Source organism: Megasphaera geminata F0357, from assembly GCF_000239275.1.
GTDB lineage: Bacteria > Bacillota > Negativicutes > Veillonellales > Megasphaeraceae > Megasphaera > Megasphaera geminata.
In genome coordinates, this window is the sequence record NZ_JH417588.1 from 53,383 (window position 1) to 96,078 (window position 42,696).

Below are 42,696 nucleotides of genomic sequence, written 5' to 3' on the forward strand. Positions count from 1 at the left end.
GTCTTTCGTCCCGTCGCCTTTTCGGGCTTATCAATACCGTTCCCCTTACGGACATTTTCCATAACCTTAAAGCTCGTTTTCGGTTTGACCCCGTGATTGATGAGATAGTTCATAATATCATCGCGTGCAGATACGGCTTCATTCAACGTTGCCGTACCGGAGGTGATTAATTCCTGCGCATTATTCAGCCAGACATCCGTACCGTGTGAGAAACCGGATATGCGGACGAGGCCGGAAAAGGTTTTCGGACGCGTATCGACGAGCATTTTCCTGACAAAAGACGTACCGAATTCGGGGATACCCAGACTCCCTACGGGAGAGCCCAATTCTTCAGGCGTCAGCCCCAACGCCTCGGTAGAACTGAAAAGGCTCATCGTCTGCGGATCGTCAAAAGGTACGGTCGTCGCCTTAATCCCCGTCATATCTTCAAGCATGCGAATTACCGTCGGATCATCATGCCCGAGAATATCGAGTTTGACGAGCCGGCCTTCAATAGAATGGTAATCGAAGTGTGTCGTTATGATACCGCAATCCTTCTTATTGGCCGGATACTGGACGGGCGTAAAATGATGGATATCAATATCACGGGGTATGACCATAACACCGCCCGGATGCTGCCCCGTCGTGTTTTTGATGCCCGTGCAGCCGTTGACAAGACTGTTAATATATGCATCATTGGCCGTAATGCCGCGCGCTTCGGCCCATTTTTTCACATATCCGAAGGCCGTCTTGTCTTTGACCGCACCGATGGTCCCTGCACGAAACACATTGTCCTTGCCGAACAGCTCCTCCGTATACTTGTGCGCCTTAGGATGATATTCACCGGAAAAATTAAGATCGATATCGGGAACCTTATCGCCTTCAAAACCGAGAAAAACGGCAAACGGTATATTATGCCCGTCTTTATGAAGTGGTGTGCCGCAGACGGGACACGGTTTATCCGGCAAATCGAAGCCGCCGGCTACGGAACCGTCTTCAAAAAATTCACTGTACCGGCACGCGGGGCATACATAGTGAGGCGGCAACGGGTTAACTTCCGTTATATCCGCCATGGTGGCGACGAAAGACGAACCGACCGAGCCGCGGGATCCCACGAGATAGCCGTCATCGTTAGAATGCTTTACCAGTTTATGCGCAATATAGTAAAGCACGCCGAACCCGTTGCCGAAAATAGAAGTAAATTCTTCATTCAGTCTGGTTTCAACTACAGCCGGCAACGGGGTGCCGTATATCTTGTGGGCCTTATCCAGACACATTTGTTTCAACGCTTCAGACGCCCCTTCAATTCTCGGGAAATAGAGGTTTGCTTTCGGTACGGGCGTGACAGCGTCAATCATGGCGTTAATCTTATTCGGGTTGGTAATTACGACTTCTCTGGCCCGCTCTTCCCCCAGGTAGGAGAATTCGTCAATCATTTCGTCAGTTGTACGCAAATATAAGTCCGGCTGAAATTCGGCGTCTTTAAAGCCTTTGCCGGTCATAAGGATCTCTCTGTATATCTTGTCTTCTTTATTAAGAAAATGGGCGTCACAGGTTGCGACCGTCAGCTTACCCAACTCGTCACCGAGCTTCAGTATGGTACGGTTGATCTCCCGCAAGCCCTCGTCATCGTCGACATATCCTTCGCGAACGAGGAATTCATTATTGCAAATCGGCTGGATTTCCAGATAATCATAGTATGAAGCTACCTTCTTCAGTTCATCATAGGCCAATCTCTTTTGTACCATCGAACGGATGAGTTCACCCGCTTCACAGGCGGAACCGAGAATAAGCCCTTCTCTGTATTCATTTAAAACAGAGCGGGGAATACGCGGCCGGCCGCGATAAATATATTTCAAATGAGAAATACTGACAAGTTTATACAGATTACGCAGGCCGATCTGATTTTTCGCCAGAATAATGATATGGTATGATTTATCTATTTCATTATCAAAAAGATAGCCTTCCATACCGTATATCACTTTCACATCATTGGCGGCAGCCATTTCCTGCAAGGCCGGGAAGGATTGTACGACGCCGTGATCCGTGACGGCAACGGCCGGATGGTTCCATTTTTTGACGGTCCTGATCAGATCTTTAACCGTAATCAGCGCATCCATGTCGCTCATCGTCGTATGAAGATGCAGTTCAACGCGGGGCGTGGGATTTTCATCAACCCGTTCGACGGCATTGCTTTCCGCCGTCATAATGGCATCGGCATTTAAAACATAATCATTTTGATAATTATCATAGCGTACATTACCGTGAGCGTAAATAAACGTATTTACTTCCAGGGTTTTCTTCAACACGGCCAGCTGTTCGTCCGTCAGCGCGTTTTTACGGCCGAATTTTCCGGAATTACCGGTGTCGATAAACGTTTTGGCGCTGATACCGTTTGTCTTATCGGCTATTTGAAAAGCCAGGAGAATTCGTTTTGACTTCAATTCTTTAAATTCAACCTTGACAATCTTCCCGCGAAGGACGATATTATTGCGTTCATCGCCTAATATCTCACCTATTCCGGGAATTTCGGCTGTAGAAAAAGCCTTCCCCAGGAGCACGCGCCCGTCTGCCGTTTCAGCCGACAAAGAGGCATTTCTTTTCCTTTTTAAACGCCTTTCTTCTCCGGACGTTCTTGCCGCCTTGCAGGCTTTTCTGTAAGCCTCGTCATACAGTTCTTCGTCTTCGTCATAAATATCTTCATAAAGGATGGAATAGCCTTCCATATCGTCAGAAGAAAAATCATCGGCCTGATCGACCGTATCAGTCGCGTCGAGAGCTTCGCCGTCGCGCTCAAGAGCATCAACCGTTACCCGTTCTATCTGTAACGAGCCGGTAATGGCAAAGGTATCGCGGACGGCCTTTTCCAAAAGGGCCGTATCGGCGCCGCAGGGCACATCGGCGACAATCCGCCACGACATGTCGGCAAGGCAGGTGCTGATGCGCTCAATACGCACCGGTTCCCCGTCTTTCAAAGGTATATACAAATTTCCTTTCGGTACAATATGGTAATATTTCATGCTTTTCCCCTCATTTTACGGTCCGAGCGGATCATACCGCTTATTAATCATTTCATCCTGATTATGTACCCCGTCCGCAGCGCCCGGCGGCGCACTGTAACATGAATCACCGCCGCAGGTCAGGGTAATATCATCATTGGGTTCGTAACGGGATTCAATAAAGTCGGTATAAACAGATCCGTCCTTGTAATGTACATCTCTTTTGATGGTTATTTCACGGCCGTCATACCCTTCCTGTTCTTTTTTATCCTCCGCTATAAAAGGATCATGCTTTTTGATGACATTATGGGGCAGCGTCTTTTGCTCCGTCGTCACAAAGGCGACGGAACAGCCGTCTTCATGATTGCCGAGAATATAAACGGTTATCGCATCATGCGTACATTCCGTACAGATATACACGCCGTGTGTAAAAGGATTGGAAAAAATAAAGTCCAACGAATTGTCTGCAACCGTCGCATCCATGCCGACGGGAACATAACCGGCCGGGGCAAAATGAGGTGATCTGCTGTCAATACGCAGCCCGGCCCGCAGGACGGCATTAAAAAGAGTCGTGCTGACCTGGCAGACGCCGCCGCCCGCATCCATAGCCAGTTTATTATCAAAATACACGGGCGCATCTTTATACCCCTTGTCACGCGTACGCGTGCCGACAGTATCATTAAAAGAGCAGGCGGCGCCGGCTTTCACCAGCGTATGGTTCAAGAGACGCGCGGCAATGCCTATGTTTTCGCTCCGGTTGGTATCGCTGCCGTCAAAATGAGTCGTATAACTTGACAAAAGCGTATCGATCCCGGCAAGATCAGCCTTTTTTACAGCCGCCTCGCGCCGTTCCGACACGGGCAAATCCACCTGCCCCGCTTCTCCGTCGGCCAATTTTTCACGGATGCGGTCACGGGCAGCGCCCGTATCAATAACGGCGCCTTCCCGCTCCGCATGAAGCGTAACGGTGCCGTTCGCCGTAAGTTCGGCATACGCGTTGACAGGCGTTATATTGTATTTCTCATGAACGGCGGTAAGGGCCTGCATGAGTTTTTCTTCATTTGCCGTAAGACGGACCGGCACATTGCGGCCGTACACAAGGACCTCAAAAACCTCGGCAACACGCTCGGCCGGCCCGCCGTGTCGGCCGACGAGATAGAGCTCATCATAAATCCGCTCTTTGTCTACATGCGCGTCAAGGCGTGAAAGAGGTTAATTTTCCGCAATGCCTGCCGCTGTGAGCATAAACGATTTATCGGCTACGGCCCGCTCGGACTTTTCCAAATACGCGGCAACATCCTGCCGGGACATAAGCGAAACCGGCTGTCCGTCTAATTCTACGCGCCCGTCCGCCACATATCGGGCTGCAAAAAAAATGGAGAGCAAAGCCAAAACGGTTACTGATATCAGCCGCACCGCCAAAGGTACGGCCTTCTTATTTTTTTTCAAATTACGCCGGCTCCTCCGGCCCGCCGCATCCTCTATCTCACGGTCATGATTTTCTTTCAAAATTAACCTCTTTCACGCACGCAATAAAGACAAATAAGAGCTTCCATGTCCTTTATTGACGCCGTTCCCCTGCGTATATGCAGCTGCAGTGTGAAAAGCCCGGAAATAAGCTCGTCCAATTCTCCAAGTCGCCAATACTTACCCGACTTTTGCAAATAATATATGCTGTTCTTAACGGGCCTGCCCTTGTTGATCCTGCTCAATAGCCGTTCCGCCTCCGCCGCGTTGACACGGGCCTCTTTCAGTTCCATATAAGCCCGTAACATCCGCACGCGTGACAATACATAAGCAGTACTCTTCAAAAAAACATCGGGCTTGCCGAACAGCCCGTCAATAAGGGGTACACAGCCAGCACCGTCGCGATTCAGAAAATAATCGGTAAACGTATATAAATTTTTTTCGACCGTGCCGGCAAAAAAGCCGCTTAACGCTTCCCTATGAATAATGTTGCCGTGAGGAGATGCAAGCGTAAGTTTTTCCAGCTCCGAAAAAACGTATAAAAGAGAAATTTCATTCCACGTATGAAACATTTCCTGCATCTGCCGCCCCGCTTCCGGAGCAAGAGTAAAACCGAGCTGCTGCAAATACGCTTCAACATGGGGCATGACATTTTTTTCCGTAACCGCTTCACAGGCGCTGATATCGGCATACGGTTTCAACGCTTTAAAAAACGCGGCATTGACATCCAACGGACCGTGGACAATAAACACGGCATAACTGCCCCTTCCCAACGAAGCGGTTTTCTCCAGAAACCACGCTTCCTTTTTGTCCACTTTACTGCGCGACCGCCCTCCCCGCCTTACAGGCAGATACGGCGGGTCCTGCCATACGGTAACGGTTGCCGCGCCGAACAGCGAACTGCCTTCCAGCGATTCCGCGACTGTCGGCGGCGGCTCATCCTTTTGGAATGACACCACTTCCGGAGCACTGCCGCAGTCCGACGCGCATTCCGCAAGATAGCCGGCTTTTGCTTTTTCCATTAAATACGGTTCTGTACCGTATATTATTTTAATGTATTTCATACGACTCACCGTTATATGTCTTAAAACGCCAGTGTTCCCGACAGTAACGTCCTTTTATCTGTCCGTGCTTTTTTGTATTCAGCGGCAGACCGTCAATTGTCCCCGTTCTCGCATGTATCCTGAGGCCGGCGAAAGAAATGTCGGGATCCGTCGCAGCTCCGGATACTATCTTATTTATCCTGAAATTTTCCGCCAGATCCCCGACTGCACGCTCAGCACCTGCACCGTAAACGCAAACTTCGGAAAGGGAGAATATTCCTTCATGGCGCAGTGCGGGTACCAGGACGGAGGCAATCGGGCTGTATGCATGAGGCTGCTTTTTATTATACCACAGACGGGCTTCGCCGGCAGTATCCACAATGCATATGGCGGCATCGTCATGAAGATCGAAAATATACAGTTCGGCCCTGTCCCCGGCCGCCAGGAAGCGAGCCGCCGCAAAAACACAAACGGCAAGGCTCCCGAAGAGGCAGAATTTTCGTACGGCCTTAAAAAAAACGGCGCCTATAAGCAGCAGATAAACACATACGGCCTGAGCCGTCATAGCGCCTGCGGGAAAACGGCTGTACGGCAGAGAGGCAAGAAAAAAATTCCCTTTTAAGCTTACCTCCAGAAGAGGCCCGATTATCATCAATAAGACCTTACCGACAGGCGGAGAAATATAAACAAAAAGAGCCGCCGCAAGGCCCATGACAATAACCGCGTCAAGGATTGTCCCTACCAGCAGGTTGGCGAAAAATGTATAGGTCGGCAGAACGGCAAAGGCATCGGTCAGAAACGGACCAGAAGAAGTTGGGCGCTTATGGAAAGAGCCAGCGGTAATCTTATAAACGGGGTTATAAAGGAAAATATCTCATTCAGCCTGCGCGAAAACAGAATTATCCCCGCCGTCGCCCCGCAGGAAAGGCGGAAAGACAGATCATACGCAAGATAAGGATTATAAAGGACAAGACCGGTCATGACAAGTCCGAGTACGTGAAGAGGGGTGTATTCCCGCTCCGCCGCAAGCGCATAAGTGCCGATCAGACCCATACAGGCGGAGCGAAGGACAGGCACGGTAAAAGAGGACAAGGCGCTGTAAAAAAAGACAAAAATACCCGCCAGAAGATATAAGGTTTTATTTCTTACAGAAAAAAGCTTACCGACGGAAGTCACTACGGCCAGGACAAGTGTTATATGCGCCCCCGATACGGAAAGAATATGGATCAGGCCCGTAGCGGCAAAACTTTGCAGGACGGCAGGCGGCAGTCTGTCATAATTACCGCCGAAAAGGAGGCTCGTCAATATATAAGCTCTGTCACCGCCGAGTATTTCTTTAAAAAAAGACGTTATGTTTGCATGGATCAAGTTTATCGTCCTGTCGTAAACTCCCGCTTCCGCACAGACAGTCAGATTCCCCTTCTTTTTTTCTTCACCGCGGCCGACGACGGCCTGTTGTCTGTAATAATGATAAAAATCATATAGCCCGTCATTTTTGAAAAGGGTTAAATCTTTCATGCGCACATCGCCCTGTACTGTCGTTCCTTGAGGATACGGATCGGCACCCTTTACGGTCAAGTATATTTTCCCTTCGGGTCTTTCACTCTGAATAGAGGCAATATACTTGGTTACCTCACCTTTATCGGTCTCATAGGTTCCCTTTTTCTCGCCTATCTTCAAAGTTAAGGCGGCATCCCGGTTATTTTCATAACGGGGCAGCGAATTATACCGGTTTTCACTTATGTCCAGCCTGACGACGGCCAGACCTAAAAAGGCCAGAGAAACGGCAAGACAAAACCATACGTTTTTCCGCCGCCAGATCCAGGCAAGAATCAGGAAAATCACGAACCAGGACAGGCCCAGCCAACAGGGCAAAGAACACTTGTCGGCAATAATAATGCCGCCGGAAAGAGAAAGCGCCGCCATAAAGCCGATATACTGCCTCATAGATCGACACAGTCTTTCAATTTCTCATACTTATTTGTCCCTATTCCCTTTACCTGTTTCAATTCGTCAATCGAAGAGAACGCGCCGTGTTCATCGCGATAAGCGACAATGGCCGCGGCCATGGCCGGCCCTATGCCGGGCAGCTGCGTCAAGGCCTTCTCATCGGCCTCGTTTAGGTGAATTTTACCGTCGTCCGTATGCACGGCCGTACCTTCCGGCTTGTACGGCACATGAATATGCATGCCGTCATGTATGGACTCGGCCAAATTAATACCGTCACTGTCGGCATACGAAGAAAATCCGCCCGCATCTTTAATAACTTCACTGACTTTTAAAGGCGCCTTATATGAATAGACGCCGGGATTCCGAACGGCTCCGCTGAGATATATGTACGTTAACGAAGGTCTCCGTTCCTCCGCCGGTTCAACCGTTCGGATTTCTTCGGGCAGTGTCGCTTCGACGATCGTCTCACCGTACGCATACATCAGAAGCGCAAACAAGACGGAAAACAGCAGCAGAAATTTTTTCATACCAGTCTACCTCCTCGACAGTCTTTATGTATACTTTCGAAGAGGAGCCACCGAATTCCTGCTGCTGCCGTTAATTTTTAATGAAAATTTAACGTATTCCTCATGATGAGAGTTTTATAAGATCCGCTCACCACGTATTTTTGCCCCGCCAGAGTCCCGGTCGAAGCATGGCAAGAAACGTAAATATCTCCAGCCTGCCGATGAGCATGGAAAAACATAAAACCGTCTTGGCAAAGGTTGAGAGTTCCGCATAGGTACACGTTGCACCGGTTATACCGAAGGCCGGTCCGACACAGCCCATCGTGGAAACGCTGATGCCGACGGCATCAAAAATTTCAATTCCGTCCCATGCCAGGAGAAGCGCCCATAAAGCAATGAACAGGATATACACGAAAAAATACTGACCCGCCCTGAGAAGCGTATTTTCATGCAACATATACCCGTTCATATGTATTTCCAGGACATGCTTGGGATATAAGAGATGTAGTATATTCGCTTTAACCGAGCGTATCAAAATAACGACACGCGATACCTTCAGACCGGCAGCCGTCGAGCCGGCACAGCCGCCGCAAAGCATCAGCCCCAGGAGGATAATTTTAGAAAAAGTCGGCCATTGATCATAGTCCGCCGAAACAAAGCCGGTCGTTTCAATAGATACAACCTGAAAGGCCGCATAGCGGGCGGCATCAAAAAAAACCAGTTCGTGAGCGTACATAAGATCAAGGAGTACCAGCACGGTAGCCGTCAAAAGAATCAGCATATACGCTTTAAACTCCGTATTGCTTCGCAGGACGGAAAATCCTTTATGATACACACGGTAATAAAGGCCGAAGTTACCGCCTGCCAGAATCATAAAAAAGGTCATCCATCCTTCAATGGCGACGTTGTCAAAATAAGCGGCACTTTCATTGTATGTGGAAAATCCTCCTGCCGAAACGGTTGACAGGGCATGATTCAGCGCGCTGATAAAATCCATACCGCAAAGAAGAAAGACGGAAAAAGCAAGAAGCGTAAAGGTGGAATAGATTTCAAAAAGAACCTTTGTCATATCTTGTAGGCGCGGCAGCACGCGCTCTTTTGTCGGTCCGGCCGCTTCGGCATTATAAATGTATGACGAATTCTGCCCCGATTCGGGCAATAAAGCGATAAAAATAACGACGATCCCGAGCCCGCCGAGCCAATGCGTCATGCTGCGCCAGAGAAGGATACTTTGCGGCAGGCCGGTCAAATCACTGATAACGGTCGCTCCCGTGCCGGTAAAGCCGGAAATACTTTCAAAGATCCCGTCCAGAAATCCGAGATAATCACCTGCCACATAAGGCACCATACCGAGAGCCGTCGCCAGGATCCATCCCAAACCGGTAATGGCTATTCCTTCCTGAGCCGTCAACTTCTGGCGCCGCGCCTCCCCGCCGGAGAGAAAAAAGGCCGCCGCCGCAAAGCAGCAAACTATGGAGATAACAAAGACAGGCGCACTGCCGTCTCCATCCCAAAGCCCTAAAAACAAAGGCACGAGAAGCACTCCGGTTTCGGCTAACGATATTCTGCCTAAAAACAAACTGACTATCTTGAAGTTCATATGATCCCCCATCCGGAGACAGTGTTACCAGCCCTGACGACGGTGCCAGAACGACGGCAGAAACAGTACGAGGACGCTGAACGACTCAAGGCGCCCCATGAGCATGGACAACGCTACAACGGCCTTGCTGAACGGCGGCAGCGCCGAATACGTGCAGGTTGCGCCGAATATGCCGAACGACGGACCGCAGCTTCCCATGGTGGAAATACTGACGCCTACGGCCTCAAATGTCGGTACGCCGTCCCAAACGAGAAGAACGGCCCATAAAATATCCAACAGTACATAGACTAAAAAAAACCGGACGACGCCGTACAGAACATCTTCAGAAAATTCCGTCCCGTTGGAGCTGACGGCAATGACTTCCCGCGGATAAACCTTCTGCCGCAATAAAGCCCGTGCGGTCTTTAAAAGCAGCATTAAGCGCGTGACCTTTAACCCGCCCGCCGTCGAACCGGCACAACCGCCCAGAAACATAAGGAACAGCAAAATATACTTGGAGAAAGCCGGCCACTGATCAAAATCACAGGAAACGAACCCGGTGGACGAAGAAATGGACACGGCTTGAAAAAAAGCTTCCCGAACGGCATACGTACCGTCCCAGCCCAGAGTCAGAATAAGATTTCCGGCCATTAACGCGGTCGAGACGGCGACGACGGACAAATACATGCGAAATTCCGTGTCTTTCCGGATAATGTGCGCGCCACGGCGCCAGGCAGCTACATACATACCGAAGTTGGCGCTGGAGATCAGCATAAAAAAAGCCAGTACCCCTTCAATAAGCGGGCTGTTAAAGTGGGCAATACTGTCATTATAAGGGGAAAACCCGCCCGTAGCAATCGTGGAAAACGCATGTTCCGCCGCAATCAGAAAATCCAGGCCGCATGCCCAGAGCACAAGCGTACAGGCCAGCGTAAAAATAACGTATACGGTAAAAAGGGCCAGGGCCATTTCTTTTACCTGCGGCAGAAAACGGGAGTCCGTCGGTCCCGTGCTCTCGGTATTGAACATGCGCACGGCACCCTTGCCGAAACGGGGAAAAAGGGCGATAAAGATAACGATAATACCCAATCCTCCGAACCAGTGAGTCAGAGACCGCCACAAAAGTAAACTTTGCGGCAAGGCTTCAATATCGTCAATAACCGTAGCCCCTGTACCGGAAAAGCCCGAAACGGTTTCAACAACGCTGTCCAGGACAGACAGGTAACCGCCCGCGGCATAGGGGATCATACCGAGGAAGGTCGCCATAACCCACCCCAGAACGGTAACGGCCATTCCCTCGCGAACGGTCAACGTATGAACGTTCGTTTTCCCGAAATATTTCAATATCGTGCCGGCAAGGAGACAAACGATGACGGCCCACCCGAACGCATTGATATTTTCTTCTTTATAGAGGACGGCCATACCGAACGGTACGGAAAGAACAATGCCGCAGGCAACCGACAGCCTGCCGAGAAGATATGAAACAACGCGAAAATCCATCTGCCTTACTCCTACCAACGGCGGCGCAGAAAATGAACTGCCGTTTGTATAACAAGGAAAAATGCAACTACCTCTATACGTCCCAAGACCATAATAAACGTATAATATACCTTGAGCCAGAGAGGTAACCCGTATAAATCGTCCAGGCCGTAAAGTGAGGCGGACGCTCCCGTTCCCGTCAGCCCCGCCCCGGCCAGGCCGAGAGCCTGAAGCGGCGAAAGCCCTGCAAGCGAAAGGACAAGTGCGGACAGGAAAAATACGGCGATAAACAAGAAGAAGACGTTCAGCACGCGGCTGATAACGGGCAGGGGGACAGATACGTTATTTACCTTAACAGTAATGACCATCTGCGGATGAAGGGTGCGCACCAGTTCTTGTCCTGTCATCTTAAAAAGAATAAGAAAACGGATAACTTTCAACCCGCCGGTAGCCGCACCGACACAACCGCCGACAAACGTGAGCAGAAACAGTAAAAGCCTGTCGAATTCCGGAAACCCCGCTGCTCCCGGAGCGATAAACCCGGTTGTACTCATGAAAGATAAAACGTGGAATACCCCCAGCCGCAGGCTGTCACCCCATTCGTAAGCGGTCCGATTATGGACGGTTATGCTCAAAACGAGGGTTGCCGTGAAAATAACGGCCAGAAAAGCACGGAATTCCGTATTGCGAAAAAATGAACGAAACGATCGTTCCCGTAAAACTTTAAACAACAGGAGAAAGTTGCACGATGCTAAAAACATGCCGCAGACAGCCGCCCAGGCAATATTTCGCTCATGCAAATCAACAAGTGCGGTGCCGCCTGTGGAAACGGTTGCAAAGGCTTGTAAAACGGCCGTATCAAGAGATACTCCGGCCAGCCGGAAGGCGACGGCCGTCACGGCGGTAACGACCGCATAAACGATACTTATATGCTTCATGAATACTTTCATACGTTTCAATCCCGGCGTAAAAGCGAAGGGATTGTCGCCGGAAAGGCCGATGTTGAATACCTTGCTGATCTGAGGAACGACCGTAACGAAAAGATTAATAAAAATAAGCGCGCCGGTCCATTCCATGACGACATGCCAAACCCGCAGTGACGGCGGGACGGCATAGACGGGAATAAAACTCCCGTTCGTCGTAAAAGCGGACATGCTCTCCAACCAGGCGTCGGCACCGGTCAGGCAGCCGCCGATATAAAACGGCAAGGCGCCGATAGCCGCCATGACAAACCAGCAAACAAACAAAAGTACCGCACCTTCAGTAAGCTGCATTTGCCGCTTATGCGTTCTCCCGCCCAACGCGAAAGCGGCGGTTCCCGCCGCGGCAATAAAAAAAGACGGTACAAAAAACCGGGCAGTACCGTCTTCGGCACATAAGCCGGCAAATATCGGCACGATAAGGGCAAGGGCAATAACAGCCGTTATCCGGCTTAACCCTGCAAATACAAACGCACCTTTCATGATTTATGCCTTTCCTGTAAAGTATTTCATAACTTTTTTAGCGAAGTCCATCCGGATAAAAAGAATGGCTCTGTCACCGGCCCGTAAAACGGACTGGCCCGTCGGCACGAAAACCTCATCATCACGGACATAGGCGCAAATCAGGCACTCCCGCGGCAGATCCATATCCATCAGGGCTTTCCCGTCCACATAAGATTCAGGCTGGACAATAATTTCTACGGCTTCCGCTTTAGCGCCTTCAAGAAGAGCAACGGAAACGACCCCCCCGCGACGGGCAAAAGCCAGGATTTCACCGGCCGCCAAAAGACGGGAAGATAAAACGATATCAACGCCGACCTTTTCCATGAGATCAACATACTCGATACGCGCTACCCGCACGATAGTACGGCCGGCACCCAAATGCTTGGCCAAAAGGGCCAGCATCAGATTCAATTTATCATCGTCCGTAAGGCAAACGACGACATCCGCCTCGCCGACGCCTTCCTGTGTCAGCAAATCAATATCCGTGCCGTCCCCGCAAATAACGATGCCCTTGTCAATGCGTTCCGCCACCATACGGCTCCGTTCAGGGTCCTTTTCGATAACCTTGACGTTGACATCCTGCTTATCCAGCATCTTCGCCAGGGCTCTCCCCGTGCGGCCGGCGCCGATGATGAGGACCCGTTCCGGTGCTTTCATACCCGTACCAACAAACTGTTTGCTGAACCGCTCAATTTTATCCGACGCGCCGACGAAAAAAGCATTGTCATGAGGCAGAAGCCTGTCTTCACCGTGCGGAATGATCATACGGTGATCACGGAAGATAAGGCCCGCCAATACATCCTGCGGCAGAACCAGATCTTTCAGCGGGATATCGGCCAACGGGGACTCTTTGCGGATCTTGGTTTCAAAAAGGCGTACCTTCCCCTGTGCAAAATCTTCCACATTAAGCGCCGCAGGGGTCATAAGAATGCGATTGATTTCACGGGCCGTAATATATTCGGGATTAATCATGAGATCAATATCAAAATTTTCCTTTAAATAGCCTTTGGCTTCAGAGAGAAACTCCAGATCGCGAATACGGGCCGCCGTATAGGAGATCCCGTGCTTTTTGGCAAGGATACAGGCGATCATATTGGTTTCATCGCTGTTCGTCGCGGCTACGAGAATATCAGACCCGAAAACATCGGGGTCGCTCATCGTAATAGGGCTGGCTCCGTTTGCCGGAACCGTTAATACATCCAAGGTGTTTTTTACCGCTTCCAAACGATCGTCATCAATATCGACAACAACAACATCCATTTGCTCATTCGACAATAATTCGGCAATACTGTATCCCAGTTTCCCCGCTCCGATAACAACAATGCGCACGCTGATACCTCCTGTATCCGACAATCTTTTAACTACAGTTATCATACTCTCTTTACAGGCTCATGGCTATATAAAAGGCTGAATTTGCATTTATTCTCCGTCCGTCTCCGCCGCGCCGTAAATATGGACCAACTCTTCATACCGGGGACAGGTCCGGGCATGGTCGTTAATAATACCGCAGGCCTGGAGATGGGAATATACGGTCACGGCGCCGATATATGTAAACCCTCTTCGTTTCAGATCTTCGGCAATCCGCTGAGACAGCATATTCCGTGCAGGCACCCCCTTATCCTGATGAGATCTGTACACTAAAGGCATGCCGCCGGTGAAAGACCAGAGATACTCGCTGAAACTGCCCGTTTCACGTCGAATTGACATGAACGCACGGGCATTTTTCAAGATTGCCTTACTCTTTCCCTGCGATTTGATAATGCCGTCACAGGACAGGATACGTTCAACATCGCGTTCATCAAATTGAGCTAATTTTTCATAGTCGAAACCTGCAAACGCGCGGCGCAAGGTCTCCCTTTTCTGTAAAACCGTATTCCAGCTGAGGCCGCATTGCATCACCTCAAGTGCCAAATATTCAAATTGTACGCGGTCGTCATAGACGGGAACGCCCCATTCACAGTCGTGGTACTCTTTCATTTTTTTATTCAATGCGGCCCACTCGCAACCTGCCATATGAAACCCCTCCCGCCTGGTTATCCGTTGATCGTCCATCTGCTTATAAAGGCAATAAAGCGCGGTACAACGGCGTTCTTCAAGCTTGTAAAAATTACCCGTCCCCGTCGCCGGATCGGTTATCTTCATGAGTATGATTGTATTATATATACGAATACATGTTCTGTCACTACAGGTTTTTATACTCCTTTGCAAGTTAACTTTTTATACCATATTTTTCCGTGGTATAATACAGGCAGCTCAATCAGCGAAAGGACCGTAATTATGAATATATATCAGGAAAATCTTATCACCTTAATCAAAGCCGGCACATCTCCGTTTCATGTCGTCCGGGAAGGTAAAAAAAGGCTTGAAAAACATGGCTTCACCTGCCTTGAGTCACGGGAAAAATGGTCTTTGCAAAGAGGCGGGAAATATTATCTTTCCTGTTATGATACCACGCTTATAGCCTTTACTGTCGGGGAAAATCCTGCGGAAAGCCTGCGTCTGGCCGCCGCCCACACCGACTTCCCCTGCCTCCGCGTGAAACCTTCACCCGAAACGGCAGACAAGGGATACGGCCGCATTAATATAGAACCGTACGGAAGTATCATTCGTCATACGTGGCTCGATACGCCGTTATCGTTGGCAGGAAAAGTTGTGCTCAAAGGTGCCGCTCCGTTTGCTCCCGAGACAGTATACATAGACCCGAAAAAGGCTCTCTTCATTATTCCTGAAGCGGCGATACACATGAACCGCGACGTCAACGAAAGCGCTTCTTTTAATATGCAAAAAGAGATGCTTCCCCTTATGACGCTCACGGGGGAAGATACGGCAAGCACGTATTTTATCAACTATCTGGCTTCCCTTTGCGAGGCCGAAAGCGATGACGTACTCGCTTATGATCTCAACTTGTATCCGTTATCCGAAGCGGTCTTTATGGGACTGCACGACGAATTCATCGCCGCTCCCCGTCTGGATAATCTCACCTCCGTTTCGGCCTGCCTGAGCGGTATAACGGAAGCGGATACAGCCGGTATCCGCATGGCGCTCTTTTTCGATAATGAAGAAGTGGGAAGCACAACCAAACAAGGCGCGGCTTCCATGATTATCCCCGATCTTTTAAAGCGCATATACGAAAATTTAGGTTTTGATCGGGAAGAATATTCACGCCAATGTGCGGGAGCTTTCCTGCTTTCCATGGACGCGGCCCATGCGTACCACCCGAACTATCCTGAAAAAAACGACATAACCAACTTTCCTCTCTTGAACGGCGGCGTCGTTTTAAAACAGGCAGCCAATCAGACCTATGCCGGCGATGCGGAAGCTGTAGCCGCGATTAAAGGCCTGGCCGATTCTCTGGGCATTAAGCGGCAATCCTTTGTCAACCGTTCGGATATGCGAGGCGGCTCAACGCTGGGTTCGCTCCTGTCGGCGAACGTACCCGTCCGAACCGCGGATATCGGCATTCCGCTCCTTTCCATGCATTCCTCCTTTGAAACGATGGGTGCAGACGATCAGGAGTGTTTAACCGGACTGGCCACGGCTTTTCTGTCCCGGTAAAAAAGGGGCTGTAACAGAATGAAAGGAAATCCTCATTCTGCTACAGCCCCTTTTATTCGTGTTTAATCGTCTTTTACAAGATTATTTTTCCACTTGCTTTTTTCAAAATTATCGGCGACAATGTCCCCCGCCAATTCGGCGACCGCTTTATAATTGCTCCGCACGCCGTCGCCTGTATTCTTATATTTAACGGCATTTTCTTCTTTAACGCCGATGCTTCGCGCTTCTGTCGAAGCGTCGATATTCGCGCCGAGATAAACGAATTCCCACCCGTCTTTTTCCTGTTTATCGGAAATCATTTTCTTTATGATATCTTTTGTATACTCTTTACTGTCATTTTCTTGCCCGTCCGTAATTATGACAAAGAGGACTTTATTATCTTTATTTGTGATTTCAGGATATTTTTCAACTTTAGCGATCGTCGTGCCGATTGCATCCATCAAAGCGGTCATCCCGCCGGGATGATAGTCATTATCCGTCATTTTCGTAACATTGCCGAGTTTTTCCCGATCATAAATCGTTTTAGATAAATCATTGAAAACAACGGCCGTCACATTGGCATCTATATCATCATGTTTCTGCTGCGCAATCATGGAATTAAAGCCGCCGATCGTATCGTCTTCCAGGCCGCTCATAGAACCGCTCTGGTCGATAACCATAACCAGCTCCAAATGATTGGGCCGTTTCTTCTTATCCGTCACCTTCGTATCGGCGGAGCCGTTTTTCACGGTCCCTTCATCAGAAGCGGTCATACTGCTCATATCCTTCACCGAACCGCCTCCCTTAACGGCGGCGAGAAGCTGAGCAATTATATCCGTGCCGCTGCCCTTGTCGCCTGTTGCCGTACTGCCGACAGAACCGCTCTCTTTACCGGACAGGAAATTTTCCGCAGCCCGGCTGCCCGCTTCCACCTGCGGCGTGACGGAAGCCATACAAATTGTCGCTGCCAAAACGGCGGCAAATAATTTTATTTTCATTTTATCCTCCCCTTTTCCGCTGTCGTTCAACTATAGAACCATTATATATGAAAACCCGATCCAGTTCCATAGTTTTCTAAAACTTTTCATAACATTTGAGTTTTCACAACTCTACGAGCCTGCCGCATACTGCAAACCGTTATTTTTGCGCGTCTTTATCCTCCGTCACAGAGCCGCTTTTTTCACCGTCTCCGTCGGAGGCGCTGTCTTTCTTATTCACTTCTTCCTTAAATTCGCGCATACTTGTCCCCAGCGCCTTACCGAGACCGCTAATCTTTTTGCCGCCGAAAAGAACGAGGACAATAATCAAAATGACAACTAATTCCTGAATACCCAAATGCATATATAACAGTCCTTCCCGCTAAAAATCAGTCATAAAAATTTTCAATATTTACGTTGTTATATTATACCACGAAATTCCCGGTGCAAGACAATAGAACTTGCCTATATCCATCTGCATCGAGGATGTATCCAACTGTCCTTCGTTCGCCGGATGTGATAGTATAATACAGAGACATTCAAGCAGAGGAGGCATACTATGCTTACCATAGGCCTGGCCCAATTTTCCGTTTTGCCCGGAAATGCTGCCGCCAATACGGCAAAAATGAAAAAATATATACACGAAGCCGTTAAAAAAGGCTGCGATCTTATCGTCTTTCCGGAATTGTCCGTTCCCGGGTATTTCATCGGCGACAACTGGGACCAACCGGATTATATCAACGAATGTGTCCGCATGGGTGAAGAAATCCGCGAATTGTCGCAGGATATTACCGTCATCTTCGGCAACGTGGCCACGGAAGAAAACCGTATGAACCCGGACGGGCGGCCACGCAAATACAATGCCATGTTCATTGCCCAAAAGGGTGCCTTCATTTCTCCGGGCCGTTCTCCCTACCCGTTTTATATTAAGACATTATTACCTAATTACAGAGAATTTAATGACCTCCGTTATTTTACGTCTCTTACGGAAGCGGCACAAGAACGGCATGCCTTTCCGGAAGATTTTCTTTCTCCCGTACGACTTGATTTCGGCGATAAAGGCAGTCTGACTGTAGGCCCGCTTATTTGTGAAGACAGCTGGGATGAAAATTATGCATGTAAGCCCATGTCTTATTTAAGTGAAATGTATGAACTCGACATGTTCATCAACATTTCCAATTCCCCCTTCACTCTCGGCAAAACGGCGCGCCGCCATCGCCTTTTCGGGCAGGCTGTCCGCAAATTCAAACGGCCGGCTCTTTATGTAAATTGTACGGGTATTCAAAACAACGGCAAAAACATATACGCTTTCGACGGAGCCAGCGGCGCTTATAACGCAGACGGATCACTCCATTATCAATGCAGTGATTATACGGAAGAACTGGCCGTTCTGGCCTACGACGAAATAACACATGCATTCACGGGCCCCGGCATCGTCTATACAGGAAAAAGTGAAACGGAAGAAATCTATACGGCCCTTCACTACGGTATTAAAGAATTTTTACGCCAAATAAGCGTGAATAAAGTGGTGATCGGGGTCTCCGGCGGTATTGATTCGGCGGTTAACGCGGCTCTTTACGCGACGATTTTACCGCCAGAAAATATTATGCTTGTAAATATGCCGAGCATCTATAATTCGGAAACTACCAAAGGCCTTGCTGAAGAATTGGCCGGCAACATCGGCTGTGCCTATACGGTTATACCTGTCCAGGACAGCCTGGAACTCACGCGTAAACAATTAGCCGAAGCAACTGTATGGCGCGCCGGGAAAAAGAGAAAGCCGCTCGTGCTCTCCTCTTTAATGGAGGAAAACATCCAGGCCCGCGACCGCTCTTCCCGTATTCTCGCAGCGGTCGCCGCCGCCTTCGGAGGAGTCTTTACATGTAATGCCAACAAAGCCGAATCGACAGTCGGCTACGCCACTCTCTACGGCGACGGAGCCGGCTTTCTCGCCGCTACGGCCGATTTATGGAAGCATCAGATCTACGCCCTGCGGACTACTTAAACACCGGCGTATTCAGACGGGAAATCATCCCGCAAGGCAGTATCGACATTATCCCCAGCGCAGAGCTTTCGGCGGCACAGGATATTGCCAAAGGGCAAGGCGATCCCATTATATATCCCTACCATGATTACCTTTTCGCCGCCTTCATTGAACGTTGGCAGCGGGCTACGCCGGAAACGATTCTGCGCTGGTACGCTGAAGGCGTTTTGGAGGAAAGGATCGGCACGTCCGTAAAAACGGCCGATATTTTCCCCGGCCCGCACGAGTTTATTGCCGATCTGGAACGCTGGTGGAACCTGTTCGCCGGTTTTGCCGTGGCAAAACGTATCCAATCGCCGCCTATGATTTCCGTGAGCCGCCGCTCTTTCGGAAATGATCTGCGTGAATCGCAACTGCCGCCTTACTATACGGTTGCCTATAAAAAATTGAAAGATAAACTCTTACATCAGTAATACAAAAATCCCGCTCACGCAAGTGAACGGGATTTTTACTGTTTTAATCACTTAATCTGGTAATTTTTCCTTCATCACGAATTTTCTTTCCGCCGCCTATACTTTCAATGATAATGAAAAGCATGGGAATGATGAAGACCCCGAAAATTGTCGCCACCGACGTACCGAAAACGACAGTAACACCCATGGTGACACGGGATGCCGCGCCGGCACCGCTGGCAACGGCCAAGGGGATACAACCCATGACGAAGGCGAGAGATGTCATAACGATCGGCCGCAGTCGAATTTTTGCCGCTTCAATAGCTGCTGAAACGACATCCATTCCCCGTTCATCGACACGTACTTTAGCGTATTCGATGATAAGAATAGCATTTTTCGCAGCCAGACCGATTACGGCAAGGATACCGATTTGGAAGTAGATATTATTCGTCTGGTTCAAGAGGAAAACAAATAGAGAGGCGCCGAAGAGACCTGTCGGGACGCTGAAAATAACGGAGAAAGGAACTTTCCAGCTTTCATAAAGAGCCGCCAGCACAAGAAATACGAAAAGAAGCGCCAAAGCAAAGACATAAACGGTCTTACTGCCGGCCGCTATTTCTTCACGGCTCATGCCGGACCATTCGTAGGCATACCCTTCGGTCAGGACAGAATCGGCCGTTTCCTGCAGAGCCGTCAACGCATCACCGGAACTTGAACCCGATGCGGGCGTCCCCATGACCTTAATAGCCGGATAGTCGTTAAACCGGGTAATCATCGGTGCCGTTCCGGTCATCACCGGTCTTACAAAATTATCGACCGAAATAAGCTCGTTATTACTGTTACGCACATAGATATGGCGGTTGTCCTGGATTTTTTCCCTGAACTCCGGAGCCGCCTGGAGAATAACTTTAAAGTTACGGCCGAAGGTTGTAAAATCGTTAACCTGATAGGAGCCGTAATACGTTTGCAGCACTGCGTATAAATCAGTCAGCGCCACATTTTCACGGGCAACCTTGTCTCTATCGATTTCCAGCTGGTAACTGGGCGTATCGTTGGAGAAAGATGTATAAATCGAACCGATTTCGGGACGTTTCCGCGCTTCGGTGATAAACTTCGTCGTCATATCCGCCAGTTCCGCCGTCGTGTGGCTGCCGCGGTTTTCAATCTCAATGGTAAAGCCCGAGCTCGTCCCCATCCCGTCAATAGGCGGCGGGTTGATAGCAACGACGGTAGCCTGGGGAATGGCGTTGCCGAACCCCATTGCCTTGCCGACCAGCGTATCAACGGACAGTTCCTTCGTCGAACGCTCCGACCAGTCATCCATCATGACAAAAATGACGCCGCTGTTGGCTTTTTGTCCGCTTGCCAGAATTCCGAAACCGATAATTTCCATGGCATCCTTTACGCCCGGCTGCTGCTGCAGCCAACTGCCGACCTTACGGACTATTTTTTCCGTTTCATTTTGCGACGTTCCCTCGGGCAAGGTGACATCAACCATGGCAAAGCCGTTGTCTTCAGACGGCACGAACCCCGTCGGGATCCTGGTAAAGAGCAACCCCGTCAACGCGCTGATAAGGACGAGAAAGGCAACGCAGGCCTTTAAATGCAGCTGCAAATGAGCCAGCTGCTTACCGTACCAGTTTATAAATCGATCGAACCGCTCGTTAAATTTCTGGAAAAACGCATAAATCCCCCTCGCCTTTTCCGTCGGCCTGTGTACCCTCAGCATGGACGCACATAAGGCCGGCGTCAGCGTCAGCGCGACAAAAGCGGAAATAGCGACGGAAATGGCGATAGTTAGGGCGAACTGCCTGTACAGAATGCCGCTCATCCCGCTCAAAAAAGACACGGGAATGAATACGGCCGACAAGACGCAGGCAACCCCGATAACGGGATTCTGTACATTTTCCATGGCGATGATCGTCGCTTCCTTCGGCTTCTTATCGTTGTATTTTATTTCATATTCGACCGCTTCAATAACGACGATGGCATCATCGACCAGCAGGCCGATGGCAAGCACCATGGCAAAAAGAGTCAGCGTGTTGATGGAAAAATCCAATACCTGGAAGCATGCAAACGTCCCCAACAGGGATACGGGAACGGCGATCAGAGGAATCAGCGTGGATCTGCCGCTTTGCAGGAAAAGATACACAATAAGCGCCACCAAAAGCAGTGCTTCAATAAAGGTTTCAATAACTTCTTTAATGGACTCGCGGACAAATTGGGTGCTGTCATAAATAATCTTATAGTCCATATCGCCGGGAAAGCTCTTTTTCGCCTCTTCCAGGGCGGCGGTTACGCCGCTTACCGCCTGCATCGCATTGGCCCCGGCCGAAAGGCTGACCATAAAGCTGGCACTGGGCTGGCCTTTGTAAAGCCCGAAAACATCATAGCTTTTTGAACCGAGCTCGACCTTGGAAATATCTTTGACACGGACCATACTGCCGTCTTTGTTCGTTCTGATAATAATATTTTCAAATTCATCGGCCGTTTTCAGACGGCCGTCGGCACGCAGCGTATACTGATACGCCTGATCTGTCGGTGCGGGCTGCGAACCGATAGTACCGACTGCGGCCTGGGAGTTCTGCGACCGGATCGCCGTGATCACATCGGTTGGCGTAACCTTTAAGACATTCATTTTCAACGGATCCAGCCAAATACGCATAGCGTAATCGGAACCGAATTCCTGAACGGTGCCGACACCGTTGACGGACTTCAGCGCATCCATAAAGTACTGGGTCGCGTAATTCTTCATGAACGTACCGTCATACGTACCGTTCGGGGAAACAAGCGCAAAGACCATAGCCATTGAGCTTGACGATTTTTGTACAGTTACGCCCGTACTCGTTACTTCCGTCGGCAGGGTAGCCGATACCTGACTGACACGGTTTTGCGTGTTAACCGTATCCATGTCCTCATCACTGCCGCTCTTGTACTGTACCGTCAGCGAATACGAGCCGCTGTCGCTGCTCGTACTTTCCATATAATCCAGATCATCGACGCCCATCATCTGCCGTTCAATAACACTGGCAACAGTCGTGCCGACAACTTCCGCGTTAGCCCCCGTGTACGCGGCGGAAACACGCACCTGCGGCGGTGTAACCTTAGGATATTTAGCAACAGGCAACGTCATTATCGATAAAATCCCGGCAATGGAAATAACAAGGGAAATAACAATAGCGAAGATAGGCCTGTTAATAAAGAACTTTGATATCACTTTTTCTCCCCCTATTTCGCCTGGCCGTCATCGGCGGAAGGATTCAAAATATCATCCTTCGTCAACAGCCGCTGGTTCAGCTTGGCGCCGTTGGCCTTCTGATACCCGTCAACAATAATAATATCATTGTCCTGTAAACCGTCCGTAATCAGCCAGAATTTGCCGATTTGCGGCCCTACTTTTACTTCTTTCTGCTTGGCTTCGCCGTTTTCGTCGATAACGGAAATGAAGTACTTGCCGAGAGTCTGCTGCACTGCGCGCTGCGGGACGGTAATGGCTTTTCTTTTCACCTGCGCATCGGAAACGACGGTCGCATACATTCCCGGCAGGAGGAGATTTTCCGGATTATCGAAAACGGCTTTCACAACAATGGAGCCGGAAGTGCCGTCCATGCCGTGATTGACCTGAGCAACATGGCCTTCATAAGCGTATAAGGTACCGTCACTGAGGCGAAGCTTCAAGTGATTGCCCCAGGAAGCGGGACTGCCGTCTCCCGCTTTGATCATATCCAGATACTCCGCTTCACTGACAGAAAATTCAACAAAAACGGGGATATTCGAAGAAATCGTTACGAGCTGTGTGCCGCCGGCAGTGGCAAAGGTCCCGACAGGGACATCATCAACATTGAGCGTACCGCTAAAAGGCGCATAGACGATCGTATCGTCCATATTATCCTGTGCGGCGGCAACCTGTGCTTCCTGCGCCTGAAGAACGGCATTCTGCTGTGCCGTGGCGGCTTCCTGATCCGTTACGGTCTGCACGGCAATGGCATCTTCATCGGCCAGTGTCCGGTAACGGCGCAGGTTGAGCTGCTGATTGGCAAGATTTGCCGCAGCCTGCGCTTCATTGGCTTTTGCCGCGTTCAGGGCCGCCTGATAAGAGCGGCTGTCCAGACGGAACAAAGGCTGTCCCTCGGCAACGGTCTGACCGCCCTGTACATATTTTTCCAAAACGCGGCCGGAAATTTTAGGCATAACCGGTACCTTATCCGTCGCCGAAACAATACCGCTGTATTCGGCGGGAACAACCGTATCTTCCGCCGTCACGCGATATGTATTGACGGACACCGCCTGTTTATTTACTCCTTCCTGGCCGCCGCAACCCGCCATTATCGCGGCAATGGCGACCGCCGCCAGACTTACTGCCAAACCTTTATGTCTTGACCACATGGTATTAAATTCCTCCTCTTACTTTTTTATGCCGTATAAAACAATACGCATACACTCATCCATATACTCGGGGTACGTAAGATACCGCTCGTCATCAAGCTCATCAAGATGGTTCAGAATACTGTTTCCCGCCCCCATAAGCATATGCAGTAAGGCAAGAGCATAAAAGTTCTTATAGCCCTTTGTCTTTTCCACATCTTGAAGAAAATGCAATAATAAGTCCCAATCACGCTTGCTCTGCACTTCCAGATCCGGCCCTATGTCGGGCATTTTTCTCAAAATAGCTTCATACTGACGCAGAGAAATAAGCTCGATCAGCTCCGATCGGGCATGAAAATAAGCCAGCAGCTTATCCTCTATGCTCATTTTTTTATCGTTGATTAACCGGACATGATGAGCATATAAATCATCCATAACGGAAATAATAGCTTCTTTGACAATTTCCTGCTTTGACGAAAAATGTTCATATAAAGTCCGCTTGCTGATATGCAGATGCCGGGCCAGGTCATCCATATGAAAATCCGGGCCCCGCTGATTCAGTTCTTTGAGCGCGACCTTCAAAACTTTGTCGCGAATAGTCTCCTCCATATATCCCTCTTTTTGTTAACGTTTTATGTCAAAACCGGCACTGAAAACCCAGTACCGTATTTTAGTTTAATACAAAAGTCCCGCTTACGTCAAGTAAATTCAAGGGTTTCAACCGTTCACAAGGTCCTCCGGCTTACACAAATTCTTTGAGTTTTTTTGCAGGCATTACCTTATATATAAGCGCGCCCAGCACGGCTCCGACAACGGTATTGGGTAAAAAAGCAAAAACAAAGAAAAATAAAGTCGCCGTACGGGAACCGAGGATATATGCCGCCAACGGGTAAGAGAGGAGACCGCCGAGAAGCCCCGTCCCTATGATTTCACCGACAACGGCGCCCCACAGTTTACCTGTCCGGGCATATAAAATGCCGGAAAGAGCCGCGCCGATCATGCTTCCGGGATAAGCCAATATGGTCCCCATTCCCAACGCAATACGTATTGACGACACACAGAAAGCGCCGGCCACACCGTAACGCCAGCCGAGAAAAACAGCAATTAAAACATTCAGCATATGCTGGAAGGGAAATGTCTTCGCTGCCCCCAGCGGTATCGAAAACGGGGCCAGAAGAATGCCGACGGCTACAAAAAGCGCCGTAAGCGCAAGCTTTCTAAGTCTGACAGTATCATTCATTTATGATCACGACCTTTCCATATGCATATATACGTTCCTCTGTAAGATTATAAATTTCATCGGCAAGGACGGAACGCAGTGTCCCCGGCCCGGCTGTACCGCAGTTCCGTCCGGCAATCTCTCCGGCTATTCCCATAGTCAGAACCCCGCTTAACGCCGCCGTGAACGGGTCGGCAACGGCCGCATACGAAGCGATCAGGGCGGTCGTCATGCAGCCGGTCCCCGTTATATACGGCAACAGCGGATTGCCGTTATGGACCTGTACAACCCGATCGCCGTCACTGATTGTATCCACCTTGCCCGTAACGGCAATAACCGTATGCAGGGTCATACTGAGTTTCTCAGCCAATGACGCCGTCATAATTCTGTCGCTGCCGTTGTCCACACCGGCATTAATTCCCCATTTCCCCTCTGCCAGGCTTATAATTTCACTCATATTGCCGCGTATGGCGGCAAAAGGGTATGTTCTGACCAGCGCAAGCGCCGTTTCCGTCCGCCATGCCGTACCGCCGGCCCCTACCGGGTCAAGAACAACGGGAATCCCTTTCCTTACAGCGGCCGCGGCAGCGGCATGCATGGACTGTACCGTGCTTTCCTGTAAAGTGCCCAGATTGAGGAGGAGACTGTCCGCAGCGGCAGCCGTCTCCGCAACCTCCGGCAGGGCCCGGGCCATAACAGGTTTGGCCCCGACAGCCAGGGTTATATTGGCGCAGTCGTTCATGGAAACGAAATTCGTCAACTCATGAATCAGCGGTCGGCGGCGGCGTAAACAGCGTAATGCATGAGCAGCCTTTTGCAAATATCTCTCCGTCACTCTACTCATCCCCCGGAACGGCTATTTTCATAACAGCTTTACGAACAGCCGCTCCTTTTCCCGCAGGGGCGCAAAGACAACGGTGACCGTCTGTCGGGAAAAATACGGCAAAGGTTTTGCGTGCTTCCATGAGAAGAATAAAATCGTTTTCCGCAGGCGGGTTGTAAAAATAAGCATCTTTCGAACCGCGGTCTTCCGTCATCGCGCCCAACCGGCTAAGCGGTTGATACCCGATAACTTCCTCCCCGTCCAGAAGGACCTGCACATCAACATACCGGCGATGACATTCAATCTGCCGTTTTGCCGCCGGAGCGGTCTCGGCCTCATCCACATTCATGTAATTCAGGCCGCCCAATTCATACCGGCCCGCCGTTAACGCATCGAAGTCAAAAGCGGCCAGTTTCTTTATATGAGGAGACAGAAATTCCGGTAAGTTACGGATTTCCTCTTGCCATTGTTCTAAATTTCCAACATACATAGGTTGCCTCCCTAAAAATTTTCTTCTCTTTCTTCCGCGGCTTCTTCCGCTTCTTCCCGTTGCTCCGAACCGGCCCGGTCAAAAAGGGCATCGGCAAATTGCGCCGCGTCAAAAGGACGTAAATCGTCCGCGCCTTCGCCGACTCCGACCCAACGGACGGGCACGCCCAGATTACGCTTGACGGAAAGAACGATACCGCCCTTTGCCGTACCGTCAAGCTTTGTCATCACGACGCCCGTAAGGGGTACGGCCGCACCGAAAAGTTTGGCCTGGCTGACCGCATTCTGCCCTGTCGTCGCATCGAGTACAAGCAGTGTTTCATGCGGCGCGCCGTCAATATTCTTTGCCGCCACCCGGGCCATTTTACAAAGCTCTTCCATGAGATTATGCTTCGTATGAAGCCGTCCTGCCGTATCGACAAGGAGAATATCCGTATGTCTCGCTCCGGCCGAAGCGGTCGCGTCGAAAACAACGGCGGCCGCATCGGCGCCCTCCTGATGCTTAATGACGGGAACCCCTGCCCGTTCGGCCCAAATTGCAAGCTGATCCGACGCAGCCGCGCGGAATGTATCACCGGCGGCTATCATTACGGATTTGCCCCGGGATACATAATATTTCGCCAATTTGCCGACAGTCGTCGTTTTCCCGACACCGTTAACACCGACGATAAAAATAACTTCCGTACCTTCATGAGCTGCCGGTTCAACCTCATTTTCTTCAAGGAGCCCGACGATTACCTTTTCCAGATAAGGAATGACATCACTGCCGTCTTTTATTTCATGCGTTTTAACGCCTGCCCGGATCTGCTCGAGCAAATATTCCGTCGTTTCAATCCCTATATCGCCGGTGAGCATTACCGCTTCCAGTTCTTCATACATTTCATCGTCAATATCGGCATACCCGTGTACGACATTCTCAATATTTTTGAAAAGAGACCCTTTCGTCTTCTCAAGCCCCTTCTTCAACTTAGAAAAAAATCCCATAGCTACGTTCCTTTCTCCATAAGCTCATCAACCTGCACGGTCAACAATTTGGAAACCCCTTTTTCTTCCATTGTCACTCCCTGCAGCGTATTGGCCGCTTCCATGGATTTACGGCGATGCGTGATAACAATAAACTGTGTATCGCCGCTGTAATTTTTCAAATACTTGGCCATTCTGTCAACATTCGCTTCGTCCAGCGCCGCGTCAACCTCATCGACAAGGCAGAACGGCGCCGGATGATAGGCAAGAAAAGCCAGCAGTAAAGCTATAACTGTCAAAGCCCGTTCGCCGCCGGAGAGAAGGGTCAACGACTGCCGCTTCTTGCCGGGCGGCTGAATAAGAAACTCAACGCCGCATTCAAGAATATTGTGAACATCCGTCAAGGCTATTTCAGCGGTCCCGCCGCCGAAAAGCCGACTGAAAATCCGCTGGAAATGACCGCCGATCTCGGCAAAAGCCGTGCCGAACTGTGCGGCCATAGCCTTGTCTATTTCAGCAACGACCGCCGTCAGCTTGGCCCTCGACTCTAAAAGGTCTTCACTTTGCTTTTTATAAAGTTCCGCTTTCTCCGCGACTTCTCTGTGTTCTTCGTCCGCATTGGGATTAATCGGGCCTAAACCGGCAATTTCACTCTTTAAGGAAGAAACTTTATCCTGCAGCTCGCGCAAAGAACCGTCACGGCGCCGTTCCATCGCTTCCTGCCGGGTCAGCCCCTGCGCCGCCAGCTTCTCTTCACTGCGCATAATTTCGCCGTTATACTTTTCAATTTGAATATCGGCCGTATTGCATTGCCTCGTCCGGTACTCCGCTTCATCGCGGAGACGCCGCAATTCATCCTCCAACTCCTGATTGGCTCTGAAATTTCCTTCCCGGGATTTATAAAAGGCTTCTTTTTCCGCTTCTTTTTCACGGGTTTCCGCTTCCTTTAAAGCCAGATGTCGCCGTGTTTTTTCAACGGCCTGACGCTCTTTGTCAAGACGGTCCCGTGTATCGTGCCGCCGTTTTGTAAGCGCCGCCGCTTCGCTGCGATATTCATCCCGCCACCGTTTTTGTTGTTCAATCTGCTCGGACAGATGGCGCGTCTGCTCTTCCAGCCGAGCCGCTTCAATCTGTCGCTCCGTCAACGCCTGTCTGTACTGCTCCGCCTCAGCCGCATATTTTTTATAAGCCGCTTCCGTGCTGCCGGATTTATTATCCGTTCGCAGTGAAAGAGCGGCAAGTGTTTCTTTCTTTTCCGCAAGTGTCGCCTGAATGGACGCACGCAAGCCCGTCAACCCGTTTTTTGCCTCTTCATGACGGCGCAGCTCTGCTTTCAACCGCAGGCCGTCTTCTCTTTGCTTATCCTTTTCCCAAACAAGTTGTCTTACTTTGTCTGCCGTTTCATTAAAGTGCCGTTCCGTTTCATTTAGGCTGCGAACCGACTCGGAGCGGGCTTCACTTAACTTTCGATGTACCGCGACGAGTCCGGAAAGCCGCTTTTCCACGGCTGCGGCCTCCTTGCGCAAGGCGCACAGCACGCTGCGGCGGCCGACAATCGAACTTTCTTTATTTTGCACACTGCCGCCGGTAAGCGAACCGCCGGCATTAAAGAGCGTGCCGTCAACACAGACTATACGCAGCCGGCCGCCATACTTGCGCGCTACTGCGGAAGCTCCGTCAACAGTTGCGGCAACAAGAGTTCTCTCCAAAAGATAAGAAAAAATATTTTCATATTTATGATCGTATTCAATCAGACTTTTTGCCGTCCCTATAATTCCGTTTTCATGAAGGGCCCGTTCCTCATCCCCGCTGCAGGGGCGGGGGCGGACCGTATCCAGCGGCAAAAAGGTGGTACGGCCGGCCTTTCCCCTCTTTAAATAAGCGACTGCCTGTTTGGCCGCCTCTTCCGATTCGGCAATGATAAAGCGCGAAGCTCCGCCGAGAGCCATATCAACAGCGGTCACATAAATATCGGGCACGCGGCACGCCTCACCGACAACGCCGCAAATACGGCTGCGCCACGGCTCGTTTGCGGTGAGTACGGTTTTTACGGCGCGGCCGAACCCTTCGTGTTCCTGTTCCATCCCTTCCAGAACGCGGATACGCTGCTTCAGTCCGTCAAGTTGAGAACTCGTGTTTCTTCCCTTTTCCTCACATTTTCCCAGCCGGTCGGCTGCCGTTTCCGCTTCGATACGGCATTCATTACAAGATGACTGCAAACGCTCCCGCTCATTTTGTGACCGCCCCAGCTCCGCCGCCGTTTTTTCTTCCGCAGCACGGCTTTCACGTAACAGCTCTGTCGCCCGTTCGGCGGCGTCTGCAACCTCTTTGTACCGTTCGCGTGTATCATCAAGACGGCGGTTCAGTTCCTCAATGTCACGCGTAAGAGCATATTCCTCTTCCCTTCGGCTCCTGTCGGCAGCCGCCGTTTCCTTTGTTGCCGCTTCTGCGGCGCCCGCCTTCAAAGCCGCCTCATTGTACAAGCGTTCCGTCAGTTTCAGGCTCCGATCGGCAGCATTTTTTACGGTATTGCATTCTTCAAGGGTTTCTCTGAGAGCCGTAATTTTTTCATCAATTTCCAATTCTTTTGCGGCAATGCTCTTTTCTTCTCCGCTCATAGCGGCAAGAGCCTGTTCCAATTCGGCTGCGCGCAGGATACACGCTTCCTGCCGCGTCTTCAGCCCTTCCGCTTCCGATTTTGCCGTCGCCGCCGCTTCATTAAGCGCACGAAGCAGGGATTCCTCTTCTTCTATAGACGCCAAAATCCCCTGCCGCTTCTCATCGGCGCCGGCGATCGCTTCATTAAGCCGACCGCTTTCAGAGACGGCCTGCTGTTTCATAAGTTCCGCCCTTGCTAAAAGACGTTCAAAATTCCGCATCTCCTGGAGGGTAAGTGTACCCTCATAAGCCTGCCGTTCGCCGTCAAGAAGGCGGAACAACTTCAATTTTTTCGCCTGTTCCGTTATCGGCCCGAGCCGCTCCTCAAGAAGGCTCGTCATATCCTGAATACGAGCCAGATTATGTTCCGTTTCTTTAATTTTTTTCAGGCCTTCTGTCTTGTCGCCCTTTGAACCGGCTGATACCGGCAACTTCCTCAAAGATGACACGCCGTTCCTCAGGTTTGCTGTTAAGAATCCGGTCAACTCTGTTCTGCCCGATAACGGCCATGGAGTCCTGTCCTATGCCGGTATCAGCAAAAAGATGATGAATATCTTTTAAACGGCACGGTCGTTTATTAATATAGAATTCACTGTCACCGGAACGGAAATAACGTCTTGTAATAACGACTTCCCGATATTCCGTGTCAAGCGTTTTATCGGAATTATCAAAAAAGAGGGATACTTCCGCCGCCCCCTGAGGACGACGCGCGGCGGTACCGGAAAAAATGATATCTTCGGCCCGCTGTCCGCGCAATTGACGCACATTCTGTTCGCCCATAACCCAGCGGACAGCATCGGAAATGTTACTTTTACCGCTCCCGTTAGGCCCGACAATAGCCGTAACGCCTTTATCGAAGGTAAGTACAGTTTTATCGGCGAAGGATTTAAACCCCCGCAGTTCCATTTTTAACAGTTGCACCTTATTTTCCTCTTTTTATATTAACCGGGACATGCAGAAGTAATACACGACAGGCATAAACATAGCCGGTAAATAATCGGCAGTCTTCAATTTTACAATGCCGAGCATATTAAAACCGATAACGATGATCAGAATATTGCCGACGGCGCTCAATTCACGTACTGCGGCATCCGTCATGACCGGTGCCAAAAAAGAGGCGACAAGACAGAAGAACCCTTCATATATAATAAGAACTATCCCTACGGGAATGGCCCCCGCACCGGAAACGGCGCCGAAAATAAAAGCGGAAATACCGTCTAAAAGGCTCTTAATATAAAGAAGAGACACGTCACCGAGAAGAGTCGCCTGTATAGGCCCCAGTACGGCCATGGCCCCGACGACCTGAATAATGGATAAGGTGACGAAAGTATTGGTAAAATCCGTATCCTTACCGGCATGAAACAATGTTTTAAAACGGCTCCCCAAACGCTGCATGACATCCTCTATCCCGACAGCCGTGCCTAAGACGGTCCCTGCGGCCATACTTACTGTAACGAGAATCCAGTTTTCCGTCTTAATCGCCCCTTGGACACCCATGCATATAATCCACGAACCGATAGCCGAATATACGGCTTTTAACCATCGGTCTTTTAAGCCCTTACCGACAAGCATGCCCAAAAAAGCGCATACAGACGTGGCCAGTCCGTTGATAAGTACGCCTAACACAGAAAATCCCCCTCTATGATAAAGTAATATCGTCTTATTATAGCAAAAAAGGCATTTCATCTCCAGCCGAAAAGACTGTATTCATCGCATCCTTCCGAGCTTCTTCGTAAATTTCGTCATCTGCACTTGACTTGAGCCGCCTTGTATGATTATATTTAATTTGAGTTGCTGTGCATATAACGCCGCGGAAAGGAGGGATACGGCATGCTTGTCGGTATACAAACACATAAACGGACACTTGGAAGATGATCTGTCACTGACAACCGCCGAAAAAGGTTCGTGGATTAATGTCGTAAACCCCGATTCGGACGATTTGCAAATCGTGTCCATGGTCACGGAGATCCCTACGGATGTCCTGAAAACCGCTCTGGATACGGAAGAACGCTCACACGTGGAAATAGAAGACGAATATATTTTCGTCGTCATCAATATCCCCATTATCCTGGAAACGGACAGTTATGATACGCTGCCGTTGGGTATTTTCATGACACCGGATTTCATTGTTACCGTATGCATTCAGGAAGCGGAAATACTGCGTGTATTTACACAAAATAAGTATCCCCTTTTTTATACCTTTAAAAAGACCCGCTTCTTATTCCAGATTCTTTTCCGTACGGCAACACTTTATCTGCGTTATTTACAGCAGATCAACCACCGCACGGACGACATTGAAAATATCCTGCGCAACTCCATGAGAAATCGCGAATTCTTCATGCTTCTGGAATTACAGAAGTCCCTGACCTATTTCACATCGGCACTGCGCGGCAACGGAGCGGTCATGGAAAAATTGCTGCGCCTGCGGCGCAATCAATCCCTGCATCATCTTTTAAAGCTTTATGAAGAAGATGAAGATCTTCTGGAAGATGTAATTATCGAAAACAAACAGGCTATTGAAATGGTAGAAATGTATACGAATATTCTTATGAGCATGTCCGATACATTTGCCTCCATCATTTCCAATAATCTGAATATCGTCATGAAATTCCTCGCTTCCATTACAATTATCCTTTCCGTACCGACGACCATATTCAGCCTTTGGGGGGTGAATGTCCCGCTTCCCTTTCAGGAAAACGAATGGGGCTTTTTTCTCGTTATTACGGTTGCCATGATCTGCTCAGCCGTAGCCGTAGCCCTGTTGTGGCTGAAAAAACTGTTCTAATCCATATGAAAAAGCGCTTCCGACGAAGCGCTTTATTTTATCTGTGAAAATGTACCATCGACCTGACGGGCTCAAAGCTCCTTCTGTGAATGGGGCAGGGGCCGTACATAGCTATGGCATCCCTGTGCCGCTGCGTCAGATACCCTTTGTGTCTGGCAAAGCCGTATTGCGGGTATCGGGCATCATAGTCGACCATGATGCGATCACGCGAGACCTTGGCAATGATGGATGCGGCCGCAATGGAAAGGCTTCGGCTGTCACCGCCGATAAGGGAAGCATGGGCAATGCCCAAATCGGGTAGCGGCATGGCATCAACCAGTACCGCATTGGGTCGTACCGCCAATGCGGCAACGGCTTCATACATAGCCTGTTGTGTCGCATGATAAATATCAAGGGCATCGATTTCTTTTTCCGATTTACAAATACAGGATACGGCAACGGCATTATCCATAACGGCATCATACAGTACCTCCCGCTTTTCGGGCGGTATTTTTTTACTGTCGTTTATACCCGGACAGGTCCAGCCGGCAGGCAAAATAACGGCCGCGACCGTAACGGGCCCGGCAACGGGGCCGCGTCCGACCTCGTCAATGCCGGCGATATATTGTGCCCCTTTATGATAGAACATCGTCTCGTATTTAAGCATGCCCTGAAGACGCGCCTCCTCTTTCTTACGGCGCTCCTCTTTTCTGCTGTACCCTTCAGCCAGTTTCCGTACGGATTTGCGCTCATCTTTCAGCATCAGCGCCAAAAGCGGACCTATGTGTTCCCCTTCCCGTTCGAGAAGGATTTTTAATTCGCTTACTGTAAGAGCGGCTATATCAATCATTGTCTTTTCCTTCAAACTCACCGGGCCAATCAAGAGAAATGGCGCCGATTCTGCCTTCCCTGTATTCTTTGATAATGAGTTTATATGTTTTTTCCATATCGACCGTACCGCCTGCCACGACACAGCCGCGATTTCTGCCGATACGGACGACGGTAAGGGCCGGGTCTTCATCAAGCCTGTCCAGTTTAAAGCGTCGCGCCAGCGCTTCGGGATAACGGACGGATAATTCCGATATAAGTTCCGTAACGACTTCCTGCATGTCGAAAACCGCATCTGATATGGCCCCCGTCGCCGCCAGTCTTTTGGCGCTTCTCTGATCCTCAAGTTTGGGCCACAGCACACCCGGCGTATCCAGCAGATCGAGGCTGTCCGAGAGATGGACCCATTGTTTTCCTTTCGTTTCACCGGGCCGGTCCGCCGTCTTTGCGACATTTCTTCCGGCCAGACGATTAATAAGGGTCGACTTTCCCACATTGGGAATGCCGAGTATAATCGTCCGGACAGGCCGGTTTTTCAACCCTCTGGCGCGCCAATGCGCCAGTTTCGGTTCAGCCATCTTGTGAACGGCCTGTATAAGCTGTTTGATCCCCCTGCCGTCCTTGCTGTTCAGCGCGATTACATGCCTGCCCCGATTACGGTAATACGCCTTCCATAATTCCAATGCCGCCGGATCGGCAAGATCGGCTTTATTGAGGACAATGACGGAAGGCTTTTCTCCCAACAGAGCCGCAATCATCGGATTGGTACTGCTTACGGGAATACGGGCATCCACCAGTTCGATTACCGCGTCGATCACCTTCAGATTTTCTTCGATCAGCCGTTTCGCCTTGGCCATATGACCGGGATACCAGTTAATAATCACAGTATACTCCCTTCCTGTACTTCAATGCATCTATTGTACGGTAAAAAAACGGTGTAAGTAAAGTGTTTTTAAAAGACATAAAAATAAGAGCTGCCGATACAGCTCTTATTTTTATGAATATTACCCCTTACGGCTATCCGAAATATCTTTAATATGCGCAATGAATTCATCGGTACGTTGTGCCCCCAAATCACCTTTGGCGCGGTCGCGGACGGAAACCGTGCCGGTTTCGACTTCCTTGTCGCCGATAACGGCCATGTACGGGACTTTCTCTATCTGAGCCTTACGGATTTTATATCCGATTTTTTCATTACTTTCGTCAAGTTCAACGCGAATACCCGCTTTCTTGAACTTTTTACGAAGTTCGGCGGCATACGCCATATGTTTTTCCGAAATCGGCAGAATTTTAACCTGGATCGGCGCAAGCCATACAGGGAACGCACCGGCATAGTTTTCAACGAGAATGCCGATGAAACGTTCAATACTGCCGAAGCACGCGCGGTGCACCATAACGGGACGATGTTTCTGACCGTCCTCGCCGACATACGTCATATCGAAGCGCTCCGGCATAAGCATGTCAAGCTGGATCGTGCCGCACTGCCAGGTACGGCCGATGGAATCCTTGACATGGAAGTCGAGCTTCGGACCGTAAAAAGCGCCGTCTCCTTCATTAATCTGATACGGTACGCCTTTTTCTTCAATAGCTTCTTTCAGGGTTTTCGTGGCAAGTTCCCAGATCTCGTCGCTGCCCATGGAGTTTTCCGGACGGGTGGACAGTTCCACATGGTATTCCAGCCCGAAAGCGCTGTACACTTCGTGGAAAAGGTCAAGAACACCTGTAATTTCCTGTTTCATCTGTGACGGCAGCATAAAGATATGCGCATCATCCTGTGTAAAGCTGCGCACGCGGAAGAGGCCGTGCAAAGCGCCGTGTAATTCATGGCGATGTACTAAACCGAGTTCAGCCGTACGCATCGGGAAATCCCGATACGAATGCACGTTGCTCTTATAGACGAGAATGCCGCCGGGGCAGTTCATCGGTTTAATAGCATACGGTGCATCATCGATAGTCGTGAAGTACATGTTTTCACGATAATGATCCCAGTGACCGGACTGTTCCCAAAGCTGACGGTTCAAGATAATAGGCGTGCTGATTTGATCATATTCATAGCGATCATGAAGTTCATTCCAGAACGCCAAAAGATTCTGGCGCAAAAGCATTCCCTTCGGATGGAAGAAGGGGAATCCCGGTCCTTCCTCATGGAAGCTGAACAGATCCATTTCCTTGCCAAGTTTACGATGATCGCGTTTTTCCGCTTCTTCGCGCATTTTCAAGTATTCATCAAGCTGCGACTGTTTTTCAAACGCCGTACCGTAAATACGCTGCAGCATCTTATTTTTCTCGTCACCGCGCCAGTACGCGCCGGCAACAGACAAGAGCTTGAACGCCTTGACCTGACCGGTTGTCATAACATGCTGCCGTCACAGATGGTCATAAAATTCACCTTGACGGTAAACGGAAATCGTAGCTGCCGCAGGCAGTTCTTTAATAAGCTCCACCTTGTAGCTTTCTCTTTCCTTACCGAACAGTTTAAGCGCCGCATCGCGGGAAATCACTTCATACGTAACGGGCAAATTTTCTTTGACAATCTTATGCATTTCCGCTTCGATTGTGGCAAAATCGTCTTTCGTAAAACGATGTTCCGTATCGAAATCATAGTAAAAGCCGTTTTCAATCGCCGGCCCGATAGCTATTTTTACATCCTTGAAAAGGCGGCGTACTGCTTGTGCCATAATATGGGAAGCCGTATGCCGAAGCGTATTCTTACCTTCCTGCGAATCAAAAGTAAGAAACTCCACCTCCGAACCGTTGACCAGGGGCATGCGTAAATCCGTAACATTACCGTTCACCTTCGCAACAAGAACTTTTTTAGCCAGGCTGTTGCTGATTTGCGCCACCGCTTCACCGAGTGTACAGCCGTCGGCAAACGAACGTTTGCTGCCGTCTTTTAATACTACTTCCGCCATATCGAACATCTCCTTTAGAATACAAAAATGACCTCCGTCCACAAGGGACGAGAGGTCATATTCACGCGGTTCCACCCTAATTTACCGGGAGTATCCCGGCATCTCTGACGCTATAACGGTGCGACCGTATCTGCTTCGACAGTAAGCTCCGAGGCGGTAATGAACAGCCCGTTTACAGAACACTCACAGCAGCTGTGTTCCTCTCTGTATAAACGGCGGCAACTCATCATGTCCTCATCAACGCCTGTATATACTTAATGTATGACGCCATTATACGTCGATTGATTCTACCTGTCAAGGATGAATCTGCAAAAGACGGGCCTTCCCCACAGTCCGCCTTTACCCGTGTTATTCGGCATATGCCGTAACTTCCACTTCCACGAGAGCACCCTTCGGAAGTGCCGCAACCGCCACGCAGGAACGGGCAGGAAGTGTACTGGCAAAATACTTGCCGTATACTGTGTTGACAGTACCGAAAAAGTCCATATTCGTAAGATAAACGGTAGTTTTAACAACATTATCATACGACATGCCTGCCGCTTCAAGAAGAGCGCCGACATTTTTCATGCACTGCTCGGCTTCAGCCGCAACACCGCCGCCGACGAGTTTGCCCGTTTCCGGATTTAACGCGATTTGTCCGGATGCAAAGAGGATATTACCGGCTTTGATGCCCTGCGAATACGGTCCTACCGCACCGGGGGCTTTATCTGTTTTGATAACGTTTACTGCCATTTTAAAACACTCTCCTTTAATATAAAAATTGATCCGTTTTATTATAGCAAAAAAATACTGCTTTTGTCATATTTCTTAAAATCTTCACTTCTTACCCGCAAGATTTCAAAAGTCAGGCCTTTCTGTACGGATAGCATCGTTTTATGCGCCGCTGCCGGCTCCTGTGCTTCACCGGCAGGCAGCGAAAATTCCGTTACCGATAACCCCCCTACTTCAAGGTAACTTGATACCGATCGTCTTTCAATGTTTCCACAAGGCGCTCCACATGCTTTTCGTTTGCCGTCTCCAATTCGAGCGTCACGGCCGTATACCCAATCCCTACACCGTGCTGGCTGCGCTCATGTATGACCGAGAGAATATTGGCACCCGAATCGGCCACAATAGAGAGCAATTTAACAAGTTCGCCCGGTTTATCGGGAATAATGGTGCTGATATAAGCTTTACGCCATGTCTTGGTCAGCCCGCTGTTAATAATGCGTGTCATATTGTTGACATCAATATTGCCGCCGCTGATAAGAGCGACCACGTTCTTATTGTGGATGCCGGAGATCTTACCGTTCATTAACGCGGCCACAGGTGAAGCGCCGGCGCCCTCGGCGACAGTCTTAACGCGTTCGATAAGCCATAAGATGGCTTCGGCTATTTCCCCTTCGTCAACCGTGACGATATCATCCACATAACGGCGGCAAATATCAAAGGTAAGCTCACCGGGCGTCTTGACAGCTATACCGTCAGCCAAGGTCGCCTTGCCGTTGCATGCGGCAATTTTGCCGTCTTTTACGGAACGCTGCATAGACGGCATATTGGCAGCCTGAACACCTATGATTTTTATCTTCGGATTGATTGATTTTGCCGCAACGGCTATACCGGAAATAAGGCCTCCGCCGCCGACGGGTACGACAATAACCTCCGTTTCAGGCAGCTGTTCCAACACTTCAAGGCCGACAGTCCCCTGCCCGGCCATGACATAAGGGTCGTTAAAGGGGTGAACGAATGTATAATCATGCTTTTCAGCCAGTTCAGCGGCTTTAGCCGCCGCTTCATCAAAGAAGTCGCCGTGAAGAACGACATCGGCGCCGTATCCTTTGGTAGCGGCAATTTTCATAAGCGGAGCATGTTTCGGCATACAGACAGTCGACTTACAGCCGTAACTGCTCGCCGCCAAAGCCACTCCCTGGGCGTGATTTCCGGCGGAAGCCGCAATAACGCCTCTGTCCCGTTCTTCATCCGTCAAAGTCGCCACTTTATTATAAGCACCGCGAAGTTTGAAAGAACCCGTACGCTGGTGGTTTTCCAACTTCAAGTATACCCGGCAGTCCGCCGTCCTGCTGACCGAGTTCGTATAAGAAAGGCCCGTTTTCTGCGCTACTCCCTTCAATCGCTCCCGGGCTTCTTCTATCATTGGTAACGTTATGCAATCTTGAGCCATACTGTATTCCTCCCTTATATCAGTTAAGTGATACGTTCAAACCGCCCGTCCGTGTTTCATTCCTGTAAGTTAACTATACGTTTTACATTGTCCATTGTCAATGGAACTGTTGCAACGCATTTACACCATACCGGATAATTTCTCGATATCACAACTTTTCAGATACACTATGCACATTATGTTTTCCGCGACTCTCTTTTCCGTTATTTCTCATTTGAACACATACATACTTATTATGTAAATACAAAAAACCCGCAACAGTATACAAATACTGCTGCGGGTCCAGAAAACGGATTACATTCCCTTTGCCGCTTTAATAGCTGCCGTCAGTTTCGGAACGATTTCAAAAGCGTCGCCTACGATGCCGAAGTCCGCTACCTGGAAGATAGGAGCGTCTTCGTCCTTGTTGATGGCAATAACGCAGTCGGAACCGGACATTCCCGCCAAATGCTGAATAGCGCCGGAAATGCCGCAGGCAATGTAAATCTTCGGGCCTACCGTTTTACCGGTCTGGCCTACCTGATGGAGAGCATCGATCCAGCCGGCATCAACAGCCGCACGAGAAGCGCCCACTGCACCGCCGAGAACGTCAGCCAGTTCTTTTAACATACCGTTAAAAGGATCTGCGCTGTTCATGCCGCGGCCGCCGGAAACGATAACGTCAGCTTCTTCAATCTTGACACCGCCGCCGCCGAGCTTGATAAGTTCGACAAATTTCGTGAGGAAATCTGCTTCCGTAAGGTCGACATGCATGTCGATAACTTCACCCTTTGCATTTGCATCGGCTTCCGGTTTCTTGAATACGTTCGGACGGACGGTACCCATTTGCGGACGGTTGTTGCGGCATACGATTTCAGCCATAATATTGCCGCCCAATGCGGGACGGGTCCAAACGATCGTCTTGCCGTCGTCATCAACAAAGAGATTCGTGCAGTCCGCAGTCAGCCCCGTCTGTAATGAGTTGGCAACGCGCGGGCCGAGGTCACGGCCGATATTCGTTGCGCCCACAAGATACACGTTCGGTTTAACTTCATTGAAAAAATGTACCAATGCTTTTGTAAAAGCCGTTGTATTATAATGTTCAAATTTCGGATCATCATAAACATATACTTTACGTGCGCCGTGTGCAATGAGTTCCTGAGCCAACGGTTTAACGTTGTGGCCGATAAGGACGGCGCCGATCTCGTCACCGATACCGTCAGCCAGCTGCTTTCTATGGGCCCAACAGTTCTAAAGATACGTTACGTAATTTGCCTTCAAATTCTTCAGCGATGACATATACGCCTTTGTATTCTGCCAAATCCATTTTCACGTTCCTCCTTGGTTATATAATCTTCTGTGCAGTTAATTTTTCCATCAAAATTGCAATGATGACGTTGGATCTTCTTCTTTGATAACAAGACCCTGCGTTCTCTGAGGCGGAGTGAAAATTTTACGAACCATCGTCGGCGAACCTTTCAAACCGATCTTGGTTTCGTCAACTTTAATATCGTCTGCAGACAGATGCGGAATTACAAGGTGTTTAGCTTTCATGGTACCGCGAATGGTCGGAAAACGGGGTTCGTTCAATTCTTTGACGGCCGTGATCAATACGGGGAAATTAGCTTCCGTAACAATATAACCTTCTTCATTTTGCTGTTTTACACGAACGGTTTCACCTTCAACCGTAATTTCAGCGGCGTATGTAATCTGCGGAATGCCGAGTTCTGCAGCGATCTGCGGGCCGACCTGAGCCGTGTCGCCGTCGATAGCCTGTTTACCGCAAAGTATGATGTCGAATTTATCAACACCTTGTAATTCCGCCACTTTCTTTACAGCCTGTGCCAAACAATAACCTGTCGCCAACGTATCGGAACCGCCGTCCTTTCTATCTGTAAGGAGATACGCATCATCGGCGCCCATAGCCAGCCCTTCACGCAAAACTTCATCAGCCTGCGGGGGGCCCATAGAAAGCAATGTTACACGTGCTCCCTGGTTGTCTTTCAACTGAAGTGCCGCTTCAAGCGCGTTCTGGTCAAACGGATTGAATATATTAGGAACGCCGGCGCGAATGACCGTATGTTTTTCGGGATCAATCTTAACTTCCGCCGTGTCCGGAACCTGTTTGACACATACCAATATTTCCATATTAAGTCTACCTCCTAAAGTAGTGTATTTATATCACACGGGCCCGGCATAAATAGGCCGGACCCGTGTCATAAACAAATTTACCGTAAGATTGCGCCGGACACAACCATGCGCTGTACTTCATTAGTACCTTCGTAAATCTGAGTGATCTTGGCGTCACGCATATGACGTGCAACAGGATATTCTTCGCTGTAACCGTAGCCGCCGAAAATCTGAACCGCCATCGTCGTAACTTCCATAGCAATATCGGAAGCAAACATCTTAGCCATAGCAGCATCGACAGAATAGGGCTTGCCTTCCTGTTTCTTCATAGCCGCTTTGTATACGAGGTGACGAGCCGCTTCGATCTTCGTTGCCATGTCGGCAAGCATGAAGGAAATAGACTGGAATTTGCAGATAGGTTTGCCGAACTGAGCGCGCTGTTTCGAGTATTCAACAGCATCCGCCAAAGCCGCTTCGGCAATGCCGAGAGCCTGAGCGGCAACACCGATACGGCCGCCGTCCAACGTCATCATTGCAATTTTAAAGCCCTTACCTTCCTGTCCGAGGAGATTTTCCGCCGGAACTTTAACGTTCTGGAATACCAATTCCATCGTCTGGGAAGTATTTATGCCCATTTTATCTTCTTTTTTACCGAATGTAAAGCCTTCCATGCCCTTTTCAAGGATGAATGCGCTGATCCCCTTTGTACCCTGAGACTTATCGGTCATCGCGAAAACAATATAGACATCAGCCGCACCGCCGTTGGTAATGAAGATTTTAGAACCGTTCAGAATATAATGATCCCCTTCTTTAGCCGCGACAGTTTGCTGTCCTGCCGCATCCGTCCCGGCATTAGGTTCGGTCAGGGCAAATGCGCCCAACATCGTGCCTTCACAGAGGGGTTTCAAATATTTCTCTTTCTGCGCATCCGTGCCGTATTCATAAATCGGGTTGGCACAGAGAGAAACATCGGCAGACAGCGTGATGGATACGCCGGCATCATATTTTGCCAATTCTTCAACCGTCATAATATAGCTCAATATGTCGGCCCCCGCACCGCCGTACTCTTCGGGGAAATACGTTCCCGCCAGACCCATTTCAAGCATTTCGGCTACGATAGCTTCGTCGTATTCATGTTTGTGGTCACGTTCCGTTACGGTCGGCAATAAGCGTTTTTCACCAAAATCCTTAGCCAGTTTCACAAACATCTGTTGGTCTTCAGTCATGTTGTAATCCATGTTTTGCCACACTCCTTTAATTTAATAAATAAAGCGATACACGGCATAAACAGCTACGCCATGTAATCACATACAAACTTCAATCATGAGGAAAAGAAATATTTACCCCCTTTTTTCCTTTATATAAATTGTATAACTTTTCACATTATTAATCAATACTATTTTTATGTTTTACTTCTACTGTATCATGCATTTTTTCCATGGTCCTCACTACTAAAATTCATTTCTGTAATATTCATTTTCTAAATATACTGTATTGTCGTTGTTACTTTTTGAACTTTTAATTCATATTCAAATTTTATTATACTTCATGGCCCTTTCCAAATATCTCATAAATGATATTGCCATTTTGCGTACTGTCACAAGGAAAAGAGAAATATGTTCCGGACTCTCTATAAATCAGCTTTCTATATCTTCCCCTTTTCAGACTTCACGTATCATTCTTCAATTTCATAACGCTGCCGTTCTTCTGTATCCAGGCGCCTACTGTTTGATGTTTGCAGTTTAAGTTCCATTCAGTACGTACTAAACGCCGCTCATCATTCATGACCCAAGCAGTTTTTGATATCTAAAGTATTGCACTGCTGAAGCGTATTTACATCCCATATCATAGAATATCTTAATTTTAAAAGCACGGCACTAAAACTTTATGATCTTCGAACAGTAGTCTATAAAAAAGGCTACACGTTTTTTCGTGTAACCTTTTTCTATAAAATTTATTATTTACCTTGGAA

33 protein-coding genes and 3 pseudogenes are annotated in these 42,696 nt (G+C 49.4%); 4 read left to right on the forward strand and 32 right to left on the reverse strand.

Annotated features, from left to right (window positions below; translation table 11 throughout):
• The 12 genes and pseudogenes from HMPREF0080_RS05010 to HMPREF0080_RS05060 form a co-directional block, all read right to left on the reverse strand.
• On the reverse strand, positions 1-2,999 hold a 2,999-nt coding region (locus HMPREF0080_RS05010; RefSeq protein WP_006790195.1), incomplete at its 3' end, for a PolC-type DNA polymerase III.
• 15 nt (positions 3,000-3,014) lie between these two features.
• Positions 3,015-3,848: a VanW family protein gene (locus tag HMPREF0080_RS05015; protein ID WP_280959834.1), complete on the reverse strand. Its 834-nt coding sequence runs from the start codon at positions 3,846-3,848 to the stop codon at positions 3,015-3,017.
• A 15-nt stretch (positions 3,849-3,863) separates the two neighbouring features.
• Positions 3,864-4,175 (reverse strand): annotated as a pseudogene (locus HMPREF0080_RS11310) (peptidoglycan binding domain-containing protein); the annotation flags it as partial.
• 15 nt (positions 4,176-4,190) lie between these two features.
• The gene (locus HMPREF0080_RS09120) at positions 4,191-4,487 is read right to left on the reverse strand and encodes a hypothetical protein (RefSeq protein WP_006790198.1); all 297 of its coding nucleotides are present in this window, start codon (positions 4,485-4,487) and stop codon (positions 4,191-4,193) included.
• Positions 4,488-4,489: 2 nt separating this feature from the next.
• A complete protein-coding gene (gene holA / locus HMPREF0080_RS05020; RefSeq protein ID WP_006790199.1) occupies positions 4,490-5,509 on the reverse strand; it encodes a DNA polymerase III subunit delta in 1,020 nt (339 codons plus the stop codon).
• Positions 5,496-7,435, reverse strand: a pseudogene (locus tag HMPREF0080_RS11815) (ComEC/Rec2 family competence protein). Before HMPREF0080_RS11815 ends, holA begins: the two are co-directional and overlap by 14 nt.
• A complete protein-coding gene (locus HMPREF0080_RS05035) occupies positions 7,432-7,965 on the reverse strand; it encodes a helix-hairpin-helix domain-containing protein (protein WP_006790202.1) in 534 nt (177 codons plus the stop codon). Before HMPREF0080_RS05035 ends, HMPREF0080_RS11815 begins: the two are co-directional and overlap by 4 nt.
• A 127-nt stretch (positions 7,966-8,092) precedes the next feature.
• Complete coding sequence (locus HMPREF0080_RS05040) at positions 8,093-9,544, reverse strand: TrkH family potassium uptake protein (protein ID WP_040347295.1); 1,452 nt, start codon at positions 9,542-9,544, stop codon at positions 8,093-8,095.
• Between the two features lie 24 nt (positions 9,545-9,568).
• Positions 9,569-11,023 carry a TrkH family potassium uptake protein gene (locus HMPREF0080_RS05045; RefSeq protein ID WP_006790204.1) on the reverse strand — a complete coding sequence of 485 codons (1,455 nt, stop codon included), beginning with the start codon at positions 11,021-11,023 and terminating at the stop codon, positions 9,569-9,571.
• A gap of 11 nt (positions 11,024-11,034) precedes the next feature.
• Positions 11,035-12,465: a TrkH family potassium uptake protein gene (locus HMPREF0080_RS05050; protein ID WP_006790205.1), complete on the reverse strand. Its 1,431-nt coding sequence runs from the start codon at positions 12,463-12,465 to the stop codon at positions 11,035-11,037.
• A 3-nt stretch (positions 12,466-12,468) separates the two neighbouring features.
• Positions 12,469-13,815, reverse strand: coding sequence for a Trk system potassium transporter TrkA (gene trkA / locus HMPREF0080_RS05055; protein WP_040347297.1), 1,347 nt, complete (start codon positions 13,813-13,815; stop codon positions 12,469-12,471).
• Positions 13,816-13,905: 90 nt separating this feature from the next.
• Positions 13,906-14,499, reverse strand: coding sequence for a DNA-3-methyladenine glycosylase I (locus HMPREF0080_RS05060; protein ID WP_050808819.1), 594 nt, complete (start codon positions 14,497-14,499; stop codon positions 13,906-13,908).
• A gap of 264 nt (positions 14,500-14,763) precedes the next feature.
• Between HMPREF0080_RS05060 and HMPREF0080_RS05065 the strand changes: the two genes are divergently transcribed.
• Positions 14,764-16,041 carry a M18 family aminopeptidase gene (locus tag HMPREF0080_RS05065; protein ID WP_006790208.1) on the forward strand — a complete coding sequence of 426 codons (1,278 nt, stop codon included), beginning with the start codon at positions 14,764-14,766 and terminating at the stop codon, positions 16,039-16,041.
• 62 nt (positions 16,042-16,103) lie between these two features.
• Here the strand turns inward: HMPREF0080_RS05065 and HMPREF0080_RS05070 are convergent, their stop codons facing one another.
• Positions 16,104-17,018, reverse strand: coding sequence for a vWA domain-containing protein (locus tag HMPREF0080_RS05070; RefSeq protein WP_083817912.1), 915 nt, complete (start codon positions 17,016-17,018; stop codon positions 16,104-16,106).
• A 139-nt stretch (positions 17,019-17,157) separates the two neighbouring features.
• Positions 17,158-17,361 carry a twin-arginine translocase TatA/TatE family subunit gene (gene tatA, locus HMPREF0080_RS05075; RefSeq protein ID WP_006790210.1) on the reverse strand — a complete coding sequence of 68 codons (204 nt, stop codon included), beginning with the start codon at positions 17,359-17,361 and terminating at the stop codon, positions 17,158-17,160.
• Positions 17,362-17,556: 195 nt separating this feature from the next.
• Between tatA and nadE the strand changes: the two genes are divergently transcribed.
• Positions 17,557-19,002, forward strand: coding sequence for an NAD(+) synthase (gene nadE, locus HMPREF0080_RS05080; RefSeq protein ID WP_006790211.1), 1,446 nt, complete (start codon positions 17,557-17,559; stop codon positions 19,000-19,002).
• Positions 18,966-19,454 (forward strand): adenine nucleotide alpha hydrolase family protein, encoded by a 489-nt coding sequence (locus HMPREF0080_RS10785; RefSeq protein ID WP_006790212.1) that lies wholly within the window; start codon positions 18,966-18,968, stop codon positions 19,452-19,454. Before nadE ends, HMPREF0080_RS10785 begins: the two co-directional genes overlap by 37 nt.
• Positions 19,455-19,497: 43 nt before the next feature.
• Here HMPREF0080_RS10785 and HMPREF0080_RS05085 read toward each other — a convergent pair whose 3' ends face one another.
• From HMPREF0080_RS05085 to HMPREF0080_RS09415, 10 genes are all read right to left on the reverse strand, one after another.
• Positions 19,498-22,650: an efflux RND transporter permease subunit gene (locus HMPREF0080_RS05085; RefSeq protein WP_006790213.1), complete on the reverse strand. Its 3,153-nt coding sequence runs from the start codon at positions 22,648-22,650 to the stop codon at positions 19,498-19,500.
• A gap of 11 nt (positions 22,651-22,661) precedes the next feature.
• Complete coding sequence (locus HMPREF0080_RS05090; RefSeq protein WP_006790214.1) at positions 22,662-23,819, reverse strand: efflux RND transporter periplasmic adaptor subunit; 1,158 nt, start codon at positions 23,817-23,819, stop codon at positions 22,662-22,664.
• Between the two features lie 18 nt (positions 23,820-23,837).
• On the reverse strand, positions 23,838-24,407 hold the full coding sequence (locus HMPREF0080_RS05095; RefSeq protein WP_006790215.1) for a TetR/AcrR family transcriptional regulator: 570 nt from the start codon (positions 24,405-24,407) through the stop codon (positions 23,838-23,840).
• A gap of 133 nt (positions 24,408-24,540) precedes the next feature.
• Positions 24,541-25,038, reverse strand: coding sequence for an energy coupling factor transporter S component ThiW (gene thiW, locus HMPREF0080_RS05100; protein WP_006790216.1), 498 nt, complete (start codon positions 25,036-25,038; stop codon positions 24,541-24,543).
• Positions 25,031-25,852 carry a hydroxyethylthiazole kinase gene (gene thiM / locus HMPREF0080_RS05105; RefSeq protein WP_245527229.1) on the reverse strand — a complete coding sequence of 274 codons (822 nt, stop codon included), beginning with the start codon at positions 25,850-25,852 and terminating at the stop codon, positions 25,031-25,033. The genes thiW and thiM overlap by 8 nt, the downstream gene beginning before the upstream one ends.
• A gap of 1 nt (position 25,853) precedes the next feature.
• The gene (locus HMPREF0080_RS05110; RefSeq protein WP_006790218.1) at positions 25,854-26,330 is read right to left on the reverse strand and encodes a NanQ anomerase/TabA/YiaL family protein; all 477 of its coding nucleotides are present in this window, start codon (positions 26,328-26,330) and stop codon (positions 25,854-25,856) included.
• Positions 26,331-26,341: 11 nt separating this feature from the next.
• Entirely contained in the window at positions 26,342-27,313 is a 972-nt protein-coding gene (gene ftsY, locus HMPREF0080_RS05115; RefSeq protein WP_006790219.1) for a signal recognition particle-docking protein FtsY, read from the reverse strand.
• Between the two features lie 2 nt (positions 27,314-27,315).
• Entirely contained in the window at positions 27,316-30,390 is a 3,075-nt protein-coding gene (gene smc / locus HMPREF0080_RS05120) for a chromosome segregation protein SMC (protein ID WP_245527230.1), read from the reverse strand.
• Entirely contained in the window at positions 30,326-30,871 is a 546-nt protein-coding gene (locus tag HMPREF0080_RS10790) for an AAA family ATPase (RefSeq protein ID WP_245527231.1), read from the reverse strand. Before HMPREF0080_RS10790 ends, smc begins: the two co-directional genes overlap by 65 nt.
• A gap of 15 nt (positions 30,872-30,886) precedes the next feature.
• The gene (locus tag HMPREF0080_RS09415; RefSeq protein ID WP_040347298.1) at positions 30,887-31,576 is read right to left on the reverse strand and encodes a DUF554 domain-containing protein; all 690 of its coding nucleotides are present in this window, start codon (positions 31,574-31,576) and stop codon (positions 30,887-30,889) included.
• Positions 31,577-31,784: 208 nt separating this feature from the next.
• Here HMPREF0080_RS09415 and HMPREF0080_RS05130 point away from each other — a divergent pair, with 208 nt between their 5' ends.
• Positions 31,785-32,735, forward strand: a complete 951-nt coding sequence (locus HMPREF0080_RS05130; RefSeq protein WP_040347300.1) for a magnesium transporter CorA family protein — start codon at positions 31,785-31,787, stop codon at positions 32,733-32,735.
• Positions 32,736-32,772: 37 nt separating this feature from the next.
• On the opposite strand, the gene HMPREF0080_RS05135 is transcribed toward HMPREF0080_RS05130, so the two are convergent.
• The 8 genes and pseudogenes from HMPREF0080_RS05135 to HMPREF0080_RS05170 form a co-directional block, all read right to left on the reverse strand.
• Positions 32,773-33,564 carry a ribonuclease HII gene (locus HMPREF0080_RS05135; RefSeq protein ID WP_006790224.1) on the reverse strand — a complete coding sequence of 264 codons (792 nt, stop codon included), beginning with the start codon at positions 33,562-33,564 and terminating at the stop codon, positions 32,773-32,775.
• A complete protein-coding gene (gene ylqF, locus HMPREF0080_RS05140) occupies positions 33,557-34,426 on the reverse strand; it encodes a ribosome biogenesis GTPase YlqF (protein WP_040347302.1) in 870 nt (289 codons plus the stop codon). Before ylqF ends, HMPREF0080_RS05135 begins: the two co-directional genes overlap by 8 nt.
• 120 nt (positions 34,427-34,546) lie before the next feature.
• Positions 34,547-36,454: pseudogene (thrS, locus tag HMPREF0080_RS05145) on the reverse strand (threonine--tRNA ligase).
• 348 nt (positions 36,455-36,802) lie between these two features.
• On the reverse strand, positions 36,803-37,186 hold the full coding sequence (locus HMPREF0080_RS05150) for a RidA family protein (protein WP_006790228.1): 384 nt from the start codon (positions 37,184-37,186) through the stop codon (positions 36,803-36,805).
• Positions 37,187-37,394: 208 nt separating this feature from the next.
• Entirely contained in the window at positions 37,395-38,615 is a 1,221-nt protein-coding gene (gene ilvA, locus HMPREF0080_RS05155; RefSeq protein WP_006790229.1) for a threonine ammonia-lyase, read from the reverse strand.
• Positions 38,616-38,909: 294 nt separating this feature from the next.
• Entirely contained in the window at positions 38,910-39,821 is a 912-nt protein-coding gene (locus HMPREF0080_RS05160) for an electron transfer flavoprotein subunit alpha/FixB family protein (protein WP_342610083.1), read from the reverse strand.
• Positions 39,822-39,971: 150 nt separating this feature from the next.
• Positions 39,972-40,742, reverse strand: a complete 771-nt coding sequence (locus HMPREF0080_RS05165; protein ID WP_006790231.1) for an electron transfer flavoprotein subunit beta/FixA family protein — start codon at positions 40,740-40,742, stop codon at positions 39,972-39,974.
• Positions 40,743-40,822: 80 nt separating this feature from the next.
• Positions 40,823-41,962: an acyl-CoA dehydrogenase gene (locus HMPREF0080_RS05170; RefSeq protein WP_006790232.1), complete on the reverse strand. Its 1,140-nt coding sequence runs from the start codon at positions 41,960-41,962 to the stop codon at positions 40,823-40,825.
• Between the last annotated feature and the right edge of the window lie 734 nt (positions 41,963-42,696).

Bases quoted from the DNA above. Each gene is read 5' to 3' on its own strand.
- holA (WP_006790199.1), bottom strand. From the start codon at position 5,509: ATGAAATACATTAAAATAATATACGGTACAGAACCGTATTTAATGGAA.
- HMPREF0080_RS05035 (WP_006790202.1), bottom strand. From the start codon at position 7,965: ATGAAAAAATTTCTGCTGCTGTTTTCCGTCTTGTTTGCGCTTCTGATG.
- HMPREF0080_RS05040 (WP_040347295.1), bottom strand. From the start codon at position 9,544: ATGAACTTCAAGATAGTCAGTTTGTTTTTAGGCAGAATATCGTTAGCC.
- HMPREF0080_RS05045 (WP_006790204.1), bottom strand. From the start codon at position 11,023: ATGGATTTTCGCGTTGTTTCATATCTTCTCGGCAGGCTGTCGGTTGCC.
- HMPREF0080_RS05050 (WP_006790205.1), bottom strand. From the start codon at position 12,465: ATGAAAGGTGCGTTTGTATTTGCAGGGTTAAGCCGGATAACGGCTGTT.
- HMPREF0080_RS05060 (WP_050808819.1), bottom strand. From the start codon at position 14,499: ATGGCAGGTTGCGAGTGGGCCGCATTGAATAAAAAAATGAAAGAGTAC.
- HMPREF0080_RS05065 (WP_006790208.1), top strand. From the start codon at position 14,764: ATGAATATATATCAGGAAAATCTTATCACCTTAATCAAAGCCGGCACA.
- HMPREF0080_RS05070 (WP_083817912.1), bottom strand. From the start codon at position 17,018: ATGAAAATAAAATTATTTGCCGCCGTTTTGGCAGCGACAATTTGTATG.
- tatA (WP_006790210.1), bottom strand. From the start codon at position 17,361: ATGCATTTGGGTATTCAGGAATTAGTTGTCATTTTGATTATTGTCCTC.
- nadE (WP_006790211.1), top strand. From the start codon at position 17,557: ATGCTTACCATAGGCCTGGCCCAATTTTCCGTTTTGCCCGGAAATGCT.
- HMPREF0080_RS10785 (WP_006790212.1), top strand. From the start codon at position 18,966: ATGGAAGCATCAGATCTACGCCCTGCGGACTACTTAAACACCGGCGTA.
- HMPREF0080_RS05090 (WP_006790214.1), bottom strand. From the start codon at position 23,819: ATGTGGTCAAGACATAAAGGTTTGGCAGTAAGTCTGGCGGCGGTCGCC.
- HMPREF0080_RS05095 (WP_006790215.1), bottom strand. From the start codon at position 24,407: ATGGAGGAGACTATTCGCGACAAAGTTTTGAAGGTCGCGCTCAAAGAA.
- thiW (WP_006790216.1), bottom strand. From the start codon at position 25,038: ATGAATGATACTGTCAGACTTAGAAAGCTTGCGCTTACGGCGCTTTTT.
- HMPREF0080_RS05110 (WP_006790218.1), bottom strand. From the start codon at position 26,330: ATGTATGTTGGAAATTTAGAACAATGGCAAGAGGAAATCCGTAACTTA.
- ftsY (WP_006790219.1), bottom strand. From the start codon at position 27,313: ATGGGATTTTTTTCTAAGTTGAAGAAGGGGCTTGAGAAGACGAAAGGG.
- HMPREF0080_RS05135 (WP_006790224.1), bottom strand. From the start codon at position 33,564: ATGATTGATATAGCCGCTCTTACAGTAAGCGAATTAAAAATCCTTCTC.
- HMPREF0080_RS05150 (WP_006790228.1), bottom strand. From the start codon at position 37,186: ATGGCAGTAAACGTTATCAAAACAGATAAAGCCCCCGGTGCGGTAGGA.
- ilvA (WP_006790229.1), bottom strand. From the start codon at position 38,615: ATGGCTCAAGATTGCATAACGTTACCAATGATAGAAGAAGCCCGGGAG.
- HMPREF0080_RS05165 (WP_006790231.1), bottom strand. From the start codon at position 40,742: ATGGAAATATTGGTATGTGTCAAACAGGTTCCGGACACGGCGGAAGTT.
- HMPREF0080_RS05170 (WP_006790232.1), bottom strand. From the start codon at position 41,962: ATGGATTACAACATGACTGAAGACCAACAGATGTTTGTGAAACTGGCT.